Source organism: Bradyrhizobium sp. 1 (assembly GCF_023073315.1).
In the GTDB taxonomy this organism is placed as follows: domain Bacteria; phylum Pseudomonadota; class Alphaproteobacteria; order Rhizobiales; family Xanthobacteraceae; genus Bradyrhizobium.
Window position 1 is genome coordinate 467,713 of the sequence record NZ_JADPJH010000011.1, and the last position, 52,302, is coordinate 520,014.

The 52,302-nt window shown below is 64.2% G+C and carries 55 protein-coding genes; 20 read left to right on the forward strand and 35 right to left on the reverse strand.

Features of this window, described 5'->3' with window-relative positions:
• Window positions 1-22: 22 nt before the first annotated feature.
• The 5 genes from IVB29_RS07525 to IVB29_RS07545 form a co-directional block, all read right to left on the reverse strand.
• Window positions 23-841 carry an aldo/keto reductase gene (locus IVB29_RS07525; protein WP_247502757.1) on the reverse strand — a complete coding sequence of 273 codons (819 nt, stop codon included), beginning with the start codon at window positions 839-841 and terminating at the stop codon, window positions 23-25.
• A 146-nt stretch (window positions 842-987) separates the two neighbouring features.
• A complete protein-coding gene (locus IVB29_RS07530; RefSeq protein WP_247502758.1) occupies window positions 988-2,562 on the reverse strand; it encodes an alkaline phosphatase D family protein in 1,575 nt (524 codons plus the stop codon).
• Window positions 2,563-2,878: 316 nt separating this feature from the next.
• A complete protein-coding gene (locus IVB29_RS07535) occupies window positions 2,879-3,298 on the reverse strand; it encodes a hypothetical protein (RefSeq protein WP_247502759.1) in 420 nt (139 codons plus the stop codon).
• A 108-nt stretch (window positions 3,299-3,406) separates the two neighbouring features.
• Window positions 3,407-4,408: a nitronate monooxygenase family protein gene (locus IVB29_RS07540; RefSeq protein ID WP_247502760.1), complete on the reverse strand. Its 1,002-nt coding sequence runs from the start codon at window positions 4,406-4,408 to the stop codon at window positions 3,407-3,409.
• Window positions 4,409-4,470: 62 nt separating this feature from the next.
• On the reverse strand, window positions 4,471-5,208 hold the full coding sequence (locus IVB29_RS07545; RefSeq protein WP_247502761.1) for an SDR family oxidoreductase: 738 nt from the start codon (window positions 5,206-5,208) through the stop codon (window positions 4,471-4,473).
• Between the two features lie 166 nt (window positions 5,209-5,374).
• Between IVB29_RS07545 and IVB29_RS07550 the strand changes: the two genes are divergently transcribed.
• On the forward strand, window positions 5,375-5,842 hold the full coding sequence (locus IVB29_RS07550; RefSeq protein ID WP_247502762.1) for a helix-turn-helix domain-containing protein: 468 nt from the start codon (window positions 5,375-5,377) through the stop codon (window positions 5,840-5,842).
• On the opposite strand, the gene IVB29_RS07555 is transcribed toward IVB29_RS07550, so the two are convergent.
• The 4 genes from IVB29_RS07555 to IVB29_RS07570 form a co-directional block, all read right to left on the reverse strand.
• Window positions 5,839-7,452 (reverse strand): DHA2 family efflux MFS transporter permease subunit, encoded by a 1,614-nt coding sequence (locus IVB29_RS07555; protein ID WP_247502763.1) that lies wholly within the window; start codon window positions 7,450-7,452, stop codon window positions 5,839-5,841. The genes IVB29_RS07550 and IVB29_RS07555 overlap by 4 nt on opposite strands.
• Complete coding sequence (locus IVB29_RS07560; protein WP_247502764.1) at window positions 7,449-8,603, reverse strand: HlyD family secretion protein; 1,155 nt, start codon at window positions 8,601-8,603, stop codon at window positions 7,449-7,451. Before IVB29_RS07560 ends, IVB29_RS07555 begins: the two co-directional genes overlap by 4 nt.
• A 198-nt stretch (window positions 8,604-8,801) precedes the next feature.
• Window positions 8,802-8,960 carry a hypothetical protein gene (locus IVB29_RS07565; RefSeq protein ID WP_247502765.1) on the reverse strand — a complete coding sequence of 53 codons (159 nt, stop codon included), beginning with the start codon at window positions 8,958-8,960 and terminating at the stop codon, window positions 8,802-8,804.
• 23 nt (window positions 8,961-8,983) lie between these two features.
• Window positions 8,984-9,358 (reverse strand): PRC-barrel domain-containing protein, encoded by a 375-nt coding sequence (locus tag IVB29_RS07570; RefSeq protein ID WP_247502766.1) that lies wholly within the window; start codon window positions 9,356-9,358, stop codon window positions 8,984-8,986.
• Window positions 9,359-9,501: 143 nt separating this feature from the next.
• Here IVB29_RS07570 and IVB29_RS07575 point away from each other — a divergent pair, with 143 nt between their 5' ends.
• The 7 genes from IVB29_RS07575 to IVB29_RS07605 all read left to right on the forward strand — a co-directional run bounded on the left by IVB29_RS07575 (window position 9,502) and on the right by IVB29_RS07605 (window position 14,767).
• A complete protein-coding gene (locus tag IVB29_RS07575) occupies window positions 9,502-11,289 on the forward strand; it encodes a thiamine pyrophosphate-requiring protein (protein WP_247502767.1) in 1,788 nt (595 codons plus the stop codon).
• Window positions 11,290-11,297: 8 nt separating this feature from the next.
• Complete coding sequence (locus IVB29_RS07580) at window positions 11,298-11,525, forward strand: hypothetical protein (RefSeq protein WP_247502768.1); 228 nt, start codon at window positions 11,298-11,300, stop codon at window positions 11,523-11,525.
• Window positions 11,526-11,611: 86 nt separating this feature from the next.
• The gene (locus tag IVB29_RS07585) at window positions 11,612-12,163 is read left to right on the forward strand and encodes a DUF4142 domain-containing protein (RefSeq protein ID WP_247502769.1); all 552 of its coding nucleotides are present in this window, start codon (window positions 11,612-11,614) and stop codon (window positions 12,161-12,163) included.
• Between the two features lie 219 nt (window positions 12,164-12,382).
• Complete coding sequence (locus IVB29_RS07590) at window positions 12,383-13,273, forward strand: SDR family oxidoreductase (protein WP_247502770.1); 891 nt, start codon at window positions 12,383-12,385, stop codon at window positions 13,271-13,273.
• 80 nt (window positions 13,274-13,353) lie between these two features.
• Entirely contained in the window at window positions 13,354-13,938 is a 585-nt protein-coding gene (locus IVB29_RS07595; protein WP_247502771.1) for a phosphatase PAP2 family protein, read from the forward strand.
• The gene (locus tag IVB29_RS07600; RefSeq protein WP_247502772.1) at window positions 13,935-14,282 is read left to right on the forward strand and encodes a DUF3147 family protein; all 348 of its coding nucleotides are present in this window, start codon (window positions 13,935-13,937) and stop codon (window positions 14,280-14,282) included. The genes IVB29_RS07595 and IVB29_RS07600 overlap by 4 nt, the downstream gene beginning before the upstream one ends.
• A complete protein-coding gene (locus tag IVB29_RS07605; RefSeq protein WP_247502773.1) occupies window positions 14,282-14,767 on the forward strand; it encodes a hypothetical protein in 486 nt (161 codons plus the stop codon). The genes IVB29_RS07600 and IVB29_RS07605 overlap by 1 nt, the downstream gene beginning before the upstream one ends.
• A 146-nt stretch (window positions 14,768-14,913) precedes the next feature.
• Here IVB29_RS07605 and IVB29_RS07610 read toward each other — a convergent pair whose 3' ends face one another.
• The gene (locus IVB29_RS07610) at window positions 14,914-15,072 is read right to left on the reverse strand and encodes a hypothetical protein (protein WP_247502774.1); all 159 of its coding nucleotides are present in this window, start codon (window positions 15,070-15,072) and stop codon (window positions 14,914-14,916) included.
• Between the two features lie 160 nt (window positions 15,073-15,232).
• On the opposite strand from IVB29_RS07610, the gene IVB29_RS07615 reads away from it, so the two are divergent.
• A complete protein-coding gene (locus tag IVB29_RS07615; RefSeq protein WP_247502775.1) occupies window positions 15,233-15,475 on the forward strand; it encodes a hypothetical protein in 243 nt (80 codons plus the stop codon).
• A gap of 140 nt (window positions 15,476-15,615) precedes the next feature.
• On the opposite strand, the gene IVB29_RS07620 is transcribed toward IVB29_RS07615, so the two are convergent.
• Window positions 15,616-15,831: a hypothetical protein gene (locus IVB29_RS07620; RefSeq protein WP_247502776.1), complete on the reverse strand. Its 216-nt coding sequence runs from the start codon at window positions 15,829-15,831 to the stop codon at window positions 15,616-15,618.
• Window positions 15,832-16,166: 335 nt separating this feature from the next.
• On the reverse strand, window positions 16,167-16,361 hold the full coding sequence (locus IVB29_RS07625) for a hypothetical protein (RefSeq protein ID WP_247502968.1): 195 nt from the start codon (window positions 16,359-16,361) through the stop codon (window positions 16,167-16,169).
• A gap of 94 nt (window positions 16,362-16,455) precedes the next feature.
• On the opposite strand from IVB29_RS07625, the gene IVB29_RS07630 reads away from it, so the two are divergent.
• The 3 genes from IVB29_RS07630 (at window position 16,456) to IVB29_RS07640 (ending at window position 25,036) form a co-directional block, all read left to right on the forward strand.
• Window positions 16,456-16,965: a DUF4142 domain-containing protein gene (locus tag IVB29_RS07630; protein WP_247502777.1), complete on the forward strand. Its 510-nt coding sequence runs from the start codon at window positions 16,456-16,458 to the stop codon at window positions 16,963-16,965.
• A gap of 278 nt (window positions 16,966-17,243) precedes the next feature.
• The gene (locus IVB29_RS07635; RefSeq protein WP_247502778.1) at window positions 17,244-23,531 is read left to right on the forward strand and encodes a HAMP domain-containing protein; all 6,288 of its coding nucleotides are present in this window, start codon (window positions 17,244-17,246) and stop codon (window positions 23,529-23,531) included.
• A 14-nt stretch (window positions 23,532-23,545) separates the two neighbouring features.
• Complete coding sequence (locus IVB29_RS07640) at window positions 23,546-25,036, forward strand: HWE histidine kinase domain-containing protein (RefSeq protein ID WP_247502779.1); 1,491 nt, start codon at window positions 23,546-23,548, stop codon at window positions 25,034-25,036.
• On the opposite strand, the gene IVB29_RS07645 is transcribed toward IVB29_RS07640, so the two are convergent.
• Complete coding sequence (locus tag IVB29_RS07645) at window positions 25,033-25,290, reverse strand: hypothetical protein (RefSeq protein WP_247502780.1); 258 nt, start codon at window positions 25,288-25,290, stop codon at window positions 25,033-25,035. The genes IVB29_RS07640 and IVB29_RS07645 overlap by 4 nt on opposite strands.
• A gap of 112 nt (window positions 25,291-25,402) precedes the next feature.
• Between IVB29_RS07645 and IVB29_RS07650 the strand changes: the two genes are divergently transcribed.
• Window positions 25,403-25,672 carry a hypothetical protein gene (locus IVB29_RS07650; protein ID WP_247502781.1) on the forward strand — a complete coding sequence of 90 codons (270 nt, stop codon included), beginning with the start codon at window positions 25,403-25,405 and terminating at the stop codon, window positions 25,670-25,672.
• A gap of 95 nt (window positions 25,673-25,767) precedes the next feature.
• A complete protein-coding gene (locus IVB29_RS07655) occupies window positions 25,768-26,013 on the forward strand; it encodes a hypothetical protein (protein WP_129273683.1) in 246 nt (81 codons plus the stop codon).
• A 96-nt stretch (window positions 26,014-26,109) separates the two neighbouring features.
• On the opposite strand, the gene IVB29_RS07660 is transcribed toward IVB29_RS07655, so the two are convergent.
• Window positions 26,110-26,301: a hypothetical protein gene (locus IVB29_RS07660; RefSeq protein ID WP_247502782.1), complete on the reverse strand. Its 192-nt coding sequence runs from the start codon at window positions 26,299-26,301 to the stop codon at window positions 26,110-26,112.
• 17 nt (window positions 26,302-26,318) lie between these two features.
• Window positions 26,319-26,552 carry a hypothetical protein gene (locus IVB29_RS07665; RefSeq protein WP_247502783.1) on the reverse strand — a complete coding sequence of 78 codons (234 nt, stop codon included), beginning with the start codon at window positions 26,550-26,552 and terminating at the stop codon, window positions 26,319-26,321.
• Window positions 26,553-26,667: 115 nt separating this feature from the next.
• Here IVB29_RS07665 and IVB29_RS07670 point away from each other — a divergent pair, with 115 nt between their 5' ends.
• Window positions 26,668-26,880: a DUF3072 domain-containing protein gene (locus IVB29_RS07670; RefSeq protein WP_247502784.1), complete on the forward strand. Its 213-nt coding sequence runs from the start codon at window positions 26,668-26,670 to the stop codon at window positions 26,878-26,880.
• Window positions 26,881-26,970: 90 nt separating this feature from the next.
• The gene (locus IVB29_RS07675) at window positions 26,971-27,252 is read left to right on the forward strand and encodes a DUF6496 domain-containing protein (RefSeq protein WP_247502785.1); all 282 of its coding nucleotides are present in this window, start codon (window positions 26,971-26,973) and stop codon (window positions 27,250-27,252) included.
• Between the two features lie 12 nt (window positions 27,253-27,264).
• Here IVB29_RS07675 and IVB29_RS07680 read toward each other — a convergent pair whose 3' ends face one another.
• The 3 genes from IVB29_RS07680 to IVB29_RS07690 form a co-directional block, all read right to left on the reverse strand.
• Window positions 27,265-27,627, reverse strand: a complete 363-nt coding sequence (locus IVB29_RS07680; protein WP_247502786.1) for a hypothetical protein — start codon at window positions 27,625-27,627, stop codon at window positions 27,265-27,267.
• 269 nt (window positions 27,628-27,896) lie between these two features.
• A complete protein-coding gene (locus IVB29_RS07685; protein WP_247502787.1) occupies window positions 27,897-29,429 on the reverse strand; it encodes a Do family serine endopeptidase in 1,533 nt (510 codons plus the stop codon).
• A 132-nt stretch (window positions 29,430-29,561) separates the two neighbouring features.
• On the reverse strand, window positions 29,562-30,449 hold the full coding sequence (locus IVB29_RS07690) for a transporter substrate-binding domain-containing protein (protein ID WP_247502788.1): 888 nt from the start codon (window positions 30,447-30,449) through the stop codon (window positions 29,562-29,564).
• A 111-nt stretch (window positions 30,450-30,560) separates the two neighbouring features.
• Here IVB29_RS07690 and IVB29_RS07695 point away from each other — a divergent pair, with 111 nt between their 5' ends.
• Window positions 30,561-31,250 (forward strand): GntR family transcriptional regulator, encoded by a 690-nt coding sequence (locus IVB29_RS07695; protein WP_247502789.1) that lies wholly within the window; start codon window positions 30,561-30,563, stop codon window positions 31,248-31,250.
• A gap of 42 nt (window positions 31,251-31,292) precedes the next feature.
• Window positions 31,293-32,660, forward strand: coding sequence for an FAD-dependent oxidoreductase (locus IVB29_RS07700; protein ID WP_247502790.1), 1,368 nt, complete (start codon window positions 31,293-31,295; stop codon window positions 32,658-32,660).
• A 22-nt stretch (window positions 32,661-32,682) separates the two neighbouring features.
• Here the strand turns inward: IVB29_RS07700 and IVB29_RS07705 are convergent, their stop codons facing one another.
• The 11 genes from IVB29_RS07705 to IVB29_RS07755 form a co-directional block, all read right to left on the reverse strand.
• Window positions 32,683-32,895 (reverse strand): hypothetical protein, encoded by a 213-nt coding sequence (locus IVB29_RS07705; protein ID WP_247502791.1) that lies wholly within the window; start codon window positions 32,893-32,895, stop codon window positions 32,683-32,685.
• Window positions 32,896-33,083: 188 nt separating this feature from the next.
• Window positions 33,084-34,961, reverse strand: coding sequence for an EAL domain-containing protein (locus IVB29_RS07710; RefSeq protein WP_247502792.1), 1,878 nt, complete (start codon window positions 34,959-34,961; stop codon window positions 33,084-33,086).
• A complete protein-coding gene (locus IVB29_RS07715; RefSeq protein WP_247502793.1) occupies window positions 34,958-36,109 on the reverse strand; it encodes an FIST N-terminal domain-containing protein in 1,152 nt (383 codons plus the stop codon). The genes IVB29_RS07710 and IVB29_RS07715 overlap by 4 nt, the downstream gene beginning before the upstream one ends.
• 180 nt (window positions 36,110-36,289) lie before the next feature.
• Window positions 36,290-37,027: a ribulose-phosphate 3-epimerase gene (gene rpe, locus IVB29_RS07720; protein WP_247502794.1), complete on the reverse strand. Its 738-nt coding sequence runs from the start codon at window positions 37,025-37,027 to the stop codon at window positions 36,290-36,292.
• Window positions 37,024-37,950: a CbbX protein gene (gene cbbX / locus IVB29_RS07725; RefSeq protein WP_247502795.1), complete on the reverse strand. Its 927-nt coding sequence runs from the start codon at window positions 37,948-37,950 to the stop codon at window positions 37,024-37,026. The genes rpe and cbbX overlap by 4 nt, the downstream gene beginning before the upstream one ends.
• Window positions 37,951-38,046: 96 nt before the next feature.
• Window positions 38,047-38,454 carry a ribulose bisphosphate carboxylase small subunit gene (locus IVB29_RS07730; protein WP_247502796.1) on the reverse strand — a complete coding sequence of 136 codons (408 nt, stop codon included), beginning with the start codon at window positions 38,452-38,454 and terminating at the stop codon, window positions 38,047-38,049.
• Window positions 38,455-38,465: 11 nt separating this feature from the next.
• Window positions 38,466-39,926, reverse strand: coding sequence for a form I ribulose bisphosphate carboxylase large subunit (locus IVB29_RS07735; protein ID WP_247347957.1), 1,461 nt, complete (start codon window positions 39,924-39,926; stop codon window positions 38,466-38,468).
• A gap of 31 nt (window positions 39,927-39,957) precedes the next feature.
• Window positions 39,958-41,043 (reverse strand): class II fructose-bisphosphate aldolase, encoded by a 1,086-nt coding sequence (fba, locus tag IVB29_RS07740; RefSeq protein ID WP_247502797.1) that lies wholly within the window; start codon window positions 41,041-41,043, stop codon window positions 39,958-39,960.
• A gap of 14 nt (window positions 41,044-41,057) precedes the next feature.
• Entirely contained in the window at window positions 41,058-43,079 is a 2,022-nt protein-coding gene (gene tkt, locus IVB29_RS07745; RefSeq protein ID WP_247502798.1) for a transketolase, read from the reverse strand.
• A 14-nt stretch (window positions 43,080-43,093) separates the two neighbouring features.
• Window positions 43,094-43,969: a phosphoribulokinase gene (locus IVB29_RS07750; RefSeq protein ID WP_247502799.1), complete on the reverse strand. Its 876-nt coding sequence runs from the start codon at window positions 43,967-43,969 to the stop codon at window positions 43,094-43,096.
• 12 nt (window positions 43,970-43,981) lie between these two features.
• Window positions 43,982-45,019, reverse strand: a complete 1,038-nt coding sequence (locus tag IVB29_RS07755; protein WP_247502800.1) for a class 1 fructose-bisphosphatase — start codon at window positions 45,017-45,019, stop codon at window positions 43,982-43,984.
• 119 nt (window positions 45,020-45,138) lie between these two features.
• Here IVB29_RS07755 and IVB29_RS07760 point away from each other — a divergent pair, with 119 nt between their 5' ends.
• Window positions 45,139-46,116 carry a LysR family transcriptional regulator gene (locus IVB29_RS07760; RefSeq protein ID WP_247502801.1) on the forward strand — a complete coding sequence of 326 codons (978 nt, stop codon included), beginning with the start codon at window positions 45,139-45,141 and terminating at the stop codon, window positions 46,114-46,116.
• Window positions 46,117-46,343: 227 nt separating this feature from the next.
• Here the strand turns inward: IVB29_RS07760 and IVB29_RS07765 are convergent, their stop codons facing one another.
• Window positions 46,344-47,237 (reverse strand): NAD(P)-dependent oxidoreductase, encoded by an 894-nt coding sequence (locus IVB29_RS07765; protein ID WP_247502802.1) that lies wholly within the window; start codon window positions 47,235-47,237, stop codon window positions 46,344-46,346.
• A complete protein-coding gene (gene rfbC / locus IVB29_RS07770; RefSeq protein WP_247502803.1) occupies window positions 47,234-47,758 on the reverse strand; it encodes a dTDP-4-dehydrorhamnose 3,5-epimerase in 525 nt (174 codons plus the stop codon). Before rfbC ends, IVB29_RS07765 begins: the two co-directional genes overlap by 4 nt.
• Before the next feature lie 133 nt (window positions 47,759-47,891).
• Here rfbC and IVB29_RS07775 point away from each other — a divergent pair, with 133 nt between their 5' ends.
• Window positions 47,892-49,124, forward strand: coding sequence for a class I SAM-dependent methyltransferase (locus tag IVB29_RS07775; protein WP_247502804.1), 1,233 nt, complete (start codon window positions 47,892-47,894; stop codon window positions 49,122-49,124).
• A gap of 14 nt (window positions 49,125-49,138) precedes the next feature.
• On the opposite strand, the gene IVB29_RS07780 is transcribed toward IVB29_RS07775, so the two are convergent.
• From IVB29_RS07780 to IVB29_RS07795, 4 genes are all read right to left on the reverse strand, one after another.
• Window positions 49,139-49,348 carry a hypothetical protein gene (locus tag IVB29_RS07780; protein WP_247502805.1) on the reverse strand — a complete coding sequence of 70 codons (210 nt, stop codon included), beginning with the start codon at window positions 49,346-49,348 and terminating at the stop codon, window positions 49,139-49,141.
• Between the two features lie 138 nt (window positions 49,349-49,486).
• Window positions 49,487-49,906, reverse strand: coding sequence for a DUF4118 domain-containing protein (locus tag IVB29_RS07785; protein WP_247502806.1), 420 nt, complete (start codon window positions 49,904-49,906; stop codon window positions 49,487-49,489).
• A 140-nt stretch (window positions 49,907-50,046) separates the two neighbouring features.
• Window positions 50,047-51,240, reverse strand: coding sequence for an MFS transporter (locus IVB29_RS07790; protein WP_247502807.1), 1,194 nt, complete (start codon window positions 51,238-51,240; stop codon window positions 50,047-50,049).
• A gap of 54 nt (window positions 51,241-51,294) precedes the next feature.
• Window positions 51,295-51,912, reverse strand: a complete 618-nt coding sequence (locus IVB29_RS07795) for a TetR/AcrR family transcriptional regulator (RefSeq protein WP_247502808.1) — start codon at window positions 51,910-51,912, stop codon at window positions 51,295-51,297.
• Between the last annotated feature and the right edge of the window lie 390 nt (window positions 51,913-52,302).

Sequence of the window (52,302 nt, forward strand, 5' to 3'; positions counted from 1 at the left end):
AAGGGGAGAGGGTGGAAGCTGACTAATCCCACGCCGGCGCGAAGCCGGGATTGACGCAGCGTCTGTCCTTGGGCAGCGCCGCGATCTTGTTGCGGTCGGCCTCGTCGAGCGTGATCTTCAGCGCGTCGAGATTGGCCTGCTGACTCTCGCGGCGCGAGGCCTTGGGAATTGCAGCGACACCGTCCTGGTCGAGCAGCCATTTCAACGCGACCTGCGCGGCGGTGGCATTGTGCTTGGCCCCGATTTCCGCCAGCACCGGATCCGACGCGACGCGTCCCTGCGCGAGCGGGCAGTAGGCGACCAGCGGGATCGACTTGGCCTGGAGATAGGCCAGCACCTTCGATTGATCGAGCATCGAGTGGTATTCGATCTGGTTGCAGGCGATCGGCGCCTTGATGTCCTCGACCGCGATCTTGAGCAGCGCCGTGGTGAAATTGGCAACGCCGATCGCCCGCGTGCGCCCCTCCTCCTTCAGCTTCATCAGGGTCTCGAACACCGCGCCCCAGTTCGCCGACTTCGATGGCCAATGCACGAGATAGAGATCGACATGGTCGAGCCGGAGCTTGCTCAGGCTGGCGTCGAAAGCACGGCGGATCGCATCCGGCGCCAGATTCTCGTGCCAGACCTTTGTCGTAACATGCAGCTCGCCGCGGGGCACGCGGGCGACGGCGAGCGCGGCGCCGATCGCTTCCTCGTTGGCGTACATCTCGGCGGTGTCGATGTGGCGATAGCCGATCGACAGCGCGCTCTCGACCGCTGCGCGGCAGGCATCGCCCTGCATGCGGAAGGTGCCGAGGCCGAGCTTGGGCATGCTGATGCCCTGTGTCTTGAGATTGTCCATGAAAAGGCTCCTGACGTAATTCATCCCGCCGGATGCGCGCGGCGACGCCGCGTGGGCAGACTTTTCGGTGATGGAAAAGAGGTGGCGGGAACCGGCACTATAGCGCGGGAGGGGCGCGGCGGCCAATCAAGATCGGGTTAGGCCCCTCAAGAATGCTGCGCGACCACGGCCGGGCGGGCTTGCGGCTGCGGCACGATGTCGACCGACCAGAGGTCGCGGTTGTCGACGTCCTTCAAGGTCACGGTCATGACGCCGCTGGTGCCGTCGACGTCGACGCGGCCGAAGAACTGCAGGCCGAAGCACGGTGCCAGGTTCTCGCCCTGCGCCTCGCTGCACCCGTTCTGGTACATCGCGACGGGGCCAAAGGTATTGTCGAGCTCGCCCGGCCCCCAGGTGCCGGCATGCAGGGGCCCGGAGACGAACTCCCAGAACGGTTCGAAGTCCTGAAACTGCGCTTTGTTCGGATCGTAATAGTGCGCGGCGGTGTAATGCATGTCGGCGGTGAGCCAGACGATGTTGCGCACGCCCGCGCGCTTGATGGACCCAAGCAAATCGGCGATCTCGTGCTCACGCCGGTCGGGCGCCCCATTGCCGAGCGCGACGGCGTCCATGCTGACCAGGCCGATCGGCAGGTCGGCCGCGATCACCTTCCAGGTCGCGCGCGACGCCGCAAGCTCCCGCTTCAGCCAGGCGAGCTGCTCGGCGCCAAGAATCCAGCCGCGATGGTCGTCGCCCCTATTCCAGCTGTCGTCGCGAAAACTGCGCATGTCGATCATGAAGACATCGAGCAGCGGGCCGTAGGCGATCTTGCGATAGACCCGGCCTTGCCGCGCGCCGATGTCGCGGATCGGCATGAAGTCGAAGAAGGCGCGGCGGGCGCGCGCAACCAGGCGCGGCGTGCCGTCGTCCTCATAGCCGGCCTCGTCAAAGCTGCCGGTCGGCGACCAGTCGTTGGTGACCTCGTGGTCGTCCCATTGCGCGAACATCGGGACGTCCGCGTGGAAGGCGCGAAAATGCTCGTCGAGATGGTTGTATTTATAGTTGCCGCGGAACTGCGCCAGCGTGTGCGCGACCTCGGCTTTCTCCTCGGTCACCAGATTGCGCCAGGTCTCACCGTTCGGCAGCTTCTGTTCGGAAGGAATCGTGCAATCGGCGTAGATATGATCGCCGGAATGGATGAAGAAATCCGGGCGGTTGTCGCGCATGGTGCGATAGCTACGATAACCGCCACGCGCGATGTCGATGCCCCAGCCCTGCCCGGCGACGTCGCCGGACCACACGAAAGAGACCGACCGGCCGGCGGCCGGCGCGCTGCGGAAATGGCCCACGCGGCTTTCGCCGGTAACGCCGGTCGCGACGTCGTCGAACCGAACGCGATAGAAGATGTCCTGCCCGGGCGGCAGATCGTTCAGCAACAGCTTCGCGGTGAAGTCGGCATCTGGCCGCGCATCGCGGGAAGCCGACGCAATGATGGTCTTGAAGCTTTCGACGGTCGAGTATTCCACCTGCATGCGCGCGGGCCGGTCGGCGCGCGCCCAGACCACGGCGGAGCCTTCGGAGACATCGCCGGACTGGATGCCGCCGGCGATCTGCGGACGGTCAGCGGCGCGGCTGATATACGGTGTTGCGAGCGTGCCGAGCGAGGCGACGGCGAGACTGGACGTGGAGCGGACCAGGAATTGCCGCCGGGTCCATGCGCGCGAGGCGCGGAGCGATGCCATTCAGGAAACCTTCGTCGAATCGCGACGGAAGGTGCCTGCGCCGTTTGACTCCCGGCTTACGGTTTCTTGACCCCACGCTTACGGTTTTGCGACGTGGGGATGACGGTTAGGGCGTGCGGCGATCCGCTCCCTCGCCCCGTTCTTACGGGGCCACGACGAGCTTCGCTCGCGCTGAGAGGGCTGGGGTGAGGGGCCTCTATCCGCGATCACGGTGAGAGCTGGACTCGCGGAGACTCCCCCTCACCCGGATTGCATCTTCGATGCAATCCGACCTCTCCCGCAAGCGGGGCGAGGTGAAGGAGCAGCAGCGCCGCGCCTAATGCTTCCAGTTGCAGATGCCCCCGGAGCGGCACGGCCAGGTCTGGATGCGGGTATCCATCGCCTGTGCATCGAGCGGATTGCTGCGGCGATGCGCGAGCTTGGTACGCGCGGCACCGCGCGGCTGGGCGCGGTTCGCATGCGCGACCTTCGGCTCGGCCACGCGCACGCGCTTGGCGACAACCTTCTTCGGCACGTCGACCGGCTCGGCGCGCGCCTGCGCCTCGTTGCCGCCCTTCGCCTCTAACGCGACCGGCGCGAATTGCGTCTCGGGCCCGAGCCGCTTCGGCGACAGCACGGCCTTGGAGAGATCGAGACCGAAATACTCACTGGGCTTGTAGTCGTCAGCGCGCGCGATGCCGCCCCCTGCGAGCACGAGGGCAATTGCAACTGCAAAATGAACGCTCTTCAGGACCACGGACGCCTCCTGAAATTGATGATTTGAGAGGTAATTTACCTCTATTTAGGAGGCGTCGCGGGTAATTCCAGCGGTCAAGTGCCGCCGTGGTTAAGAAGTTTGGCGGTGTCAGGCGACCTTTTTCGCCATCGCCGTTCCTTCCAGGAACCCCATCAGGCGGCTGCGGATGATTTGTTCCGCCTCGCCCATGATGCGATCCACGAGTTCCTTGCAGGTGGGGATGTCGTGAATGAGCCCTGCGACCATGCCGCAGCTCCAGGCGCCCGCGTCCATCTGGCCGTCGAGCATCACCTTGGGATAGACGCCCGCGACCTGGTCGTGGATGTCGTCGATGGTGAGCTTGGCGCCCTTCTCGCGCTCGATCTCGAGCAGGCGATCGACATTGGAATTCTTCAGCACGCGCTCGGTATTGCGGAGCGCCCGCATGATCAGCCGCGTGTCGAGCTCGGTCGCGGCGACCAGCGCGTTCTTCACGTTCTGATGGACAGGTGCTTCCTTGGTGGCGATGAAGCGCGTGCCCATGTTCATGCCGGCCGCGCCCAGCGACAGGGCTGCTACGAGGCTACGCCCATCGGCCATGCCGCCGGAGGCCACGAACGGGATCTTCAATTCCTCCGCCGCGCGCGGCAGCAGGATCATGTTCGGAATGTCGTCCTCGCCGGGATGACCGCCGCACTCGAAACCGTCGACGCTGACGGCGTCGCAGCCGATCCGCTCGGCCTTCAGCGAATGACGCACCGAGGTGCATTTGTGGATGACCTTGATACCGGCGGCCTTCAGCGCCGGCATGTAGGCTTCCGGGCTGCGGCCCGCGGTCTCTACCGACTTGACGCCGCCCTCGACGATAGCCGCGATATATTCCGGATAAGGCGGCGCGGCGAAGGTCGGCAGGAAGGTGAGATTCACGCCGAACGGCTTGTCGGTCATGTCGCGGCAGCGCGCGATCTCTTTCGCCAGCAGCTCCGGTGTCTTCTGCGTGAGACCGGTGATGATGCCGAGCCCGCCGGCATTGGAGACGGCGGCCGCCAGCTCGGCAAAGCCGACGAAATGCATGCCGCCCTGGATGATGGGATGCTCGATGCCGAACAACTCGGTGATCGCGGTCTTCACTTAGATACCTCCCGGAATTTTGTTTGGGCTGGCTTCAGTCTAGCCGCAGTCTCGTGCCGCGGTCACCATTTCTCGCCGAATGGGCGGATCTCCATCTCGAAGGTCCAGGCACTCTTGGGCTGCTGATAGAGCTGCCAATAGGAGTCGGCCACCGCCGACGGCGGCATCAGCAGATCGGGATTGTCCAGCGCGTTCGGCCCGAGCGCTTCGAGCCGTCGCTGCCGCACCCATTCGGTGTCGACGCCGGAATCGATGATGAGATGGGCGACGTGGATGTTCTTCGGCCCAAGCTCGCGCGCCATCGCCTGCGCCACGGCGCGCAAGCCGAACTTGGCGCTGGCAAACGCGGCAAAACCACTGCCGCCGCGCAAAGATGCGGTCGCGCCGGTGAAGAAGATCTTGCCGCCCCCACGTGCCAGCATCAGCCGCGCCGCTTCGCGGCCCGCGAGGAAGCCGGAGTAGCACGCCATCTCCCAGACTTTGCGGAAGACGCGCTCGGTGGTGTCGAGGATCGGGAAATTGACGTTGGCGCCGACGTTGAAGATGCAGACCTCCAGCGGGGCATGCTTGTCGGCGTCGTTGAGGAAGGCCGTGACTTCCTCTTCCTTGCGTGCATCGAGCGAACGCGCGTGGATCTCACCGCCGGCAGCCTCGATGTCCTTCACCAGCGGCGCCAGCTTGTCACCGTTGCGACGGCCGGCGAAAATCGTGAATCCCTCAGCGGCGAATTTCCTGGCGATCTCGGAGCCGATGAAATCGCCGGCCCCGATGACGGCGGCTGTCGCGTTTCGCTTGGGCAAGGTCGCCTCCTCTGGTGAGAGCAGTGTGTGATTGAGGCGGAAGCTATAGTTCTAAAATAGAACTGTCAAATTATGGAGCTGAATGCTAGCCTTCATTACAAATATCACTGACCATTCAAGTCAGTTCCTTTTTCTGACTGACCAAGCCGTTGCCGGAGACCGGATCATGAAATGGGACACGCTGGACGAAGAGCCCTGCTCGCTCTCCCGTACGGTGGCCGTGGTCGGCGATCGCTGGACGCTTCTGATCCTGCGTGAATGCTTTTTGCGCGTGCGGCGATTTGAAGGATTCCAGTCCTCGCTCCAGATCACGCGGCATCTGTTGTCAGAGCGACTGAAGAAGCTGGTCCGCTTCGGCATCCTGCGCCGCGTTCCCTATTCCGAGGCGCCCAAGCGTTATGAATACATCCTGACGCAGAAGGGCCTCGACCTCTACCCGATCATCATGGCGATGGTGCATTGGGGCGACACCCACATGGGCGACGAGCGCGGCCGCCCGCTGCTGCACGAGCACAAAACTTGCGGCAAGCAGTTCGATCCGGTGATGGTGTGCTCGGAATGCGGCGAGACGCTGCATGCGAAGCAGGTGCATGTGCACGCGGGGCCGGGGCGGAAGGAGATGACCGGGCTTTAATGCCCCCGCGCCGGCGCGCCGAGATTGATCGGCCGCAGCACCGCCGCCGTCGGGATCATCAGCACCGCGACGATCGCAAGCGTCCAGAACACGTCGATATAGGCGAGGAAATCGACTTGCTGCTGCAGGGTGCGGCCAACCCAGGCGAGCGCCTGTGACGCAGCGTCGCTCGCATTCGAGCCCTGCGCCTGGAAGTAGCGCGTCATCTCGTCGATGGTCTGCTGATAGCCGAGGTCGGATGGCGCGGCGTGCTCGATCAGCCTGCTCTGATGGAATTGCTGACGCTGCGCCAATACCGTCTGCGCCAGTGCGACGCCCATCGAGCCGCCGATATTACGAGCGACATTGATCAGCGCGGACGCCTGGTTGGTCTTGTCCGGGGGCACGCCGTCATACGACGCCGTCGTCACCGGCAGGAACAGGAAGGGCAAACCGATCGCCAGGAAGATGCGCGACAGCGCCGCGTAGCCGTAGGTAATGTCGCCGGTCAGTCCGGTGAGATGCCACATCGAGAATGCGACCGCAGCGGCCCCGAACATGATGAGATATTTCGGCTGCACCGTACTGACGAGGCGGCCGACCACCGGCATGAGCACGAGTGTCGCAATGCCTCCGGGCGACAAGGCGAGACCGGCCAGCATCGCCGTGTAGTTCAGCTCGGTCTGGAGCAGCTGTGGCAGGAGCTGCGTCGTTGAGATCAGCACCGCGCCGGTGCCGAGCATGACCAGGAAACAGGCGCCGAACTGGCGGCGACCGAGCAAACGAAGATCAATGATGGGATCCTCGCGGGTCAGCTCCCACGGGATCAGCGCGAGCAGCGAGACGGCCGCGAGCACCGCGAAGAACACGATCATGCTCGAACCGAACCAGTCGTTGCGCTGGCCTTCGTCGAGAACGTATTCGAGCGAGCCGAGCCCGACCGCAACCAGCAGGAAGCCGATGTAGTCGACGCGCAGGCCTTTGCTCAGCAGCTTCTCCCTTTCCTCCTCCGCGCCGGACGGCTCCTTGACCAGCGTGCCGACCAGGAACAGCGAGAGCAATCCCATGGGCACGTTGATGAGGAACACCCAGTGCCAGGTGTAGGTATCGGTGATCCAGCCGCCAAGCGTCGGGCCGATCACGGGCGCCACCACGACGGCAACGCCATAGATAGCGAAGGCCTGCCCCCGCTTCTCCGGGGGAAAGGAGTCCGCCAAGATCGCCTGCTCGCTGGTCGCCATGCCGCCGCCGCCGAGACCTTGCAGGATGCGGAACAGCACCAGCGACTGCAGATTCCAGGCGAACCCGCACAGCAGCGAGGAGACCGTGAAGGTCGCGACGCAGATCATGTAGAAGCGCTTGCGGCCGATCACGGTCGAGAGCCAGCCCGAGATCGACAGCACGATGGCGTTGGCGACGAGATAGCTGGTGATGACGTAGGTGCTCTCGTCGATGCCGACCGCCAGCCCGCCGGCGATGTGGCGCAACGCGACATTGGCGATCGTGGTGTCGAGCACCTCCATGAAGGTCGCGATCGAGACCACGAACGCAATCAGATAGGGATTGTGCCCGCCGGCCGCCGAGCGCTCCGGCGACCATCCTCCCGCGCTGCCTTGCGCGGCGTCCGTCATCGCACCCTGGTCCAGGGCACGACCGACATGCCAGGACCGACCGGCAGATCGGCCGGCCAGTTGTCGACGACGATCTTCACCGGCACGCGCTGCACCACCTTGACGTAGTTGCCGGTGGCATTCTCCGCCGGCAGCAGGCTGAACGCGGTGCCTGAGCCCGGCTGCACGGAATCGACATGTCCTGTCAGCTTGCGACCGGGATAGGCATCGATGCGGATCTCGACCGGCTGGCCCGGACGCATGTCGTTGAGCTGGGTCTCCTTGTAATTGGCGACGATCCAGACCTCGTCCGGCACGAACATCATCAGGCTCTGTCCTGCCGTGACGAAGGTTCCTTTGGCACCCGAGAGCTTGACGACACGGCCGGACTGAGCCGCGACGACGCTGGCATATTGCAGGTTCAGGTTCGCCTGATCGAGCTGCGATTGCGATTGATCGAGCTGCGCCTTGGCGCCTTCGAGCTGGGCCTGCAGCGTCTTGATGCCGACTTGCGCGGCCGTCACCGCCGTCTTGGCACGCTCTGTGTTGGCCTGCTGCGCCTGGAGATCGGAGCGGGTCTGCTGCTGCCGCTGCACGGTGCCGGCGCCCTTCTCGACCAGGTCCTGAGCGCGTGCGAATTCCTCCTGCGAGAACTGAAGCTGTGCCTGCGCCTGTTCGAACTGCGCCTGGGCCTGCTTTATCTGCTCCTGCTGGGAAACGATCTGCGCCTCGACATTGGCGATGTTGGCCTTCGAGACCGCGACCTGAGCAGCGGCCTGATCGACAGCGATACGGTAGTCGCGCTCGTCGATCTTGGCGATGAGATCACCGGCATTGACGTGCTGGTTGTCGGTGACCGGGATATCGGTCACGTAACCGCCGACCTTCGAAGCCACGGAAAAGCTGCGCGCCGCGACGAAGGCATCGTCGGTGGATTCGTAATGGCGGACCTGGAGCCAGTACAACAGTCCGCCAATCAGAGCAGCGAGTAGAACGATCGCGCCAACGCTTGCCAACAGCCAATGCTGGCGAAGCCGTTCGCGTAGCGATGGCGTCTTCGCCGGCTTCTGGTCCCTGGTGTCGCGGGCCTGATCGGGAACGGTCGTCGGAGCTTCCTCCGCCCTCTGCGGCTGCTCCGCGGACGGCTCACGCTCCCGTGTCTGAGCATCCACGCTGAACACCTTTCTCGGGATTAAACTGGCGGCAGGGCGGCCAAGCCGGCTCACGCGCCGCGAGCCCAACTACAGCACCGGGCCATGGTTCCGCTTCATGCGAGCACCATCATCATTCGTGAACGCGGTGCCCAAAAAGCAAGCGCGGCACCGGCTGCCGCGCTTGCCTCAATGTCCTTCATGGGAGACGCACCGGCGTCAGTGCGTCTTCGTCGCCTGCCATTTCTCGAGATCGGGCTTCACCTCGCCCGATCCCTGCTCTTTCTCCGGCGTGCCCTTCCAAGGTGTGTCCGTCTGTTTGTGCGAACCCCAGTCGGTCTGTTGCCGGGGATCGTCGCTGGATCGTTCCTTGCTCATCGAACTCCCTTTCCGTGAATTTCCTATGCGAAGGGGACACCGTAATAGGAGTTGATGCCGCGCACTGCGGCCTCATCACCCCAGTTCCAATCGCTGCGTTCGCCGTATTTCGGCGCGCCTTCCAGTTCCCTGGCGGTGATGCCGGTGACATACCCGCCAAGCTCGGTGTCGTACTTCAGCGACTGCCAGGGCAGCGGATAGTGCTCGTTGCCGAGGCCCATGAAACCGCCGAAACCGAGCACGGCGTAGGACACCTTGCCGCTGACCTTGTCGATCATCACGCGTTCGATCGAGCCGATCTTGTTGCGATCGGCGCCATAGACCGACGTTCCCTCGACCTTGTCACTGCCGATCAAGCGGCCCGTTTCGCTTCGATCCAGTTCACCTTGATTCAACATCTCGAGCCTCCACTCAGCCGACGCATGGATCAACCGGACGAAGAGATGATCGTTCCAAAACGCGCTCCGCAACTCGTCAGGAACATCGTGGGAAACAGGCTGTTCTCTGAACTTCAAGCCTGCAGAACCAGGAGCCGCCCGCGATGTCCCAGACCGTCTCCGACTTCATCGTCCAGCGTCTGCATCAATGGGGTGTGCGCCACATTTTCGGATATCCCGGGGACGGCATCAACGGCGTGTTCGGCGCGCTTCAACGAGCTGACGGCAAGATCGGCTTCGTGCAGGCGCGGCACGAGGAGATGGCGGCGTTCATGGCCAGCGCTTATGCGAAGTTCTCCGGCCAGCTCGGTGTCTGCATCGCGACTTCCGGCCCCGGCGCCTCGCATCTCATTACCGGCCTCTACGATGCGCTGCTGGATCATCAGCCGGTGCTCGCGATCGTCGGCCAGCAATCGCGCAATGCGCTCGGCGGGAACTACCAGCAGGAACTCGATCTGGTCTCGATGTTCAAGGACGTCGCCGGAGCCTACGTGATGCAGGCGTCCTCGCCCGCGCAGGTTCGCCACCTTATCGATCGATCGGTGCGGACCGCGCTGGCCCGGCGGATCCCGACGGCGATCATTCTGCCCAATGATCTCCAGGAGGAGCCCTACGAAGACCCGCCCCGCGCGCACGGCACGCTGCATTCCGGCGTCGGCTACAGTGCCCCGCGCATCATGCCGCGCGAGACCGAGCTTGACCGCGCTGCAGAGGTGCTCAATGCCGGCAAGAAGGTCGCGATGCTCATTGGCGCGGGTGCGCTCCACGCCACCGACGAGGTGATCGCGGTTGCCGACCGGCTGTCGGCCGGCTGCGCCAAGGCGCTGCTCGGCAAGGCCGCGCTGCCGGACGATTTGCCTTGGGTCACCGGCTCGATCGGCCTGCTCGGCACCGAACCGAGCTACAACATGATGATGGAATGCGACACGCTGCTGATGGTCGGCTCAGCCTTCCCCTATGCCGAATTTCTGCCGAAGGAAGGCGCCGCGCGCGGCGTGCAGATCGACATCGACGCCAGCATGATGTCGATCCGCTTTCCCATGGAGGTCGGCCTCGTCGGCGACGCCGCCGAGACGCTGCGTGCGCTGCTGCCACGGCTCGCAGCCAGGACCGACGGCGCCTGGCGCAAGGGCATCGAAGACGACGTCGCAAAATGGTGGAAGACGCTGGACGACCGCGCGCATCAGCCGGCCGCACCCGTCAATCCGCAACTCGTCGCCCGGGAATTGTCCCCGCGATTGCCGGACCGCGCCATCATCACCAGCGATTCCGGCTCCTGCGCCAACTGGTTCGCGCGCGATCTCAAGATGCGGCGCGGGATGACGGCGTCGCTCTCAGGCGGTCTCGCCTCGATGGGCGCCGCTGTGCCTTACGCGCTCGCGGCGAAATACGCCCATCCGGACCGGCCGGTGATCGCATTGGTCGGTGACGGTGCCATGCAGATGAACAACATGGCCGAGCTGATCACGGCCGCGAAATACTGGCGCGCCTGGCGCGATCCGCGGTTCATCGTCTGCGTCTTCAACAACGAGGATCTCAACCAGGTCACCTGGGAGCAGCGCGTCATCAACGGCGATCCCAAGTTCGAGGCCTCGCAGCGCATTCCCGACGTACCCTACTCTCGCTTCGCCGAGATGATCGGCCTGCGCGGCATCTTCGTCGACAGTCCGGAACTGCTCGGCTCGGCATGGGAGCAGGCGCTGGCGAGCGAGACGCCCGTCGTGCTGGAGGTGAAGACCGACCCCGAGGTGCCGCCGCTGCCACCGCACATCACCCTGCAGCAGGCGAAGAACTTCTCGCTCGCCCTGATGAAGGGCGACCCGAACGAGAGCAGCGTGATCAAGGGAGCGGCACGGCAGGTTCTGGAAACGATCCTGCCGGGCAAGGAATGAGGTCGAGCATGAGCGATTTTCGCGATATCCAGCATGGCGTCAATGATCCGGTCGATGGCCTCGACGTGAAACGGCAGATCAATGACAAGCGGACGCCACACGAGCGGGCGCAACGTCACGCCGACGTCCGTGCCGAGGCGACCGCGGTGCCGACCGAGCCGTTTCTGCCAGAACGGCTTCGGCGCAAGCCGACCGATCCCATCAATCCGCGCACCGGCCGACATCCCGCGGACTAACCGTTAGGAACTCCGCCCGCTGCAGCGTGTTGGTCGGCGCAACATCGCGCAGCAAAGGGCTGCGCACCCATTCGGAGGGACGAACCATGAAACGTACGATCATCGCAGCCGCCTGCGTACTCCTGGCGGGCCCCGCGCTCTCGCAGTCGCTTGGCGAGAAGACCGGCGTCAATTCGGCGCTCGGCGTCGCGCCCGCAACCGCCGACTTCGTCAAGGAGGTGGCCATCAGCGACATGTTCGAGATCGAATCGAGCAAGCTCGCGGAGCAGAAGGGCAACGCGCAGGAAAAGACTTTCGCGCAGCAGATGGTGACCGACCACACCAAGACCAGCAGCGAACTGAAGGGCCTTGTCAGCGGCGGCAAGGTGCAAGCGACCCTGCCGACCGCTCTCGACAGCTCGCACCAGAGCAAGCTCGACAAGCTCAAGAGCGCGAACGACAAGGACTTCAGTTCGGACTACAACTCATACCAGGTCAGTGCCCATGAGGACGCGGTCTCGCTGTTCGAGCGCTATTCCAAGGGTGGCGACAATTCCGCGCTGAAGGACTGGGCCGGCAAGACGCTGCCGGCGCTGAAGCACCATCTCGACATGGCCAAGGAACTCGGCAAGGCCCCGAGCGTCGGACAATCCAAATAAACGTCGTTCGAGTAAACATCCTTTGAGGACGCCGGCCTGCCGGCGTCCTCTCGTTTTGCAACGATGCCTGGCTCCGCGCATTGAGGTCGCAAAAGCGCGGAGACCCTCATGACCCAGCAAGACAAGACCTCGCTCACTCGCCGGCACGTCGTCCACGCCGCGAGCGCAACGCTCGCGGCAGCTTCGGTTGCCTCTACGACAGCGAAAGGAGACTCGTCCATGGCCGAGCAGAAACTGGTCGATCCCGTGACCCGCTATCCGAAGCCACCGTTCCAGAAGCAGTCGCAGCCCTGGCCGGGCCTCGCCGGCAAGATGGAGCCGCGGCCGGACCATGGCGAGACCAGCTACAAGGGCTCCGGCCGCCTCGCCGGCCGCAAGGCACTGATCACCGGCGGCGATTCCGGCATGGGCCGTGCCGCCGCAATCGCCTATGCGCGCGAAGGCGCCGACGTCGCAATCAACTATCTGCCGGCGGAAGAGCCCGACGCGCAGGAGGTGATCGCGCTGATCAAGAAGGAAGGCCGCACCGGCCTCGCCGTTCCCGGCGACCTCAGGGATGAAGCCTTCTGCAAGAAACTGGTCGAGCAGGCGGTGCAAGGCCTCGGCGGCCTCGACATCATCGTCAACAACGCAGCCCGGCAGCAGACGCGAGCTTCGGTCCTGGACGTTTCTTCGGAAGACTTCGACGCAACCATGAAGACGAATATCTACGCGCCGTTCTGGATCATCAAGGCGGCGCTTCCGCATCTCAAGCCGGGTTCTTGCATCATCGGCACGACTTCCGAGCAGGCTTACGACCCTTCGCCGGATCTCTACGACTACGCACAGACCAAGGCCGCGACGATGAACTACGTGAAGTCGCTGGCCAAGCAGCTCGCGTCCAAGGGCATCCGCGTCAACGGCGTCGCTCCCGGACCGATCTGGACGCCGCTCCAGGTCTCCGGCGGCGCCACGATGGAAAAGCTGGAAAAATTCGGCGGAATGACGCCGCTCGGCCGTCCCGGTCAGCCGGTCGAGCTGGCCTCGATCTACGTGCAGCTGGCCGCGGCCGACGCGAGCTATGCGACCGGACAGGTGTACGGCTCCTCGGGCGGCGCTGGGCACCCGTAGAGCTGCAGCACGCAGGAACAATCATCAAGCCACGGCCGTTACAAAACTGTCATGGAGATCTTTTTAGCAGCCGTGGACTGATGACGCTCGCAACCGTCAAACCAACGCGGATCGATATCGCCATCGCGAACGAGATCGCGGATCATACCAACTCGGAGCTCGAGCAGACCGCGCAAGCGTTGACCTGGGGCGCGGACGAGCATGTGCTCCTTGCTCTCGCCGCGGCCGGCTGGCTTTATGCCCGTATCCGACCTGCCGAAGAGCGCCGTGCAGCCAATCACATTCTGGCCGTGTCGGTTGCGACGGCGGTGCTGCCGCACATCCTGAAATCCGCATTCGACCAGCTCAGGCCGGACCGGCTGACACTGCAAGGCCATTGGCGCGGCATCCCGTTCTCAGGACAGCCGCGCGACGCCTTCCCGTCCGGCCACGCCGTGCATATGGGCGCTCTGGCTTCGGCTGCCGGCCTGCTGCCTCCAGTCCCACGTCGTCTCCTCCGTGCCACAGCCACAGCCCTGTCGCTCTCGCGTATCGCGCTGCTCGCGCACTGGGCGAGCGACGTCGTCGCGGGCTTCACTCTCGGCGTCGTCGTCGAGCGCATGCTGAGGCCGTTGACCCTAACGAGACCCAACCGCCGATCGTCCAAGCCACGAGCCCGGCGATGACCGAATATATCCTGCGCTTCATCATAGGGGGCTTGATCGTGTCCGCTTTCGCGATCCTCGGCGACATGCTCAAGCCGAAGAGTTTTGGCGGCCTGTTCGGGGCCGCGCCATCGGTCGCACTCGCCACGCTCGGAATCGCGGTCGTTCAGCACGGCCCGCAATATGCCGCAGCCGAAAGCTGGACCATGATCTACGGTGCGATTGCTCTCGCCTGCTACAGCGTCACGGCCTGCCATCTCCTGATGAGGTTTCGGCTCGCGGCGCTGACCGCCACCATGGTCGCTTTTGCCGTATGGCTTGCGGTCGCCTTCGGCCTGCTCGCGGGCCTTGGAGGTGCCGCCTGATGCTGGTCAAGTTGTCATCTTCGGCGCTCAAGCAGACGCGCTGGTACGAATACGGCGTCCGCTTCCTGCTCGGGGGCCTCGCAACGGTTTTCACGGGGATCGTTGGCGCACGCTTCGGCGTCTCCGTCGGCGGGCTCTTCCTCGCACTTCCCGCCATCTTCTGCGCCAGCGCGACGCTGATCGAAAGCCACGAGCGGCGCCGCAAGGAAAAGGCTGGCCTCAGCGGGAGGAGACGCGGACAGCAGGCTGCAGCGCTCGATGCTGCGGGAGCCGGCCTAGGAAGCATTGGCCTGGCTGCGTTCGCCGCTACGTTTTACGCCCTGAGTTCAACACATACGGTGGGCGCGCTCGCCGCCGCCATTCTGGTATGGACCGCCGTCTCGGTGTCGGCGTGGTGGCTCAGGCGGAAGCTCAGGAATCCCCGTCGCCATCCGCAGCCCGGCAGCCGAGCGCGATCGGCGCAAGGCCACGGATTCTCCTCGTAGCATCAGGAAATCATACACCTCGGCTGCGGCATGAAGCTGCAAGGCGCACGCCGACGGCGTCCCGTTGACTGCCTTCCGGCAAGCTCGCCAGTTCGCGCTGCAGACGCTGCCTCTGCGCGTCAAGGCGCTGTCCGAAGGTGTGTGGTTCAGACCGTCTTCGCATCATCCGTCCTCGGTGGTTGCAGGCCTGGGCTGTTGGCCCAGCGCTCGACTTGCTCGATCACCTTCTGGTGGCTCGGACGCACCGGCTTGGGCGGCTCGGGCTCGTCGGAAAGCTTGCGGGGTAACCTGACTTCGTCTGTCATGACCCATCTCCCTTTCCCTTAAAATGCGTTTCCCCGAGAATCGTTTCTAAGTCGTAATCCATTGATTTTTATCGACTATATTGCCAGATCGACTTTTTTTGGACTCCTGTGGAACTCACGTCAAGTTTAGCAACTTACTCACTTTGCGTGATCGACCTGAATGACCTTCGCGCCGAACGGCGCCGAGCGCCTTCAGGTCATGCTCTCCCCAGAAGAGCTGACCGCAGTTGACGATTTCCGGTTCAAACACCGCATGCGAACGCGGGCCGCGGCCGTCCGCGAGTTGCTCAAGTTTGGCCTGGCCGCCGCGGGCGTCGATGCGACGACGGGCATCAAGTCGAGCAGCTTCGGGGTATTCGGCCGCGGACCCGACGGACATACCCAGGGCGATCCTGAAGGCTAACCTAAAAGCCGTCTCATAAAACAAAACGACCCCGGCACGGTGGGTGCCAGGGCCGTCCTTGGAGATTACTTCCGGCTCACCGGGGGCATGATAACCGGAAGCAATCTTTCGACTCTTCGCGCGAGGATTCGTTCCTCAAATTAACCGGTCGGCGCATCGCCGGAATCGTCCGGCATCACGCCGGAGCCCGGCGTCTTGGTGTTGTCGTTGAGTTTGGGATCCCGCGTCGCCTCACGCGATGGCGAGCCTTTTGTATTGGTTGTATTGGTCTTGTGCACGGTCTGCGCACGCTGCTTGTCGCGCGGCTGCTCCTCTCCGCGCTTGTCCTTGACGATGCCGTGGTCGGAATGCGCCATGATGTCCTCTCGCCTCGTTTGATGCCGTGAAGCGGTTACGCGCTGGCACAACGAATGTTCCAGCGCGCGCGAGGCTCACGCAGCGCTAGCTATGCGTCGCGTGTGTCGCGGCCGCCGCATTTTCCTGATGCACTTGCCGGACCGTGGTCGCCGTCGCGAAAGCGACCGAGACGCCGAAGGCAAGGATGAGTGAGAGAAGTGCAAGACGTGGAGCCATCGCAAAACCTCCTTCTGGAAACGAGAATCAACGCGACCGACTATTCCTCGATGATTCCCGATTAATCGCTCACATTCCGTGAGCGGTCTCACACGCAGATTGACGAAACCGGCGGTGCTCACGCATCCTGCATTTGGAGGACGCGGACCTTGACGGGCGGAATTTCACCGTCCAGCCAGTCCTGCTCGGTCGCCAATGCGTTCCAAGCATCCGCCATGCGCGAATAGCGCTTGTTGGCGGGTTTCCCTTCCGCGCGTTCGGCGAGTTGCAGGCAGTTGTCGGCGTTATTCCTGAAGATGTCAGACTGTTTCATGGATGAGACGTGGGTACGGAACTCTCGCATCGCAACCGCCCTTAACGGATCGTAACGTTCAGGGAACTTCGCGCCCCATCGGTCATTGATATCGATGCGAGTTCTTGTCGCGATCATCCTGATGTTCGTCAGCAGCGCAGCGCTTGCCGACAGCACCGGCGAGCGGAGGCCGGGCGACCGGGCGCCGACGGCCACCGACGTCATCAGCGGTCTCTACGCGTTCAGTCGTTTTCAACAGGGGCTCCTGGAGAGCACCGATCTCAAGGGCAATGCGGAAGTGCAGAACCTCGCCGCCTTGCGCGCCGAGGAGGCGGCGAAACGCGACAAGGCCTTGAAGGACATTCAGGAGGCGATCGGCGCCGAACCGCGCGTCGGCAAGACCGCAGCGAGCGCAAGCCTCACGGAACCCGACGATTCGGACGGACCCGCTTATGTCCGGACATTCTATGCCGCGCAAATTCCCGAATATGAAACCGCCATCACGCTGCTCGAACTCTATTTGAAGGCGCCCGATAATGCTGCGCTTGCCACTTTTGCCCGCGAGCAACTGCCGGTGCTGCGCGCGCAGGTGGGAGATGCGGAGCGGACGATGGCAGACAAATAGCGCCCCGTTTTGTCTTCCGGCAGCCGCCCGAGGGCCCCTGCACTCCCGATTGGCAAGCCCGGGATGTGACCGCAAAAAACAGCAAATCGGGTTCCAGAATTCTTTGGAACCAGATGGAACCATTCTCGTTTTCCGTCGTTGTTTTGGCCGGGCTGAGCAAAACGGGTTCCAATTCTCGCGCCGCAGGCTTGGCGCTTGATTTCGAATTTGGCTGACGCTCTATTTTGATGTGTCGCGTCACGCCTTAAGATTCGGCCGACGCTTGCGGGGGAATGAGTATGAGCGACCTCGATTCCGGAACGGCATCACGCTCCGGTCGTCGCGTCTCGAAACCTAAACCCAACGGCACGTCGGAGCCGGATTCCCGGCCGGAATTGCTGCTCGCACTGCAAGCGATGCGCAGCGGCGATTTCTCGGTGCGCATGAGCGGCGATTATCTCGGCATCGACGGCAAGATTGCCGACACTTTCAATGAAATCATCGCCGCCAACCAGCGCATGGCACAGCAGCTCGAGCTGGTCGGCCAGGTGGTGGGCCGCGAGGGTAAGACGCGGCAACGTGTGAAGTTCGGCCTCGCCTCCGGCTCCTGGGCCGACATGGAGGGCTCCGTCAACACGCTGATCGACGATCTGCTCTGGCCGACGCGCGAAGTGACGCGCGCGGTCGCAGCGGTCGCGCAAGGCGACCTGCTCCAGACCGTCAAGCTCGACGTCGACGGCCGTCCGCTGCGCGGCGAATTTTTGCAATCGGCGACCATCGTCAACACGATGATCAAGCAACTCGGCGTGTTCACCTCCGAGGTGACGCGCGTCGCGCGCGAGGTCGGCACCGAGGGCAAGCTCGGCGGCCAAGCCCAGGTGCCGGAGGTGACAGGCGTCTGGAAGGATTTGACCGAGAGCGTCAACTCGATGGCGAACAATTTGACCAACCAGGTTCGCAACATCGCCGAGGTGACGATCGCGGTGGCGAACGGCGACTTGTCCAAGAAGATCACCGTCGACGTTCGCGGCGAGATCCTTCAGCTCAAGGAAGCCATCAACACGATGGTGGACCAGCTCCGTTCCTTCGCCTCCGAAGTGACGCGCGTGGCGCGCGAGGTCGGCACCGACGGCAAGCTCGGCGGACAGGCGATCGTGCCCGGCGTCGCCGGCACCTGGAAGGATTTGACGGACTCCGTCAACGCGATGTGCGGCAACCTCACTGCACAGGTCCGCAATATCGCCAACGTCACCACCGCCGTCGCGCGCGGCGACCTCTCGCGCAAGATTACCGTGGACGTGCGCGGCGAGATTTTGGAGCTGAAGGACACCATCAACACCATGGTGGACCAGCTGAACTCTTTCGCTTCGGAAGTGACGCGCGTCGCGCGCGAGGTCGGTACCGAAGGCAAGCTCGGCGGCCAGGCCCAGGTGCCCGGTGTGGCCGGCACCTGGAAGGACCTCACCGACAACGTCAACTTCATGGCCTCGAACCTGACCGCGCAGGTCCGCAACATCGCCGATGTCGCCACCGCCATCGCCGGCGGCGATTTGTCGAAGAAGATCACCGTGAACGTGTCGGGCGAGATCCTTCAGTTGAAGGAAACGCTCAACACCTGCGTGGACCAGCTCAACGCCTTTGCCGGCGAAGTCACGCGCGTGGCGCGCGAGGTCGGCACCGAGGGACGGCTGGGTGGCCAGGCCAATGTGCTCGGCGTCGCCGGCACCTGGAAGGATTTGACGGAAAGCGTCAACTCGATGGCGTCGAACCTGACCGCGCAGGTCCGCAACATCGCCGAGGTGACGACGGCGGTCGCCGGCGGCGACTTGTCGAAGAAGATCACCGTGGACGTGCGCGGCGAGATTCTGGAGCTGAAGGACACCATCAATACGATGGTGGACCAGCTCAACGCCTTCGCCGGCGAAGTCACGCGCGTCGCGCGCGAGGTCGGCACCGAAGGCAAGCTCGGCGGTCAGGCCCAGGTCCGCGGCGTGGCCGGCACCTGGAAGGACTTGACGGACTCGGTCAACTCGATGGCCTCGAACCTGACCGGCCAGGTCCGCAACATCGCCGAAGTCGCGACTGCGGTCGCCAAGGGCGATTTGTCGAAGAAGATCACCGTGAACGTGTCGGGCGAAATCCTTCAGTTGAAGGAGACGCTCAACACCATGGTCGACCAGCTCAACGCCTTCGCCGGTGAAGTCACGCGCGTGGCACGCGAGGTCGGTACCGAAGGCAAGCTCGGCGGTCAGGCCCAGGTGCCGGGCGTCGCCGGCACATGGAAGGACCTCACCGACAACGTCAACTCGATGGCGGGCAACCTCACCGCCCAGGTCCGCAACATCGCCGAGGTCGCAACCGCCATCGCCGGCGGCGACCTCTCACGCAAGATCACGGTGGACGTCCGCGGCGAGATACTTCAGCTCAAGGACACCTTAAACACGATGGTCGACCAGCTCAACCGCTTCGCGGGCGAGGTGACGCGCGTGGCGCGCGAGGTCGGCACCGAAGGGCGGCTTGGCGGTCAGGCCAACGTGCCCGGCGTCGCCGGCACCTGGAAGGATTTGACCGACAGCGTGAACTCGATGGCCGGCAACCTCACTGCCCAGGTCCGCAACATCGCTGAAGTCACCACCGCCGTGGCGCGCGGTGACCTGTCGCGCAAGATCACAGTGGACGTGAAGGGCGAAATCCTCGAGCTCAAAAATACCATCAACACCATGGTGGACCAGCTCAACGGCTTTGCCGGCGAAGTGACGCGCGTCGCGCGCGAGGTCGGCACCGAAGGCAAGCTCGGCGGCCAGGCCGAGGTGCCCGGCGTCGCCGGCACCTGGAAAGACCTCACCGACAACGTCAACTTCATGGCCTCGAACCTGACGGCCCAGGTCCGCAACATCGCCGAGGTCGCGACCGCGATCGCCGGCGGCGACCTTTCCAAAAAGATCACAGTGGACGTGCGCGGCGAAATCCTTCTGCTGAAGGACACCTTGAACACGATGGTCGAGCAGCTCCGCTCTTTCGCCGCCGAAGTGACGCGCGTGGCGCGCGAGGTCGGCACCGAAGGCCGGCTCGGTGGTCAGGCCGTCGTGCCCGGCGTCGGCGGCACCTGGAAGGATCTCACCGACAACGTCAACCTCCTGGCCGCGAACCTCACCACCCAGGTCCGCAACATCGCCGAAGTGACGACCGCCGTGGCGCGCGGCGACTTGTCGCGAAAAATCACCGTGGACGTGAAGGGCGAAATCCTCGAGCTGAAAAACACTATCAACACCATGGTGGACCAGCTCAACGCCTTCGCCGGGGAAGTTACCCGCGTCGCCCGCGAGGTTGGCACCGAAGGGGAGCTCGGCGGCCAGGCCCAGGTGCCCGGTGTGGCCGGCACCTGGAAGGACCTCACGGACACCGTCAACTTCATGGCGGCGAACCTGACGGAGCAGGTCCGCGGCATCGTCAAAGTGGTGACTGCGGTCGCCAACGGCGACCTCAAGCAGAACCTCACGGTGAAGTCGAAGGGCGAGGTCGCAGCCCTCGCCGACACCATCAACAACATGACCGAGACGCTCGCGACCTTCGCCGATCAGGTGACGTCAGTGGCGCGCGAAGTCGGCGTCGAAGGCCGCCTCGGCGGTCAGGCTGACGTGCCCGGTGCCGCCGGCACCTGGAAGGACCTCACCGGCAACGTCAACCTCCTGGCGGCGAACCTCACCTCGCAGGTGCGCGCGATCGCGGAAGTGGCGACCGCCGTGACCAAAGGCGATTTGACGCGGTCGATCCAGGTCGACGCCCGCGGCGAAGTGGCTGAGCTGAAAGACAACATCAACACGATGATCACGAATCTCCGTCTCACGACGGACGTGAACACCGAGCAGGACTGGCTGAAGACCAACCTCGCCAAATTCACCAACATGCTCCAGGGCCAGCGCGATCTTGCCACCGTCGGCCGGCTGCTGCTGACCGAATTGTCGCCGCTGGTGAACGCCCACACCGGGGTGATCTACCAGGTCGAGAGCGAGGATAGTCCGCAGCTTCTGTTGCTCGCCTCCTATGCCGGCGACGGCGTCTATCCGTATCAGCGCGTGCTCCCGCTCGGCGACGGCCTGATCGGCCAATGCGCACTCGATCGACGACCGCGCGTCATCGCCGACATTCCACCCGACGTGGTGCCGATCAACTCGGCATTGTTCCGCGTCGCGCCGAAGAACCTCGTGGTGCTGCCGGTGCTGTTCGAAGGCCAGGTCAAGGCGGTGATCGAGCTCGCCTCGCTCACTTCATTCACGACCTCGCAGATGACGTTCCTGGAGCAGCTCACCGACTCCATCGGCATCGTGCTCAATTCGATCGAGGCGACGATGCAGACCGAAGGCCTGCTCAAGCAGTCGCAGCAGCTCGCCGGCGAGCTCCAGACCCAGCAGCGCGAGTTGCAGCAGACCAACGACCAGCTCGAGCAGAAGGCGCAGCAGCTCGCCGAGCGCAACGTCGAGGTCGAACGCAAGAACCAGGAAATCGAGCAGGCCCGCCGCGCGCTGGAGGAGAAGGCGACCGAGCTGGCGCTGACCTCCAAGTACAAGTCCGAATTCCTCGCCAATATGAGTCACGAGCTGCGCACGCCGCTGAACTCGATCCTGATCCTGGGACAGCAGCTTACCGACAACCCGGACGGCAACCTCACCGGCAAGCAGGTCGAATTCGCCCGCACCATCCACGGCGCCGGGACCGATCTGCTCAACCTCATCAGCGACATCCTCGACCTCTCCAAGATCGAGTCAGGCACGGTGACCGTTGACGCCGAGGAAATCCTGACCGCGAACCTGCTGGAAACCGTCGGGCGGCCGTTCCGGCACGAGGCCGAAAACCGCAATCTGTCGTTCAAGATCGAGGTGGATCCGAACCTTGCACGCAGCATCGTCACCGACTCCAAGCGCCTTCAGCAGGTCCTCAAGAACCTGCTCTCCAACGCCTTCAAGTTCACCGCCGAGGGCGAGGTGCGCCTGAAGGTCGCCACCGTGGTCGGCGGCTGGGGCACGGATCACCCGGTGCTGAACTCCGCGCCAGCCGTGATCGCGTTCGAAGTGTCCGACACCGGCATCGGCATTCCCGTTGAGAAGCAGAAGCTGATCTTCGAGGCGTTCCAGCAGGCGGATGCCGGCACCAGCCGCAAATATGGCGGCACCGGGCTTGGTCTCGCGATCAGTCGCGAACTCGCGAGCCTGCTCGGCGGCGAAATCCATCTGCGGAGTGCCCCCAGCAAGGGCTCGGCCTTCACACTCTATCTGCCGCTGAAATACTCCGGTCCGACGCTCGCGCCACGCGTTGCGCCTTCGTTTCAGCATCAGCCGCCCGCACTGCAACCGCCCGCGCCCGAGCAACGCGTCATCGAGCAATTGCCCGACGACCGGCTCAACCTCGAGCCCGGCGACACCATCCTGCTCATCGTCGAGGACGATCCGCACTACGCGCGTATTCTCATCGACCTCGCCCGCGACAAGGGTTTCAAGGTTCTGGTCGCTGCGCGCGGCGCGGAGGCGCTGGAGCTTGCCAAGCAATACCAGCCGCGGGCCGTCTCGCTCGACGTGTTCCTGCCTGACATGCTCGGCTGGACGGTGCTGAGCCAGCTCAAGCACAATCCGCTGACCCGCCACATCCCGGTGCAGATCATCACGCTCGACGAGGACCGCCAGCATGCGCTGGCGCGCGGCGCGTTCTCCTTCGTCAACAAGCCGACCACGACCGAGGGCGTCTCGGCCGCGCTGACGCAGATCAAGGAATATGCGCGGCCGCGACGCAAGCGGCTCTTGATCGTCGAGGACAACGAGGCCGAGCAGCTCTCGATCCGCGAGCTGCTGCATCACGACGACATCGAGATCGTGACGACCGACACCGGCGCCGGCGCCCTCTCGATGTTGCGCGAATCGCCCTGCGATTGCGTGGTGCTCGACCTCAGGCTGCCCGACATGAGTGGCTTCGAGGTGCTGGACCAGATCCGCAACGACGAGACGCTGTCCAACATTCCGGTCGTGGTCTTCACCGGGCGCGAGCTTTCGGCGGAGGAGGATGCGGAACTCCACACCATGGCGCGCAGCATCGTGGTGAAGGGCGTGGAGTCGCCCGAACGCCTGCTCGACGAGACCGCACTGTTCCTGCATCGCGTGATCACGGAACTGCCGGTCGAGAAGCAGCGCATGCTGGAGAAGTTGAACAGCTCCGACGAGGACCTGATCGGCAAGACCGCGCTGCTCGTCGACGACGACGCCCGCAACATCTTCGCGCTGTCGAGCGTGCTGGAACGGCGCGGCATGAAGGTGCTGACGGCGACCACCGGCCGCGAGGCGGTGACGCTGGTCGAATCCAACCCGGAAATCGCCATCGTGCTGATGGACATCATGATGCCGCAGATGGATGGCTATCAGACCATCGGCGTGATCCGGGAGAACCCGGCTTTCTTGCGCCTGCCGATCATCGCGCTGACCGCCAAGGCCATGAAGGGCGATCGCGAGAAGTGCCTGGAAGCCGGAGCGTCCGACTACCTCGCCAAACCCGTCAACACCGATCAATTGCTGCTTGCGATCCGCATGTGGCTGCACCGCTGAGTTTGGATCCGGGAATGGACCACGAAAAGGTCAACATCCTCCTCGTCGACGACCAGCCGGCCAAGCTGCTCGCCTATGAGGTGATATTGAAGGATCTCGGCGAGAACCTCGTGATCGCCTCGTCCGGCCGCGAAGCGCTGGAGGTGCTGCTCAAGACCGAGATCGCGGTGATCCTGGTCGACGTCTGCATGCCCGAGCTCGACGGTTTCGAGCTTGCTGCGATGATCCGCGAGCATCCGCGCTTCCAGAAGACCGCGATGATCTTCATCTCGGCGATTCAAGTCAGCGACATCGACCGTTTGCGCGGCTACGAGATGGGTGCGGTCGATTACGTGCCAGTGCCAGTCGTACCGGAGGTGCTGCGCGCCAAGGTCAAGGTGTTTGCCGAACTCTATCGCAAGACCCGCGAACTCGAACGGCTGAACCAGGATCTCGAGGATCGCGTGCGCGCGCGCACGGCCGAACTGGAAAATTCCACCGCAAAGCTGCGCGAGAGCGAAGAGCGGCGCAGCATGGCGATCGCTGCCGGCAAGATGGGGTCCTGGGACTGGGACTGGGTCAACGGCGACTGGATGTGGGACGAAGGCCAGTACCGCATTTTTGGTGTGACGCCGGAGACCTTCAACGTCACCTTGGCCAACATCCAGGCGCTGCTGCACCCCGAAGACGTCGACCGGTTCGGTCTGGCGATCACCGCATTCAATACCGGCGCACACGCTTATGAAGGCGAGTTTCGCGTCAGCCGGCCCGATGGCGAGGTGCGCTGGTGTGTCGGCACGGCGGCCGCTACGGTGGACCAGGGCGGCCGCGTGGTGCGTGTGAGCGGCGTCACCGTCGATATCACCGAACGCAAACGGGCCGAAGAGCGACAAAATCTGCTGGCGCGCGAGGTCGATCATCGCGCCAAGAATGCACTGGCGCTGGCGCAGTCGATCGTGCGCCTCACCCGTGCCGACGAGGTCAAGGCTTACGTCAACGCGGTCGAGGGGCGCATCAATGCGCTGGCGCGCGTGCACACGATCCTGTCGCTGTCGAGCTGGCAGGGCGCCGAACTCTCAAAGCTGATCGATGAGGAGCTCGCGCCCTATTCGCTCGGCGGCCAGATCAAGCTGACGGGTCCTGAGGTTCAGTTGCTGCCGGCGACCGCCCAGACGCTCGCGCTGGCGCTGCACGAGCTTTTCACCAACTCGGCCAAATATGGCGCGCTCTCGACGCGGTCGGGCCGCCTCTTGATCGGCTGGCAGGTCGAGGAGGATCACCTCTCACTGAGCTGGGAGGAATCCGGCGGTCCGCTGGTGCGGACGCCGAAATCTCGCGGCTTCGGCACACGGAGCCTGCTGGCGAGCGTCGAGTCCCAGCTCGGCGGTCAGGCGCAATTCGATTGGCGCGCCGAGGGGCTACTGTGCCGCCTGGAGGTGCCGCTGACCCGCAGGACCGCGGCAACGATCGCGCAAGATAAAGTCGACACCGCCAGCTCCGCCGAATTGCAGCGCGCATCCGGTTAGCCAGACGCCGCCCTCGTCATGTGCTGCGACGACGACGACCACGGTTCGCGAGCGATCCGGCCCTCGAGCCAGGCTTCCGTCCGGGCGAGATCACGCAATGCCTTGGCATAGCGGCGTGCCGCGCTGCGCTCTGCGCCGCGTGGCAGATGGCGCGCCTTGCGCAGCATGTCCGCGGCCGCGTTGCGATAGGCGAGCGAGCGGTAAAGAAAAACGACCTTACCCATATCCAATGTTCCTGTGTTGACGCCGTTCATCCTCGCAAGTCCGGCATGAACGTCGGATGAAGCGGCGGATGACAATTCCCTCATGTGGATGGAACCCCAGGATCATCGTGCGCGTTTGCATGCAGAATCGAGGGTCGGTTCCATGCGTGCGAAAAAGTCGCCCAAGAAATCACCGAGCCTGATCTCTCCCACCGGCGTCATCAAGCTCGTGACGCATACGATGATGGGCGCAGCTCTCGGGCTCGCATTGGGTCTCGCGCTCACCTTGTCCAATCCGGCGGTCGCCAATCTGCTCAATCACGGCGGAAACCAGGCCGTCCTCGTCTTCGTCCTCACATTGGTGACGACGTTCGCGATCGGGGCGACACTCACGGGCGTCGTGTTCATCCTTGCCGAAGACAAGGAATCTTGAAGCGCGCGTGAAGCACGGCAATTGCTTTGTCAGGAACTCTCGCGGCGAATAGCGGTTGGCTACCTGCGTCAAATTAACCCAGGGAGTTCCCGCGCATGAAGACGACCAAGCTCGCTCTCGCCGTGATGTTGGCAACCGGCCTCGCAGTCACCCCGTTCGCCGCCCAAGCGAAGTCGCACAAGGCGAAACATGGATCGGCGATGTCATCGTCGCAGACGACGGGCGCAAACACCAAATCCTCCAAGGGCGCCGATCCCTCTGGTCAAGGTGGTTCCGGTCCCGGCTCCGATCAGGGCGGCACCATGACGAACAACAAGAGCGGAATGAGCAATACCAAGTAAGCTCACGGCCGTTCACCGAAGGCCCCGCGATCGCGGGGCCTTTTTGCTTTGGTGTTAGGTTGTTGTTTTCGGAAAACCGCTTCGCACTTTTCCGGATCATGCTTTAGGGCCGCTGGCCGTAGAAGTCGTCTTCACCAGATGGTCGAGCTGCGCGCGCTTGCGTGCGATCAGAAGCTGGGCCGCGGCATCGTCGAGCCCTTCGCGCTGCAATTGCCGGATGGCAGAGCCCAATTCGAGAATCTCGGCGCGCAGTCTCAGGATCCGGTACGTGTCCGGGTCTTCCTCCACCGCGTGCCCCAAAACTCTCAGCGGCGCGCGATCGCGTGCAAGGAATTCCCGAATTGATGGCCTGATGTCTTCACGGGACGAAGGCGTACCCGGTCACGAACATCTGGCAGCACATCGCCGCCGCCAGCGGCCTTCCATTCGCCGATCAGCAGGTTGATTTTCTGCCGCAGACCCATCTGCGCCAGGGCCTCTTCTGTGCAGTCGCGGTCGCGATCGACGAGGTCGCGCACGGATGCCTCGATACTGGCCATCTCCAGCCTCAAGGCACTGATTTTACGTCGAATTTCATTAATTCTGTTGTCCATGACTTGTTAGAACAAAATAAGAACATATAGTCAAGTCACGATTTCAGAATGGAGAGGGCAGATGCGGGTTCAGGGTAAATACGACGCCAAGACTTTTCTCGATGCGAAGGTTTTCCTCGCCGAGCAGATGACGCGGACGCAAGGGCTGAGACTGAAGCGGCTGAGCGAGGAAGCCTATCAGCCCGCGCAATATAATCGGGATCTGTCCTCCAATGAAGCCGCGCGGCGCATCCAGGAGCTGGAGGCCGAGATCGAGCTGGCGAACTCCTTCTAGCCAGCTGCATCGCGCATCCGGAACGTTGCCGGCGCACTTCGGAACCATGGCTTTGCCGAAAGGTTTTCTCCCGGCCAAGGGAGAATCAGAATGGCACGCAAGGCAAAGAAACGACGCTACTCGCGCAGCTCCGGCAGCGATGTCGAAAGCGAGATGAAGCGCTACAAGAAGGGTACCGCGAAGAGCGGGCCTGGCGGTCGTGGCGGGCGCGTGAAGAGCCGCAAGCAGGCGATCGCGATCGGACTGTCGAAGGCGCGCAAGAAAGGCAAGAAGGTGCCGAAGAAGGCCTCGAAGCGGAAGGCATCCAAGAAAAAAACGAGCAAGAAAAAGACGAGCAAGAAAACGTCCAGGCGCAAATCCACTAAGCGGTAGTGGTAACCCGCGTCAGATCATGCTCCCCGGTATGAAGCAGCGGATCGCAATCCCGAACGCGGTCTTCACCGGCCAGACCATGGTGCGCCCCGCCCGGTTCGGCTCGGTGATGACGGCTTCATCGGGCACGTCCACCCATTGACCGTCAAGCCGGACGCGATAGTGCCCCTCATGCGATTCCCAATCGGGATCCGAGACGGCAAATCCGTCGGCGTCGGAACAGCACGGGCCGAGATGGCTGCGCAGACTGTCGAACCAGGGTTTTAGGGCTGAGTTGGCGTAGCGGCCATCGTCGCGCCCGAGGGCGTTTCCAGTCGTCAGCACGATTGGCGCCGCCAGCAGCGCATATCTCAACGAGAGCTTCAATCGATCCATGTCGGCACCGATCAATGCGAACTTCCGGTTCCATAAGACGACCGGGCGCTCGAAGTTCCACTCATGAATTCGCCTCGGCGTCCTCATTGACGCCCAAGCCCACCGCGCGATTCCAAAGTCTGACGAGCGAACGCGGCTTTTTCGGACGAACCCGTCATCAATGCTGCCGTTAACGAGAATGTTATCGGCGCCTGTGGGTATCTTCCAGCCGCGCACGAAAAAGGCGGCCCGCGGGCCGCCTTTTGAGTTTGCCATCGAAAACGAGCAGCTTACGCCAGCGGCACTGCCACGAACCGGGTCGCGTCCGCGTTTTTGACTTGCAGCAGCACGCTGTTCTTGCCGGACGATTTGGCCTGCGCCAGCTCGGAGCGGACGTCGCCGACATTGGCGACGGGCTTGCCGCCGACATTGAGGATGACGTCGCCGGTCTGGATGCCATGCTGTGCGGCCGGTCCCTGCGGATCGACCTCGGTGACGACGACGCCCTTCTGGCCGGCGCCTTGCACCTCTCCGGCCGGCGCCAGAGCGAGGCCGAGGCGCGGCGTGCCGTTGCCCGACTGCGCCTTGCCCTCGTCGGCTTTGGCCTGCCGCTCGTTCGGCAACTCGCCGAGCGCGAGCGTCACCGTCTTGCTGTCGCCCTTGTGGACGACGTCGAGCTTCACGGAGCTGCCCGGCGCCAGCGTGGCGATGGTGCGGGCGAGATCACGGGAGTCCTTGATCGCAGTGCCGTTGACGGCGGTGATGACATCGCCCGCCTCGATGCCCGCCTTCGCCGCGGGGCTGCCGTCCTGCGGATTGTCGACGATCGCGCCGCGCGCCTCCTTCAGGCCGAGGCTGTCTGCGATCTCGGCCGTCACCGGCTGCACCTGCACGCCGAGCCAACCGCGGGTCACCGCGCCCTTGTCCTTCAGCTGCGCGACAACGAGCTTTGCGGTCGTGGACGGGATGTCGAAGCCGATGCCGACCGAACCGCCTGAGGGCGAGTAGATCGCGGTGTTCACGCCGATCACGTTGCCGTTCATGTCGAATGCCGGACCGCCGGAATTGCCCTTGTTGATGGGGGCGTCGATCTGGATGAAATCGTCATAGGGCCCGTTGCCGATGTCGCGGCCGCTGGCCGAGACGATGCCGGCGGTCACGGTGCCGCCGAGACCGAAGGGATTGCCGACCGCGACCACCCAGTCGCCGATCCGCGGCTTCTGGTCGGAGAACTTCACGAACGGAAAGTCCTTCTTGCCATCGACCTTGATCAGCGCGAGATCGGTCTTCGGATCGGTGCCGACGACCTTCGCGGTATAGGTCGCGCCGTCATCCATGGTCACCTGCACGGACTCGGCGTGGTCGACGACGTGATTATTGGTCACGGCAAAGCCGTCGGCGGAGATGAAGAAGCCGGAGCCTTCGCCCGTGATCACCTGGTGGCGCTGGCGCGGCATGCCGTTCATGCCACCCTGGCCGCGGAAACCGAACTGCCGCGAGAACTGATCGAACGGCGAATCCTCGTCCTGATCCATCCGGTTCTGCTGCAGCATCGCGCTCTTGTCGTTGTCCTGATCGATCCTGACCCGCACCGAGATGACGGCGGGTTTGACCTTGGCGACGAGATCGCCGAAGCCCGGCGGGGTCGTCGCATTTTCCGCGGCCTGGGCCGGCGCGATGAAGGAGGTCATGCCAAACGGCGAGGCGGGAGACGCAGCCAGCACGGCCACGCCAAGCGCGGCCACAGTGCCGAGCAGCGCGAGCCGGCGCGGCCTCAGGATCTTGCGGGACGTGGTGGTGTCGGAATTGACGCGGTCGTTCATGTCGAAATGTCCATGTTGATCAGGTGTCGCCTTGCACCCAACATGGGCGCTCGCACCTTACGACGTCCCGTCCGTCCGATTAAATCTTGGCAAAGGTGCTGCGGCCTTGTGCGGCGCCACACTCTTGCGCGATCACACGCCCTTGTCGTTCGGGCTGGCGACCGCGTCCTTGAGCGGTGCCGTCATCGGGAAATTCAGGTTCACGTTCCTGGGTGGAATCGGCTTTGTGAACCATTTTGCGTAGAGCTCCGCGAACTGCCCGCTCTTCATTATCGCGCCGAGCGTCTTGTCGACCAGCGCTTTAAATTCCGGATCGCCCTTGCGGATGATCAGTCCGTAAGGCTCGGTACGCAGATTGTCGTCGATGATCCGCCAGTTGTCCGGTGCAGGACTATTAGCGATGAGACTTGCGAGGAGAATGTCATCCATGACGAAGGCTTCGCTGCGGCCGGTCGTCAGCGCCAGGAAGGAAGCAGCGTGATCCGGAGAGAGCACTTGCTTGACCTCAAAACTCTTCTGTTGGCCGCGCGCCAGCAGCAACGCGATCGACGTTGAGCCGGTAGTGAGTGCAACCGGCTTGTCCTTCAGATCCTCGAACGTCTTGATCGGCGCGTCCTTTCGGACCACGGCGCGAATGCTCGACACGAAGATGGTGTTGCTGAACGCCACCACCTTCTGGCGCTCCAACGTGTTGGTCGCAGGGCCGCAGACGATGTCTATGGTCCCGTTCTCGATCAGCGGGATCTGCGTGCTGAGCTGGATCGGCTGCAGCTTGGTCTGAAGCGCCGGGAGCTTCAGTTCATCTTTCACCGCATCGACGATCCGCGCGCAAAGATCCATCGCGAAGCCGACAGGCTTCTGACTGTCGTCGAGATAGGAGAACGGCACCGAGACGTCCCGGTGCCCGAGTCGGATTTCGCCAGCCGCCCTGATCTTGGCCAGCGTGCCATCAGGCGCTTGGGCCAGAGCGGAGCCCGAGGCTGCGGTCAAAAACACAAGCGAATACAACAACCCCTTCATGGCCTCACTCCTTCAATGGATACAATCACTCAATATTTTATACACGCCATTGCATAATCCACCAGCTGATTTTATACGATCTGTCTTGGGTCAACCGCGACGAGAGACCAGATGAAATCGGGAGCAGCGCCGAAGCAACGGAGTGGCGGCCTTCACGGCTCCACCCCTGACACGGTCCGCGAGGCGCTGCGGCGCGCGATCAGTGCGGGTGAGCTCGCGCCCGGCATTCAGCTCCGGCAGGACGAGCTGGCCGAAAAGTTCGGGACCAGCCGCATCCCCGTCAGAGAGGCGCTGCGGCAATTAGAGGCCGAGGGTTTTGTGACATTCCTGCCGAACCGCGGCGCGGTCGTCTCCGATCTCTCCATCGACGAAGTCATCGAGTTGCTCGAGATCCGCATCGCGCTCGAATGTCACGCTCTCCGCCTCGCCATCCCGGCCATGGGCGACATCGATCTCGACGACGCCCTCGCAATCCTGCGCTCCTATGATGACGAACCCGACGCGGAAAAATGGGGCGCGTTCAACTGGCGCTTCCATAAGGCGCTCTACGCCCCCTGCAACAGCCCGCGCCTGCTCGCAATGATCGAGGCGAACTACGGCCATGTCGGCCGGTTCACGCGCGCGCTGGTCTCGCGCGCCACCGGCAAGGATCGGCCCCAGCGCGAGCATTACCAATTGCTCGAACATTGCCGCGACGGCGAAGTCGAGAAGGCCGTCCGCCTGCTGCGCGAGCACATCGTGCAGACGCAAAAGACGCTGCGATCGGCACAGCGTCATGCATTACGGAGCGAGGCCGGTTGATCTTGGGATCAAACGTCCCCACCAAGTTCAAGGAGAGTCCGCTTGAAGACGAACGACGTCGAAATCCTGGTGATTGGCGCGGGCATGGCAGGTCTTGCCACGGCCTATTACCTTGCCGTCCAGCACAAGCGCGCGCGCCTGTTGATCGTCGACGAAGGCCAGCCGATGGCGCTGACGTCCGCGCAGTCAGGCGAGAACTATCGCAATTGGTGGCCGCATCCGACCATGGCGGCGTTCACCGACCACAGCACCGATCTGATGGAGGACATCGCGCGGCGCACCGACAACCGCTTCCACATGACGCGGCGCGGATATCTCCTCGTGACGCGCGACGGCAAGCCGGAAGAGCTGCTGCGGCAGCTATATGCGGGCTACGGCGCTTCAGCCTCGAAGCTGATCCGCCTGCACGAGGGCGCGAGCCAGGACTATTCACCGCCGTTGTCGGCGGATTGGCAGGCTGCGCCCGACGGCGTCGATGTGCTGCTCGGCCGTGATCTGATCCAGCAACATTACCCGGCCTTCGACAAGGAGATCGCAACCGCGCTGCACATTCGCCGCGCCGGCGACATCAGCGGCCAGCAGCTCGGCCAGTACATGCTGGAGACAATGCGACCTCTTGGCGCGCAGTTTCAGCAGGCCCGCGTGGTCGGCATCGCCAAGGCCGACCGGTTCCTGATCGACGTCATCGCCGATGGCGCGCGCCAAACCATCAAGGCCGACATGATCGTCAATGCCGGGGGCCCGTTTGCCGCCCACGTCGCGGCCATGCATGGCGAAGAGCTGCCGATCTTCAACGTGCTCCAGCAGAAGATCGCTTTCGCCGACCGCAACCGCGCGGTTGACCGGAAGATGCCGTTTGCGATCGACCTCGACGGTCAGACGCTGGCTTGGTCGGACGACGAGCGCGAGGCCTTGGCGGCATCTCCCGAACTCGCTCGCCTGCTGGAGCCGATGCCGGGCAGCATTCATTGCCGCCCCGACGGGGGAGATCACGGTCACTGGATCAAGCTCGGCTGGGCCTTCAACTCGGAACCATCAGAACCCACACGCGAACCCGAACTCAATCCCGACTTCCCGGAAATCGTGCTTCGCGCAGCAAGCAGGCTTCAGCCTGCGCTCAAGCAATATCTCGGAGCCCTGCCCCGGGACCGGGTGCACTATGGCGGCTTCTATCCGATGACGAAGGAGAACTGGCCGCTGATCGGCGCCGCCAAAACGCCCGGCGTATTCCTGACCACCGCCTTGTCGGGCTATGGCACGATGTCGGCATGCGCCGCTGGCGACCTCTGCGCGCGCGCCGTCGTCGGTGCGCCGGTTCCGTCCTTTGCCGGCGTTCTCTCGCTCGCGCGCTACGAGAACCAGGCGCTCATAGACGAGCTTGAGAGTGCTGAGAGCCGCGGCCTGCTCTGATCGCTTCTGCAGTCCGACGCCCTCACGCCGCGACAGGGGCCTCCCATGCCGCGGCCGCGGTGGCGTCTTCCTCGCGTTGCGCATTGCACGCGTCGAAATGGGCCTTCAGCGCGATCTCGGCGAGATGTTCGAAATGCTCGGCCTGGCCGAGGAGTTCCCAATTCTGGAGCGGCCGGTAGGCCGCCTGCTGACGACAGAGGGACGCCAGCGCGCGGTAGCGACGTACGTTCTCCATGAGACCCTCCCTCGCATTCACAGGCCTTATTGCCCTGATTTGCGTCAGGCCGATGGCGGTTATGCAAAACATTTTCTGCCTGCACAACGCGCCTGATCGCAGTTAACTTTTGAGAAATGCGCGGGCCCACTTTAGTTCCAAACGCGCACGATTGCGCATTGAATCGGGCCGCCCGGAGGGCCCGAGGCCTAAGCGTAAAGCCGCCGTTCCACGGCGACACCGATCAGGTCGAGATAGCGCTCGATCAGGTCGGGCCGGCCGATGAGATAGCCCTGCATCTCTTCGCAGGCCTCGCGTTCCAGGAAGGCACGTTGGGCCTCGGTCTCCACCCCCTCGGCAACGACCGGGATATTCAGCGCATGCGCGAGGCTCAGGACGGCGCGGACGATCTCGGCCGCTTGCGGCGTCGCCTCGAGATTGGAGATGAAGCTGCGATCGATCTTGATCTTGTCGAACGGGAACGACTGGAGATAGGACAGCGAGGAATAGCCGGTGCCGAAATCGTCCATCGCGATGCGGATGCCGAGCGCCTTCAGCCGCCGCAGCAGATTGAGCGCGCGGGTGAAATCCCCGATCAGCACGCCCTCGGTGATCTCGACCTCGAGCCGTGTCGGCGCAAGCCCGGTCTCCAGCAGGATCTGGTGGATCGAGCGTTCGAGATCGCCGGCCTGGAACTGAACCGGCGACAGATTGACCGCGACCTGCAACGGCCGCGGCCAGGATGCTGCCTCGCGGCAAGCCTCGCGCAGCACCCATTCGCCGATCTGGATGATCAGCCCGTTCTCCTCCGCGAGCGGAATGAACTGGTCCGGCGGCACGAAGCCTCGCGTCGGGTGATTCCAGCGCAGCAGCGCCTCAAAGCCAATCACCTCGCCATTCATCCGCGCCTGCGGCTGGAAGTAGACCAGCAACTGGTTCTGCTCCAGCGCCTGGCGCAGATCGTGCTGCAACAGCCTGCGGTCGCGCAGTTCCTGATCCATCTCGGATTCGAAGAAGCAGACCCTGCCCCTGCCCTCGCGCTTGGCGCGATAGAGCGCGGAATCGGCGTTGGCGAGCAGCGTCACGGCATCCACGCCGTCATCTGGGTAGACGGCGATGCCGACACTGACGCCCACCTGGGAGAGATAGTCGTCGACCTCGAGTTCCTTGCCGATCACCTCGACCAGGCGCTCGGCGAGCGCCAGCGCCTCCTCGCGCCGGATGTCGTTGGGCATCAGGATCATGAACTCGTCGCCACCGATACGGGCGACGAAGGCGCCGTCGGCCTCCGCAGCGAGACGATCCGCCGCCGCCCGCATCAGCATGTCGCCGACGGGATGACCGAACACGTCATTGACTTCCTTGAAGCGGTCGAGATCGAGACTAAGCACCGCAAAACTCGTGGAGGCCTCCTGCGCCCGCACCAGCCGTTCATCCAGCGCCGCGTTGAAGGCGCTGCGGTTCGGCAGGTCGGTCAGGGCGTCGTGATGGGCAAGGTGGCTGATCCGCGCCTCGTTGGTGATCCGCTCGGTCACGTCCTCGATGACGCCGACGAGATATTGCGGCGCACCGTTGCCGTCGCGTACCAGCAGCTTGCGCGAATTGACCAGACGGCCATGGCCGTTGACCCCGACTTCGAGCAGGTGCCCCTCGAGGAACATCGGCGTGCCGCTGTCGACGACCCGGCGGTCCTGCTCGCTGACGGCACGGGCGATATCCCGCGGAAATATCTGCTCCGGCGTCTTGCCCAGCATCTCCTCGCGCGGTATCCCGTAATACTCTTCGCCGGCGCGGTTGAGCAGGACGTAGCGGGAGTCCTTCGCGTCCTTGGCGAACACCGCGATCGGGATGTTCTCGATGATGCCGTCGAGGAATTCGCGCGCCCGCAGCGAATCCTGTTCGGCACGCTTGTGCGTTTGCTCGAGCTCCTCGATCATCAGCTTGATCGCGCGATCGGTGCGGCGGCGATCGCGATCGCTCTCCTCATAGGCTGCACCGACGAGCTCACCGAGCCTGGTCAGATCGACCTGCCCGGATTCATCGGTCGACTGCCTGATCTGTCTTGCCAACAGGCGATGCGTGGTCAAGCTGCCGCCTCCGCGATCATTGTCACGGTCATGGTCTGGTTGTGCAGCTCGCAGCGCCCGGACGCGGCCGGGGGTGCAATCTCGCCGTATGAATAGAAGCCGATGCGAACGACGTCGTCGCCGAGCTCGGCCGCAACCGCATCCAGTTCATCCTGCGTGCGCTGCCCCATCACCTTGCGGCGGCCGGTGCAGCTCACCAGGATTGCAAGCTTGTCGCCGACAATCCCATCGGCAAGCGCGTCGCGCGCCTGCCTGCCGGCTTCGCCAGCGCCGGCGGCGAGGCTATCGAAATTGGCGCGCATCAATTGCGCGGTGCACCCTTCCGGAATGTCGGCCGCGAACGTCAGGGTGCCAGCGCTGCGATCCACGGCAAAGACGGAGCGCACGATCTGCCGATCCGGCTCGGCCTCGTCATGAATGCGCAGCGGAAAGGCGAGCCCCGAGCCCGGCATCGCAGCCGCCTCCTCCTCGCCGAGATAGCGGGTGTAGAGGTCCAGCGGCGGCTCGCCGTCGAGCTCGACCACGACCGGACCATCCGACTTCGTCACCTTGCGGCGCGGACCGAAGACGTCCCAGCCGGCGGCGCAGCCATGCGCGATACGGAAGGACGTGCCGTAAAATCCGATTGCCGCGACGCGGTTCGACGATGGTTCGCCGTCGGCGCCCACCAATGTCTGCTCGAGCCTGGTGCCGTCGCCGGCCAGTCCGCCGGTCACCAGCAAGTCCGGCCCCAGCACCTCGGTGATCCCCGCAATCAGCGCGTTGCCGTTCATGTTCAATCCGTCGGAGAGGACGAACACGCCGGCAAGATCAGGAGCTGCGACCTGGCGGGCGAGACGCACTCCGCAGAGCCGCGATGCGTCGCGGGATTCGATCGTCTCCTGGACCAGGCGCACCTTGGTATGTGCGAACCGAAGGGCGACGGCGACGATTTCTTCATCGGCGATGTCGTCGCCGTGGATCTGACCGCCAGTGCTGCAACCGACGATGTGGCTGTCGGGATAGAGACCGCGCAGCTCGCGATAGCGCTCGCCGCCTGTCAGCCCCTCGCGGCTGCCGAAATAAAGCACGAGCTGAGCGGGCTCGCGCAGGGCGTTCGCTCCGCACCAGCCATGGGCCGCATTCCAGTGGAGATATTGAATGTGCATCCCACGCGCTCTCTGCGGTTCTTGAACCACAGATTGTGGAGCGGCGCATTGCGTCGCCGTTAATCGGGGGCCGGCTTCACAACCGTTGGTTACTCCGGCATGAAGGCGACTATCGATTCACGATCAATTCTCCGTAGCAGCCCGGGGAAACGCCGCGCGCGGGTGCTGCACCTCCGTAATCTACCGGAGGCGCACTGCCTCGCCGGTACGCATCGGCTGCGCGGAACTATGTTGCGGTTTTGCAACCCGCGCCGCCTCTGCGGCGACGCGAATGGCCGCGATGTTGGCGGCGTAGGTCGCACTGTTCCCGCCGCGGAACACGGCCGACCCCGCGACCAGCGTATCGGCGCCGGCGGCGGCCACAGCGGCGGCATTCTCGCGCGTGACGCCGCCATCGACCTCGAGCCGGATCGGCCGATCACCGATCATGTTTCGAATGCGGCTGATCTTCTCAAGCTGAGAGTCGATGAAGGACTGGCCGCCAAAGCCGGGATTGACCGTCATCACCAGCACAAGGTCGAGACGATCGAGCAAATATTCGATCGCACTCTCCGGTGTTGCCGGGCACAGGCTGACACCGGCCTTCTTGCCGAGCGCGCGGATCGCCTGGAGGGAGCGGTCGAGATGCGGGCCCGCTTCGGCATGGACGGTGATGACATCTGCGCCCGCCTTCGCGAATGCTTCCAGATACGGATCAACAGGTGCGATCATCAGATGCACGTCGAAGATTTTCGCCGTCACAGGCCGGATCGCCTTGATGACGTCGGCACCAAAACTGATGTTCGGCACGAAATGTCCATCCATGACGTCGCAATGGATCCAGTCGGCGCCGGCGACGTCGATGGCCGCGATCTCTTCGCCGAGACGGGCGAAGTCTGCCGCCAGGATCGACGGTGCGATGATGATCTCTCTGGTCATGGCTTGGCACTCCGCACATCGGCGCCACCGCTGAAGACGCGGCTTGCAAGGACATCCGCCGGATCGATGGTTTCGAGATCGGCGACACCAAGCATCCGGTCGAGATCTGACACCAGACGATCGGCCTGCCGCAGGCGGATACGATCGACGGCATTGCGGATCGAGCGGGCGTTGGAGAAGAACGGCTGGGTCCGGCGCAGCGCGATGTATTTCTCGAAGGCCTCGCGCGCGGCGGCCGAGAAGCGGTAGCCGCGCTCCTTCAGCATCAGTTCGGAGATAACGAGCAGCTCAGCCTCCGCATAGTCCGGGAAGTCGATGTGGTGGGCGATGCGCGAGCGGAAGCCGGGATTGCTCGCGAAGAAGCTCGTCATGCGCTCGCCATAGCCGGCGAGGATCACGACGAGGTCCTCGCGCTGGTTCTCCATCACCTGGAGCAGGATCTCGATCGCCTCCTGGCCGTAGTCGCGCTCATTGTCCGGACGATGCAGGTAATAGGCCTCGTCGATGAAGAGCACGCCGCCCATCGCCTTCTTCAGGATTTCCTTCGTCTTCGGCGCGGTGTGGCCGATATACTGGCCGACGAGATCGTCGCGCGTCACCGAGATGACCTGTCCGCGCCGCACGAAACCGAGGCCGTGCAGGATTTTGGCCATGCGCAGCGCCACGGTGGTCTTGCCGGTGCCGGGATTTCCGGTGAACGACATGTGCAGCGTGGGTGGCGACGACGCCAATCCCGCGCGCTGGCGGATGCGTTCGATCAACAGCAGCGACGCAATCTGGCGCACGCGGTTCTTGACTGGCCGGAGCCCAATCAGCTCCTGCTCGAGCTGTTGCAGCGTATCGGTGATTCCGGCCGCTTCGGCCTCCTGGCGGAGATCGAAATGGGTCTCGCTGGATTCGGTCGCGTGGGGAACATCGAGCATCGGCACCTCGAAGAAAAGAGCTTCGCCGCGGGGGAGCGGCGAAGCAGTGGTCCGCCAAGGAAACGGAGCAGGGAGTGCTCCGCGCGGAGGAGAATGCTATTGCGCAGCGTGAGCGACCGGCTTTCGCACCGTGGTGTAGCGGATCGCGCGTCCCCCCACCTCCTGCCGCACCAGCTCGAACTCGGCCTCCTGCGGCGGGCGATTCACCAGGAAGGAAATCCGCACCGATTCCCAGCCATGGCTGGAATCGAAGCCGCTGAGGCGAATGTAGCGGTCGCCGTACACCCTGCGGCATTCGGCCAGCTCCATCATCACGCCGGCGGCGTCCTGGAGATCGAACATCGGCAAGCCCCACATCTCCCAGTAAGTGTTGCGGGGATGCGGGTCGTCGGTGAACTCGATGTTCACCGCCCAGCCGTTGCTGAGACAATACTGCACCTGTTTGGTGATTTGGTCGTCGGTGAGATCGGGCAGGAACGAGAAGCAGCCCTGGGTCAGTTTCATGTTCTGTCTCCTCAAACGGTTTCGAGCGCGGTCGGAACGAAGTCCGGCGTGTCGGTGGATTGATAGTTGAAGCTGACGTCCTTCCAGACCTCGAGCGCAGCCTTCAGGGGCGTGCAGGTCTCGGCCGCGCGGGCCAGGATCTCCGGGCCTTCGTGGACGTAGTCGCGCCCCTCGTTGCGGGCGAGGATCATTGCTTCCAGCGCCACGCGATTGGCGATCGCGCCGGCCGCAATGCCCATGGGATGGCCGATGGTCCCGCCGCCGAACTGCAGCACGACGTCCTCGCCGAGCAGATCGAGCAGCTGGTGCATCTGGCCGGCATGGATGCCGCCCGAGGCGACCGGCATCATCTTGTTGAGGCTCGCCCAGGACTGGTCGAAGAACAGGCCATGCTCGAGCTTCGTCGGGTTGAAATCCTCGCGGCAGACATCGTAATAGCCGCGCGTGGTGTTGGGATCGCCTTCGAGCTTGCCGACCACCGTGCCGGCATGGATGTGGTCGACACCGGCAAGCCGCATCCATTTCGCGATGACGCGGAACGACACGCCGTGGCTCTTCTGCCGCGTGTAGGTCGAGTGACCGGCACGATGCAGATGCAGGATCATGTCGTTGCGGCGCGCCCATTTCGCCATGGATTGGATCGCGGTGTAGCCGATCACGAGGTCGATCATGACGATGCACGACCCGAGCTCTTTCGCGAACTCCGCGCGCTCGTACATGTCCTCCATCGTCCCCGCCGTGATGTTCAGGTACGTGCCCTTCGCCTCGCCGGAAGCGGCCTGCGCCCGGTTCACCGCCTCCATGCAGTAGAGGAAGCGGTCGCGCCAATGCATGAACGGTTGCGAGTTGATGTTCTCGTCGTCCTTGGTGAAGTCGAGCCCACCCTTCAGCGCCTCGTAGACGACGCGGCCATAGTTGCGTCCCGAAAGCCCGAGCTTCGGTTTCACGGTCGCGCCCAGCAGCGGCCGGCCGAACTTGTCGAGCCGCTCGCGCTCGACCACGATGCCGGTCGCCGGCCCCTGGAACGTCTTCACATAGGCGACGGGGAAGCGCATGTCCTCCAGCCGCAGCGCCTTGAGCGGCTTGAAACCGAACACGTTGCCGATGATCGAGGCCGACAGGTTAGCGATCGAGCCAGGCTCGAACAAGTCCAGATCATAAGCGATATAGGCGAAATAGGAGCCCGGCGTGCCCGGGACCGGATCGACGCGGTAGCACTTCGCGCGATACTTTTCGGCGGCGGTCAGGCGGTCGGTCCACACCACGGTCCAGGTTGCGGTCGAGGATTCGCCGGCAACTGCGGCGGACGCCTCGATCGGGTCGACGCCCTCCTGCGGCGTGACGCGGAACAGCGCGATGACATCCGTGTCCTTCGGCACGTAGTCGGGCTCCCAATAGCCCATTCGCTTGTATTCCATCACACCCGAGCGATATCTTTCCTTGCCGCGGACGGTTCCTGCATGCGCATTCATGGCTCTCTCCTGCTCTTCTCTCTCTGAATGACTAGGCGGCGACTGGCTCGCGGGCGCCGATGCGTGGATCGAGCTCGCCGGCGCGGTAGCGCCGCGCCATCTCGCTCAAGGGAACGACCTTGATTTTGCTGGCGTGGCCTGCCGTGCCGAACTGCTCGAAACGGTCGCGGCAGAGCTCGCGCATCGCATCCATCGCGGGCTTGAGGAATTTGCGCGGGTCGAACTCGGAGCGCGTTTGCGCGGCGACCTTGCGGAACACCGCTGTCATCGCGAGACGGCAGTCGGTGTCGATATTGACCTTGCGGACGCCGCTCTTGATGCCGCGCACGATCTCCTCGACCGGTACGCCCCAGGTCTGCGGCATCTCGCCGCCGAACTGGTTGAACATGTCCTGAAGCGGCTGCGGCACCGATGAGGAGCCGTGCATCACCAGATGCGTGTTCGGCAGCCGGCGGTGAATCTCCTCGACCACCCGCATCGCCAAAATGTCGCCGTCCGGCTTGCGGCTGAACTTGTAGGCACCGTGCGATGTGCCCATCGCGATGGCGAGCGCATCGACCTTGGTGGCACGGACGAAGTCGACGGCCTGATCAGGGTCGGTCAGGAGCTGATCGTGGCTGACCTTGCCCTCGACGCCGTGACCGTCTTCCTGCTCGCCGCCGCCATGCTCGAGCGAACCGAGTACCCCGAGTTCGCCTTCGACGGAGGCGCCGGTCCAATGGGCGAGGTCGACCACGCGGCGGGTGATCGCGACGTTGTAATCGTAGTCGGCGGCGGTCTTGGCGTCGGCCTTGAGCGAGCCGTCCATCATGACGGAGGTGAAGCCATGGGCGATGGCGGAGGCGCAGGTCGCCTCGTCATTGCCGTGGTCCTGGTGCATGCAGAGCGGGATGTCGGGATAGGTCCGCTCCAGCGCGTCGATCATGTGCGAGAGCATGAGGTCGCCGGCATAGCTGCGTGCGCCGCGCGAGGCCTGGATGATGACGGGCGCGTCGACCTCGGCCGCCGCCTGCATGATCGCGATGCCCTGCTCCATGTTGTTGATGTTGAACGCCGGCACCGCGTAACCGTGATGGGCGGCGTGATCGAGCAGTTGGCGAAGGGTGATACGGGCCACGACAAATCCTCCTGTTATTGCTTGCGAGCGCGGGCGATCGCCCGGCGGGCGGCTTCCGCAATGCCCTGCGGCGTGATGCCGAATTCGCGATAGAGCACCGGCGCGGGCGCCGAGGCACCAAAGCCGCGCATGCCGACGAACTCGCCATCGGTGCCGATCCAGCGATGCCAATCGCCGGCGACCGCCGCCTCGATGCCGACGCGCGGAGCGGTGCCGAGCACGCAGGCGCGGTAATCCTCCGGCTGCTCCTCGAACAGCGCAAAGCAGGGCGCGGAGACCACGGCGGTGCGGATGTGCTCGGACGCGAGCAAGCGCGCGGCTTCCAGCGCGATCGAGACCTCCGAACCGGTTGCCATCAGCGTGACGTCACGGCCGCCATCCGGAGAGACGATCAGATAGGCGCCGCGCGCGACGCGGTTCCTGCCGCGGACATCGCTGCGGAAGGTCGGCAGCGCCTGCCGCGACAGGCAGAGCACGGAAGGACGATTTTCGGCCTCGAGCGCGCAGTCCCAGGCTTCCAATGTCTCGACAGCGTCGGCGGGTCGGAACACCAGCAAGTTCGGAATCACCCGCAGCGCGGCAAGGTGCTCGACCGGTTGGTGGGTCGGGCCGTCCTCGCCAAGACCAATGGAGTCGTGGGTCATCACATGGATGACGCGGATCCGCATCAGGGCCGCAAGGCGGATCGCCGGCCGGCTGTAGTCGGAGAAGGCGAGGAATGTGCCACCGTAGGGAATGAAGCCGCCATGCAGCGCGAGGCCATTCATCGCGGCCGCCATGCCGTGCTCACGAATGCCATAATGGATGTAATTGCCGGCGAAAGCGTCGCGCTTAACGGCGGACTGCGCCTTGGCGTGCGTCAGGTTCGAGTGCGTCAGGTCAGCCGAGCCGCCGACAAGGCCGGGAATGGTGCCGGCGATACCATCGAGCACCTGTTGCGAGGCCTGCCGTGTCGCGAGCTTCGGCCGCTCGGTCGCAAAGCGTTCGCGCAATTTCGCCGCGGCGAGCGCATAGGCAGCCGGCAGCGCGACGGCCTTGCCCTCGATGAACAGGTCGCGCTGTTCGGGCGTCGCGCATTCGTAGCGATCGAGCCAGGCAAGGCGCTCGACCTGCCCGCGCTGCCCGATCATCCGCCACGCCTTCGCGATCGTGACAGGCACCACGAAGGGCTGATAGTCCCAGCCGAGCGTCCTGCGCGCAGCCGCGGTCTGCTCGGTGCCGAGCGGCGCGCCATGCGCCTTCTCGGTGCCCTGCCGATCGGGCGCGCCATAGCCGATGATGGTGCGGCAGGCGATCAGGGAAGGCTTTGCGGTCTCGCGTTCCTCAGCAATCGCCTGCGCAACGGCTTCGGGATCGTGCCCGTCGACGCGGCGCACCGACCAGCCGGACGCCGCAAAGCGCGCGAGCTGGTCATCGGAGGTCGCAAGCGAGGTCGGCCCGTCGATCGAGATGCCATTGTCGTCGAACAGCACGATCAGGCGGCCGAGCTGGAGATGGCCGGCGAGCGAGATCGCCTCCTGGCTGATGCCCTCCATCAGGCAGCCGTCGCCTGCGATGACATAGGTGAAGTGGTCGACGAGCCCATCGCCATGCCGCGCATTGGCCATGCGCTCCGCGAGCGCCATGCCGACCGCCGTCGCGATCCCCTGCCCCAACGGCCCCGTCGTGGTCTCGACACCGGGCGTGTGGCCATATTCGGGATGGCCCGGCGTCTTCGAGCCCCATTGCCTGAAGGCCTTGATGTCGTCGAGGCTGACGGCGCCGCCGGTCAGATGCAGCAGAGCATAGAGCAGCATCGAGCCGTGGCCCGCCGACAGCACGAAGCGGTCGCGGTCCGGCCAATTGGGGTGTGCGGAGTCGAACTTCAGGAAGCGCGAGAACAACACGGTCGCGACGTCGGCCATGCCCATGGGCAGGCCGGGATGGCCGGACTGCGAGATCTCGATGGCGTCAACCGCGAGAAAGCGGACGGCATTGGCGAGATCGCTATGCGCGACGGCATTGAGGTCGGCTTCGGCGTGGACGGAGATATTCATCGCACTCTCCTTGTTCACTTCAAGTTTCGCTTGCGTTCGATCAGCTGCATGATCAGCGGCGTCAGGATCAGCTGCATCGCCAGATCGAGCTTCGCGCCGGGACACACAATGGAGTTGGCGCGGGACATCCAGCTTTGCGGCAGCATCGAGAGCAGATAGGGAAAGTCGATGCCGCGCGGATTCTTGAAGCGGATCACGACCATCGATTCGTCCGGCGTCGGGATCCAGCGCGCGATGAACGGATTGGAGGTATCGACCGTCGGCACGCGCTGGAAATTGATGTCGGTCTCGGAAAACTGCGGGCAGATATAGTGGATGTAATCCGGCATCCGCCGCAGAACGGTGTCGGTGACGGCCTCGGTCGAATAGCCCCGCGCGCTGCGGTCGCGGTGCAGCTTCTGGATCCATTCGAGATTGATGACGGGCACGACGCCAATCTTGAGGTCGGCATAGCGCGCGACGTTGACCTTGTCGGTGACGACGGCGCCGTGCAGGCCCTCGTAGAACAGCAGGTCGGAGCTCTCCGGCAGCCGTTCCCATTCGGTGAAGGTGCCGGGTGGGGCGCCATGCAGCGCGGACTCTTCGGCGTCGTGCACGTAGTGCCGCGTCGTCGCTGAGCCGGTTTCGCCATAATCGCGGAACGCGCGCTCCAACTCCTCGAACAGATTGGTCTCGGGGCTGAAATGGCTGAAATGCCTGTTGCCGCGATCGGCCTCCTTGGCCATCTGCGTGCGCATTTCGGCGCGGTCATAGCGATGGAAGGCGTCGCCCTCGATGTAGACGGCGTTGACCTTCTCGCGGAAGAAGATCTGCTCAAACGTCTTCTTCACCGATGTGGTGCCGGCGCCGGAGGAGCCGGTGATGGAGATGATCGGATGCTTCCTGGACATGGGACGCCTCGCTCACAGCCGGAAGAAGCCGCGCCGCGCAAACAGCGGTGCGGAGACGCTGGCGATCAGCAGCGGATCGCAATGCAATTCCGCAACGCGCCGCACCTCGTTGCTCGAACCCATGATCAGCGGCACGCGCTGGTGCAGGCCTTGCGCGGAGAGATCGAGGATGCGCTCGCGCCCGGTCGAGGCAGAGCCGCCGGCCTGCTCGATGATGTAAGCCATCGGGTGCGCTTCGTAGGTGAGACGGAGGCGGCCATCGCCATAGCCGGGCCGTGCGTCGGAGGGATAGAGGAACACACCGCCGCGCGTGAGGATGCGATAGGCCTCCGCGACCAGCGAGCCGATCCAGCGCATGTTGAAGTCATGATTGGCCGGCCCGTCGACGCCGGCGAGGCACTCGTCGACGAAGGCGCGCACCGGCGATTCCCAGTGACGGCGGTTGGAGGCGTTGATCGCGAACTCATCACACGCCTCGGAGATCTGAACGCCACTGCGCGCGAGGCGGAAGCAGCCGGCCTTGCGGTCGAGCGTGAAGATGTCGACGCCATCGCCGAGCGTCAGCACCAGCGAGGTCTGCGGTCCATAGGTGACGAACCCAGCGGCGAGCTGCGCCGAGCCGCGCTGATGGAAGGCGAGCGCGAGATCGTCCGGCGCGGGCAGGATCGAGAAGATCGTGCCCACGGTCATGTTGATGTCGATGTTGGAGGAGCCGTCGAGCGGATCGATCGCGACGCAGATGCGGCCTTCGCGGTCGCAGATCTGCGGCTCGCGCATCTCCTCCGACGCCAGCGCTGCGACCGGCAGCTTGCCGAGGCAGCGGCGCAGGATCGCATCCGCCTGCACGTCGAGATCGCGCTGGACATCGCCGTCGCTGTTGCGGCCGGTGGTCAGACCGGAAGCGTCAGCGAGATCGCCTGTGGCGATGAGGTCGGCGATCTCGATCGCGGCCGCCGCGATGGCATCGACTGCGGCCGCCACGGCCAGCGCATGCGGCGCCGTTTCGGAATAGCGTTGAAGGTGGTCGTCCAGCCTGAGTTGCCCGGTCATCTGCGTCCATCCCCTTGCGGGCGCCGCATCCAGTTCCCTCCCCGGCGGAGGTCGGTGCGGTCGGTCCCGGCATGAGGAGATTGACAGGGGCGGCTTAATAAGGAAAATTTCTATTCATAATGAGTGCCAAAGATATTTCTTATAATGGCCCCGGCCATGCGGCGACCCAGCTCCGGCATCTCACGATCCGGCAGCTGCGCTCGCTTGCGGCGCTCTCGGCCAAGGGCAGCGTCACGGCGGCCTCAAGCCAGCTCGGCCTGACCCAGCCGGCCGTCACCCAGCAGCTGCGCCAGCTCCAGGATCTCGCCGGCTTGCCACTGCTGCAGCGGACCGGCGACGGCATGCTGCTGACGGAGGCGGGCAAGGAGGTGCTGACGCTGGCCGAGCGCGTCGAAGCCGCGATCATGGACTGCCAGGGCGCGCTCGATCTGCTCGCCGGACGAACCGGCGGCACCGTGCATCTCGGCGCGGTCTCGACGGCAAAATACTTCGTGCCGCACGCGATCGCGGCGTTCTCGAAGCGGCATCCGAAGATCGAGATCAAGCTCACCGTCGGCAATCGCGAGGAGATCCGCGAAGCCATGCACGGCTACGACCTCGATTTCGCGGTGATGGGTCGGCCACCGGCCGACGTCAGCGTCGATGTCCGTCAGCTCGGGCGCAATCCGCACATCATCGTCGCGCGCAAGGGGCACTGGCTGGAGAAGGATTCGGGCCTCAGCCTGACCGATCTCGTCCACGAGACCTTCCTCACCCGCGAGCCGGGGTCAGGCACGCGCACGCTGATGGAGGGCATGTTCCAGAAGTCGGACCTCGAGCCCATCATCGGCATGGAGATGAGCAGCAACGAGACCATCAAGCAGGCGGTGATCGCCGGGCTCGGCATTGCCTTCATCTCGGCCCACACCGTGGCGCATGAGCTCGCCGAAGGCCGCCTCATCGTGCTCGATGTCGCGGGCCTGCCGATCGTCCGGCAATGGTACGTGATCCGCCGCAGCGACAAGGTGCTGCTGCCGCCGGCGCAGGCGATGTTCGATTTCCTGGGGTCCGAGGGGTCGAACTATCTGCCCGACGTGCCCGAATTCGGCGCGCGATAGCCAACCGACATTCAGACCATCAGCTTCATCGCGATGGTCGCCGCCAGGATGACGATGATCTGGAGCAGGCGCTCTGTCGTGAAGATGCGGTTGAAAGTGGTCATCGCTTGCCCCGGCCGACGTGGAAGAATGTCGATCGGCAAGTGCTAGCACATGCGCGCGGCCAGACAATTCCGGAGTTGCCCTGGGTTCTGTTCGCGCCGGACCGGCCGCGGAAGGACTGCATCTCATCCCCTCCCCGACAGACGCTCGACCCACCATGCAAGATCGCGGTCCGCGCCGGCCTCGAATCCGATGGACGGCACGCCCGCGGTCACGCTGCGCAGCCTGCGGACGTCGGCTGCAATGATCGGCTCGGCGTCGACGCCGGTGGCGATGATAGCGCCGAGCCGGATCAGATGTCGCGCCTTGAGGCGGTCGGCGACATGCTCGATCACGCTGCGCAGGCTGCGCGCTTCGCCGCTGGCGAGATTGACGGCGCCGGTCAGCTCGCTCTCGAGCACGGCCGCGATCATCTGCGCGAGATCGTCGACATAGATGAAGTCGCGGAGCTGCTCGCCATGCGAGCAGTCGAAACTTCGTCCTGCGCGCAGAATCCTGATCAGCGACGGGATGAGGCGCGCCGCCGGCTCGTGCGGACCGAACGGGAAGAACACGCGACCCCAGGCAGCACCAGCGGCAGTGTAACCCTCGGATGCCTCGAGTTTGGTTTGGCCGTACAGCGTCGTCGGACGGCAGTCGGTCGACTCCGCGCACGGACCGTCCTGCGGGCCGTATTCGAAGCAGCTTCCGATCCCGAGGATCCGGCGCGTGCCGCAGGCCCTGGCGCGCGCAAGCAGGTCGATGCTCGCCTCAGCCCAGAGCCGGTTGACGGGATCCTCGCGATAACGCCCCGGCCGCGCTTCCCAGCCGAGATGCACGAGATGAGTCGGGCGCGATGTGAACAGCGCATCCGCCCGACCGGCTTCCGTGAGAAGATCAGCCGCATGCCAGGTGACGCCGGCCGTCGCCGGTTGCGGCGTGCGCGCGACGCCGTGCACCTCGAAGCCGCGTTCAAGCAGCGCCGGCACCAGCGCACGGCCGATGAATCCGGATGCGCCTGTGACCAGCACCCGCTTCATGCGAGATACGGCAGCGCGCGGTCGCGCGCGGACAGGATCGGATCGGCAAGCGGCCATCCGATCGCGAGTGACGGATCATCCCAGCGGATGCCGGCGGCACCTGGCGCATCATAAGGCGCATCGATGAAGTACATCAGCTCGGTGCGCTCTGCGAGCGTCTGGAAGCCATGTGCGCATCCGGCGGGAATGAACACGGCGTTGCGACGATCGGCGGCGAGTTCGACCGAGCACCATTGTCCGTAGGTCGGCAGCGTTCGGCGCAGGTCCACGATCACGTCGAAGGCGCGGCCGGCAACGCAGCGCACCAGCTTGGCCTCCAGCCGTCCCGCCTGATAGTGCAAGCCGCGCAAGGTGCCGGCGCGTTCATTGTAGGACAGGCCGTGCTGCGCGAAATGCGTCGGAAGTCCCAGCGCGACGAACGCTTCAGCGTCGAACAGCCGTGCGAAGAATCCGCGCGCGTCCGCCTCGGGCTCGATCCCGATTTCCAGGACACCTGGCAACGCCAATGGCGTGAACTTCATGTCAGGCACTCCCACCCGAACACCCCTGCTGAATTCGTTTTTCGTTTGCATCGCGTGTGGCGATGTCGGAACTTCTGTGGCTCCGGAGGAATCACTAGCAGCCGACGCAGAGCGGCACAACAAGGCGCCCGCCATGGCCAGGCATCGATGCCGGTTCTGCACCGAGGGGCTCGACGAGACCTTCGTCGATCTCGGCCTCTCGCCTTTGGCAAACTCCTTTATCCCGCCGGAGTGGGCGGACGCCGCCGAGCCGACCTATCCACTGCATGCCCTTGCGTGCCGTGCCTGCGGACTGGTCCAGCTTCCACAGTTCGAACCTGCGGCCAACATCTTCGACCAATATCTCTATTACTCCTCCTATTCCGAGAGCTGGCTGCGGCACGCCGAGGCCTATGCCGCGGAGATGATTGCGCGCGCCAAGCTTGGCGCGGAATCCGAGGTGATCGAGATCGCGAGCAATGACGGATATCTCCTGCAATATTTTCAGCGCGCCGGCATCCGTGCGCTCGGTGTCGAGCCCGCAAGCGGCCCTGCGGCGACTGCTATCGCGAAGGGCATCCAGACCAGGACCTGCTATTTTGGACGCGATACGGCGATCGCACTGAGAGCCGAAGGCCGCCGGCCCGACCTGATCGTCGCCAACAACGTGCTGCCGCACGTCCCCGATATCAACGACTTCGTCGCGGGCCTGCGCATTCTCCTGCCCGAGACCGGACGCGTGACCCTGGAGCTTCCGCATCTGTTGCATCTGATCGAGGGGATCCAGTTCGACACGATCTATCACGAGCATCTGTCGTACTTCTCGCTCGCGACCCTTCAGACGGTGTTTCGTGCGCATGCCTTGCGCGTCTTCGATGCGGATGAGCTGCCGACGCATGGCGGTTCGCTGCGTCTGCACGTCTGCACTGAAGCTTCGTCTCAACAGCCCTCGCCCGCGCTCGATGGATTGCAACGCCGCGAAGCGGCAGCGGGCCTCGACCAACCTGCGACCTGGCGTGGTTTTCGGGAGAAGGTTGCGGCGAAGCGCGAGATGATCCGTGATTTCCTCGTCACGGCACGGCGCGCCGGCAAGACGGTGCTGGCCTATGGCGCGCCGGCGAAGGGCAACACGCTGCTCAATTATTGCGGCATCACGCGCGAATTGATTCCGTTCACCGTGGACCGCAATCCTCACAAGCAGGGCCTGCTGCTGCCGGGAACGCATCTGCCGGTCCGTGATCCCACAGCCCTCGTCGCGGCCAGGCCCGATTACGTCTTCATCCTGCCGTGGAATCTGAAGGACGAGATCATCGCCCAGCTGGCGGAGGTTCGCACCTGGGGCGGGCAGTTCGTCGCGCCCGCGCCCGACCTGACGATCGTATCGTGAGCGATGGTTAACGATCAGGCCGCGAGCGGCGCGACATAGTCCATGCGCGCGTTGAAATAGGCTTCCAGCTCCGACAGCGCACGGTCTTCCCATTCCCTCGCCTGCTCCAACAGCGACCAGCTCTGGCCCGGGCGGAACGTAGCGGTCTGGCGATAGAGCGATGCGATGCCGCGATAGCGGCGCACATTCTCCAGGATGGCGTGACCACTCATTTGGCCGTTCATGTTGAGAAACTCCCTCGTCCTTCCTGTGAGGGAACTTGCAGCCAAATCTTTTTCGAAAAGTTAGCGTCGCGCAGCAGCTGCGCGGATGGTTGCCGGACTGTTGCGCGCGGGCAACGTCACCAGTCGCGCGTCGCTGATTTATTGCGAATTCGTTGCCGCGCTTTCGCCCGAAGGCTTCAGCCCGCCGCGGCTGACGATCGTCATCGTCTCGCGGCAGAGATCGGCAAGTCCGATCAGCAGCACGGCAATGATGCAGAACAGGTTGACGGAATCCGCGCCTGCACTGTTCAATGGCGTGAACTGGAAGAACGGCGGGATGAACGCCCACCACACCAGCGGAATGGTGAGCAGCGCGGCGAACGCCGCCGCCGGCGCGCCGGCGACGAATCCGAGCACGAACAGGCTGGGCAGGAACGCCGCGAAATAGAGTTTTGCGCCGAGCGCGACGCAGACGCCCTGAAGCGCACCCGACACTCCGACGACGACTAGCCCAAGCAGAAACGCCTGCCACGACCATGGCCGTACCCGCGGTACGCCAAACAGTCCCGCACGCCTCATCAGCCTCCCCCTGCCGCTCGTTAACCGAGCCCGCTTGCGACCAAAGTACTACAGCGGCAGGGAAACCGCGAGATGGAAATCGCGCGGTTCGGGGCTGCGTATGCAGGGCTTGGTAAACAGCCGGGGGCACAATTGTACCGCTACTCGGTGGCGGCATAGAGCAAGCCCGCAACGGGCAGGGCAAGGCCAATGGCCGATGCCAGCGCCCAGCCGCCTTGTGCAAAAGCCCAGGCGCCAACCGCGGAGCCGGCAGCGCCGGCCGCGAAGAACGTCGCCATATAGAGCCCGTTGAGGCGGCTGCGATGCTCGTGCCCGAGCGCGAAAATGGCCCGGAAGCCGAGCACGACGTTGCCTTGCACGCCAATGTCGATGGCGATCGCGGCCACGACCAGAAAGGCGAGGTTCAGCATCGATCCGGCCGGACCGATATAGGTCACGAGGAAGCCGGCGGCCGCGAGCAGCATCGCAACCAGCGTCGCGATCCGGCTATGGCCGCGATCGGCGAGCCGTCCCGCGATCGGAGCCGCGAACACGCCGGCGACGCCGGCCAGCGCAAACAGCGCGATGCCGCGCTGGGAGAAGCCGAACACATCGGCGAGCTGGAGCGGCGCCACCGTCCAGAACAGGGTGAAGCAACCGAACAGGCTGGCCTGGTAGAGCGCGCGGCGCCGGAGCAGCGGCGTGGTCCGGGCCAGATGCGGCATCGACAGCAGCAGCGTGCCGTAATGCATGCGCGCAACGGGGTTGCGCTTCGGCAGCGTGATCCGGAGCACCGTCGCCAGCACGATCATGAGCGCAGCGGAGCCGAAGAACACCGCATGCCACGACGACGCCGCGGTGACGAAGCTCGACACCGGCCGCGCCAGCATGATGCCGAGCATCAGGCCGGTCGAGACGTTGCCGACGACGCGGCCGCGGATGGCTTCCGGCGCCAGATGCGCCGCGTAGGGAATGATGATCTGCACCGCGACCGAGCCGAGCCCGACGAATAGCGCCGCGATCAGGAACGGCAGCGCATGGGTGGCAAATCCCGCGGCGAGCAGCGCGGCTGCGCCAAGCATGATGACCGAACAGATCAGCGTGCGGTTCTCGATGAGGTCGCCGAGCGGCACGATAAACAGAAGCCCGACGCCGTAACCGATCTGCGTCATGGTCACGATCAACCCCGCCGCTTCATGCGACAGGCCGAGCGCGGCGCTGATCGGGGCGATCAGCGGCTGGGCGTAGTAGATGTTGGCGGCGGCCATGCCACAGGCCGCGGCCAGCACGAAGGTCAGTCGCTGCGACACCGCATCCGGTTCGGGTGCGGTGTCGATCGTGGCATTCATCGTCATTTTAATGCAGTCTCCGATAGATCGGGAACATTCGTTCCCTAATAGGACAAGAGTTCAGGCGAGCAGTTTCATCGCGACGCTGGCCAAGCGCTCGCCGTCGAGCGGCAGGCGCGCCTTGCCGACTACGCGCAGGCCTTGCGTGATGCAGATCATCAGCCGCGCGGTATCATCGGCCTCGACATGTTCAGGAATCGAGCCGTCAGCCTGGCCCTCGCGGATGAGGCCGGCGATGAAGCTCTCGTTGGTCTCGAGCTGCGCGGACACACGCGCGCGGATCACCGGATCGACCGCCGACAGCTCGACCGCGCTGCCGACCACCAGACAGCCGCGGCGGCCCTCGATGCCCTGGGAGTGCTCGACGTAGGACAGCAGCACGTTGCGCAACCGGTCGCGGCCGTTTTTGCCGCGCCCAGCGGCGCTGCGAGTCTGCTCCTGGCGCAGCGCAACGTAGCGCTCGAAAGCGGCGAGGAACACGGCCTGCTTGTCGCGAAACGCCTTGTAGACGCTGCCGGTGGCCAGCCGCATTGCGGCGGTAAGGTCGCCGATCGAGGTCGCATGATAGCCGCGCTCACGAAATACCCGCAGGGCGCGGTCGAGCGCGGTGTCCATGTCGAACTCGCGGGGACGACCGGGCGGACGGGCCGGTTGCGACAGGCGGGCGGCTTTTTGCATTGCGGTATAATAGGGAATGATCGTTTCCAAATAAAGACACGGAGTTGTGAATGGGGAGCGGATAAGCACAATTGCTGGCCCCGTGTTCCGGACGCGCTGCAACGCGCAGCGTTGCTGCGCAGAGCCGGGACCCAGATGGCGGCACGGATCGCTCGGAGACACGGGCCCCGGCTCAGCAGCGCACCGTCGAAGGGACCCCGCGCTGCGTCCGGGGCACGAGAGCGGAGTGGAGCGCGCGTTCTCTCAACGCCGTCATTGCGAGGAGCCCTTGCGATGAAGCAATCCAGAGTCTTTCCGCGGAGGGATTCTGGATTGCTTCGCTGCGCTCGCAGTGACGGAGTATGAAGCGGCAGCGTCGCTCTTCCAATTCGCACTTCAACTTGCAGACAC

What these genes read in the sequence shown, in the direction of transcription:
- IVB29_RS07550 (WP_247502762.1), top strand. Translation starts at nt 5,375, where the DNA reads ATGAAATGGGACACGCTGGACGAAGAGCCCTGCTCGCTCTCCCGTACG.
- IVB29_RS07750 (WP_247502799.1), bottom strand. Translation starts at nt 43,969, where the DNA reads ATGTCCAGGAAGCATCCGATCATCTCCATCACCGGCTCCTCCGGCGCC.
- IVB29_RS07565 (WP_247502765.1), bottom strand. Translation starts at nt 8,960, where the DNA reads ATGAGCAAGGAACGATCCAGCGACGATCCCCGGCAACAGACCGACTGG.
- IVB29_RS07635 (WP_247502778.1), top strand. Translation starts at nt 17,244, where the DNA reads ATGAGCGACCTCGATTCCGGAACGGCATCACGCTCCGGTCGTCGCGTC.
- IVB29_RS07665 (WP_247502783.1), bottom strand. Translation starts at nt 26,552, where the DNA reads ATGGCCAGTATCGAGGCATCCGTGCGCGACCTCGTCGATCGCGACCGC.
- IVB29_RS07690 (WP_247502788.1), bottom strand. Translation starts at nt 30,449, where the DNA reads ATGAAGGGGTTGTTGTATTCGCTTGTGTTTTTGACCGCAGCCTCGGGC.
- IVB29_RS07795 (WP_247502808.1), bottom strand. Translation starts at nt 51,912, where the DNA reads ATGCAAAAAGCCGCCCGCCTGTCGCAACCGGCCCGTCCGCCCGGTCGT.
- IVB29_RS07625 (WP_247502968.1), bottom strand. Translation starts at nt 16,361, where the DNA reads ATGAAACAGTCTGACATCTTCAGGAATAACGCCGACAACTGCCTGCAA.
- IVB29_RS07785 (WP_247502806.1), bottom strand. Translation starts at nt 49,906, where the DNA reads ATGAGGCGTGCGGGACTGTTTGGCGTACCGCGGGTACGGCCATGGTCG.
- IVB29_RS07650 (WP_247502781.1), top strand. Translation starts at nt 25,403, where the DNA reads ATGCGTGCGAAAAAGTCGCCCAAGAAATCACCGAGCCTGATCTCTCCC.
- IVB29_RS07735 (WP_247347957.1), bottom strand. Translation starts at nt 39,926, where the DNA reads ATGAATGCGCATGCAGGAACCGTCCGCGGCAAGGAAAGATATCGCTCG.
- IVB29_RS07705 (WP_247502791.1), bottom strand. Translation starts at nt 32,895, where the DNA reads ATGGAGAACGTACGTCGCTACCGCGCGCTGGCGTCCCTCTGTCGTCAG.
- IVB29_RS07675 (WP_247502785.1), top strand. Translation starts at nt 26,971, where the DNA reads ATGGCACGCAAGGCAAAGAAACGACGCTACTCGCGCAGCTCCGGCAGC.
- IVB29_RS07525 (WP_247502757.1), bottom strand. Translation starts at nt 841, where the DNA reads ATGGACAATCTCAAGACACAGGGCATCAGCATGCCCAAGCTCGGCCTC.
- IVB29_RS07585 (WP_247502769.1), top strand. Translation starts at nt 11,612, where the DNA reads ATGAAACGTACGATCATCGCAGCCGCCTGCGTACTCCTGGCGGGCCCC.
- IVB29_RS07670 (WP_247502784.1), top strand. Translation starts at nt 26,668, where the DNA reads ATGCGGGTTCAGGGTAAATACGACGCCAAGACTTTTCTCGATGCGAAG.
- IVB29_RS07755 (WP_247502800.1), bottom strand. Translation starts at nt 45,019, where the DNA reads ATGACCGGGCAACTCAGGCTGGACGACCACCTTCAACGCTATTCCGAA.
- IVB29_RS07655 (WP_129273683.1), top strand. Translation starts at nt 25,768, where the DNA reads ATGAAGACGACCAAGCTCGCTCTCGCCGTGATGTTGGCAACCGGCCTC.
- IVB29_RS07765 (WP_247502802.1), bottom strand. Translation starts at nt 47,237, where the DNA reads ATGAAGCGGGTGCTGGTCACAGGCGCATCCGGATTCATCGGCCGTGCG.
- IVB29_RS07760 (WP_247502801.1), top strand. Translation starts at nt 45,139, where the DNA reads ATGAGTGCCAAAGATATTTCTTATAATGGCCCCGGCCATGCGGCGACC.
- IVB29_RS07680 (WP_247502786.1), bottom strand. Translation starts at nt 27,627, where the DNA reads ATGGATCGATTGAAGCTCTCGTTGAGATATGCGCTGCTGGCGGCGCCA.
- IVB29_RS07600 (WP_247502772.1), top strand. Translation starts at nt 13,935, where the DNA reads ATGACCGAATATATCCTGCGCTTCATCATAGGGGGCTTGATCGTGTCC.
- rpe (WP_247502794.1), bottom strand. Translation starts at nt 37,027, where the DNA reads ATGACCAGAGAGATCATCATCGCACCGTCGATCCTGGCGGCAGACTTC.
- cbbX (WP_247502795.1), bottom strand. Translation starts at nt 37,950, where the DNA reads ATGCTCGATGTTCCCCACGCGACCGAATCCAGCGAGACCCATTTCGAT.
- IVB29_RS07595 (WP_247502771.1), top strand. Translation starts at nt 13,354, where the DNA reads ATGACGCTCGCAACCGTCAAACCAACGCGGATCGATATCGCCATCGCG.
- IVB29_RS07630 (WP_247502777.1), top strand. Translation starts at nt 16,456, where the DNA reads ATGCGAGTTCTTGTCGCGATCATCCTGATGTTCGTCAGCAGCGCAGCG.
- IVB29_RS07775 (WP_247502804.1), top strand. Translation starts at nt 47,892, where the DNA reads ATGGCCAGGCATCGATGCCGGTTCTGCACCGAGGGGCTCGACGAGACC.
- tkt (WP_247502798.1), bottom strand. Translation starts at nt 43,079, where the DNA reads ATGAATATCTCCGTCCACGCCGAAGCCGACCTCAATGCCGTCGCGCAT.
- IVB29_RS07620 (WP_247502776.1), bottom strand. Translation starts at nt 15,831, where the DNA reads ATGGCGCATTCCGACCACGGCATCGTCAAGGACAAGCGCGGAGAGGAG.
- IVB29_RS07590 (WP_247502770.1), top strand. Translation starts at nt 12,383, where the DNA reads ATGGCCGAGCAGAAACTGGTCGATCCCGTGACCCGCTATCCGAAGCCA.
- IVB29_RS07685 (WP_247502787.1), bottom strand. Translation starts at nt 29,429, where the DNA reads ATGAACGACCGCGTCAATTCCGACACCACCACGTCCCGCAAGATCCTG.
- IVB29_RS07730 (WP_247502796.1), bottom strand. Translation starts at nt 38,454, where the DNA reads ATGAAACTGACCCAGGGCTGCTTCTCGTTCCTGCCCGATCTCACCGAC.
- IVB29_RS07555 (WP_247502763.1), bottom strand. Translation starts at nt 7,452, where the DNA reads ATGACGGACGCCGCGCAAGGCAGCGCGGGAGGATGGTCGCCGGAGCGC.
- IVB29_RS07605 (WP_247502773.1), top strand. Translation starts at nt 14,282, where the DNA reads ATGCTGGTCAAGTTGTCATCTTCGGCGCTCAAGCAGACGCGCTGGTAC.
- IVB29_RS07570 (WP_247502766.1), bottom strand. Translation starts at nt 9,358, where the DNA reads ATGTTGAATCAAGGTGAACTGGATCGAAGCGAAACGGGCCGCTTGATC.
- IVB29_RS07645 (WP_247502780.1), bottom strand. Translation starts at nt 25,290, where the DNA reads ATGAACGGCGTCAACACAGGAACATTGGATATGGGTAAGGTCGTTTTT.
- IVB29_RS07695 (WP_247502789.1), top strand. Translation starts at nt 30,561, where the DNA reads ATGAAATCGGGAGCAGCGCCGAAGCAACGGAGTGGCGGCCTTCACGGC.
- IVB29_RS07575 (WP_247502767.1), top strand. Translation starts at nt 9,502, where the DNA reads ATGTCCCAGACCGTCTCCGACTTCATCGTCCAGCGTCTGCATCAATGG.
- IVB29_RS07580 (WP_247502768.1), top strand. Translation starts at nt 11,298, where the DNA reads ATGAGCGATTTTCGCGATATCCAGCATGGCGTCAATGATCCGGTCGAT.
- IVB29_RS07715 (WP_247502793.1), bottom strand. Translation starts at nt 36,109, where the DNA reads ATGCACATTCAATATCTCCACTGGAATGCGGCCCATGGCTGGTGCGGA.
- IVB29_RS07615 (WP_247502775.1), top strand. Translation starts at nt 15,233, where the DNA reads ATGACCTTCGCGCCGAACGGCGCCGAGCGCCTTCAGGTCATGCTCTCC.
- IVB29_RS07640 (WP_247502779.1), top strand. Translation starts at nt 23,546, where the DNA reads ATGGACCACGAAAAGGTCAACATCCTCCTCGTCGACGACCAGCCGGCC.
- IVB29_RS07610 (WP_247502774.1), bottom strand. Translation starts at nt 15,072, where the DNA reads ATGACAGACGAAGTCAGGTTACCCCGCAAGCTTTCCGACGAGCCCGAG.
- IVB29_RS07530 (WP_247502758.1), bottom strand. Translation starts at nt 2,562, where the DNA reads ATGGCATCGCTCCGCGCCTCGCGCGCATGGACCCGGCGGCAATTCCTG.
- IVB29_RS07780 (WP_247502805.1), bottom strand. Translation starts at nt 49,348, where the DNA reads ATGAACGGCCAAATGAGTGGTCACGCCATCCTGGAGAATGTGCGCCGC.
- rfbC (WP_247502803.1), bottom strand. Translation starts at nt 47,758, where the DNA reads ATGAAGTTCACGCCATTGGCGTTGCCAGGTGTCCTGGAAATCGGGATC.
- IVB29_RS07790 (WP_247502807.1), bottom strand. Translation starts at nt 51,240, where the DNA reads ATGACGATGAATGCCACGATCGACACCGCACCCGAACCGGATGCGGTG.